Source organism: Vibrio agarilyticus (assembly GCF_012641465.1).
Classification (GTDB): domain Bacteria; phylum Pseudomonadota; class Gammaproteobacteria; order Enterobacterales; family Vibrionaceae; genus Vibrio; species Vibrio agarilyticus.
Genome location: NZ_JABAIK010000004.1, coordinates 1 through 57671 on the forward strand (window position 1 = coordinate 1; position 57671 = coordinate 57671).

General features: G+C 47.2%; 50 protein-coding genes (1 of these 50 running past the window's edge). 15 read left to right on the forward strand and 35 right to left on the reverse strand.

Going from position 1 to position 57671, the window contains the following annotated elements:
• Positions 1 to 718: 718 nt before the first annotated feature.
• From clpB to rluD, 3 genes are all read right to left on the reverse strand, one after another.
• Positions 719 to 3295 carry an ATP-dependent chaperone ClpB gene (gene clpB / locus HGP28_RS04810; RefSeq protein ID WP_168835331.1) on the reverse strand — a complete coding sequence of 859 codons (2577 nt, stop codon included), beginning with the start codon at positions 3293 to 3295 and terminating at the stop codon, positions 719 to 721.
• An 83-nt stretch (positions 3296 to 3378) separates the two neighbouring features.
• Positions 3379 to 4134, reverse strand: coding sequence for a peptidoglycan editing factor PgeF (pgeF, locus tag HGP28_RS04815; RefSeq protein WP_168835332.1), 756 nt, complete (start codon positions 4132 to 4134; stop codon positions 3379 to 3381).
• 3 nt (positions 4135 to 4137) lie between these two features.
• Positions 4138 to 5115 (reverse strand): 23S rRNA pseudouridine(1911/1915/1917) synthase RluD, encoded by a 978-nt coding sequence (gene rluD, locus HGP28_RS04820; RefSeq protein WP_168835333.1) that lies wholly within the window; start codon positions 5113 to 5115, stop codon positions 4138 to 4140.
• A 136-nt stretch (positions 5116 to 5251) separates the two neighbouring features.
• Between rluD and HGP28_RS04825 the strand changes: the two genes are divergently transcribed.
• From HGP28_RS04825 to yjjX, 4 genes are all read left to right on the forward strand, one after another.
• Positions 5252 to 5995, forward strand: a complete 744-nt coding sequence (locus HGP28_RS04825; protein WP_168835334.1) for an outer membrane protein assembly factor BamD — start codon at positions 5252 to 5254, stop codon at positions 5993 to 5995.
• A gap of 521 nt (positions 5996 to 6516) precedes the next feature.
• Entirely contained in the window at positions 6517 to 6846 is a 330-nt protein-coding gene (gene hpf / locus HGP28_RS04830) for a ribosome hibernation-promoting factor, HPF/YfiA family (protein ID WP_168835335.1), read from the forward strand.
• Positions 6847 to 7439: 593 nt separating this feature from the next.
• Positions 7440 to 8618 (forward strand): prephenate dehydratase, encoded by a 1179-nt coding sequence (gene pheA, locus HGP28_RS04835; RefSeq protein WP_168835336.1) that lies wholly within the window; start codon positions 7440 to 7442, stop codon positions 8616 to 8618.
• 5 nt (positions 8619 to 8623) lie between these two features.
• Positions 8624 to 9154 carry an inosine/xanthosine triphosphatase gene (gene yjjX / locus HGP28_RS04840; RefSeq protein ID WP_168835337.1) on the forward strand — a complete coding sequence of 177 codons (531 nt, stop codon included), beginning with the start codon at positions 8624 to 8626 and terminating at the stop codon, positions 9152 to 9154.
• A gap of 45 nt (positions 9155 to 9199) precedes the next feature.
• Here the strand turns inward: yjjX and trpR are convergent, their stop codons facing one another.
• Both trpR and sltY read right to left on the reverse strand, forming a co-directional pair.
• Complete coding sequence (trpR, locus tag HGP28_RS04845) at positions 9200 to 9502, reverse strand: trp operon repressor (protein WP_168835338.1); 303 nt, start codon at positions 9500 to 9502, stop codon at positions 9200 to 9202.
• Positions 9503 to 9524: 22 nt separating this feature from the next.
• Positions 9525 to 11513: a murein transglycosylase gene (sltY, locus tag HGP28_RS04850; protein WP_168835339.1), complete on the reverse strand. Its 1989-nt coding sequence runs from the start codon at positions 11511 to 11513 to the stop codon at positions 9525 to 9527.
• Between the two features lie 777 nt (positions 11514 to 12290).
• Between sltY and ettA the strand changes: the two genes are divergently transcribed.
• Both ettA and HGP28_RS04860 read left to right on the forward strand, forming a co-directional pair.
• Positions 12291 to 13958, forward strand: a complete 1668-nt coding sequence (ettA, locus tag HGP28_RS04855) for an energy-dependent translational throttle protein EttA (RefSeq protein ID WP_168835340.1) — start codon at positions 12291 to 12293, stop codon at positions 13956 to 13958.
• Between the two features lie 484 nt (positions 13959 to 14442).
• A complete protein-coding gene (locus tag HGP28_RS04860) occupies positions 14443 to 14838 on the forward strand; it encodes a PilZ domain-containing protein (protein ID WP_168835341.1) in 396 nt (131 codons plus the stop codon).
• Here the strand turns inward: HGP28_RS04860 and tyrA are convergent.
• The 3 genes from tyrA to nagZ all read right to left on the reverse strand — a co-directional run bounded on the left by tyrA (position 14835) and on the right by nagZ (position 18173).
• Positions 14835 to 15962: a bifunctional chorismate mutase/prephenate dehydrogenase gene (gene tyrA / locus HGP28_RS04865; protein ID WP_168835342.1), complete on the reverse strand. Its 1128-nt coding sequence runs from the start codon at positions 15960 to 15962 to the stop codon at positions 14835 to 14837. The genes HGP28_RS04860 and tyrA overlap by 4 nt on opposite strands.
• A gap of 7 nt (positions 15963 to 15969) precedes the next feature.
• The gene (locus HGP28_RS04870) at positions 15970 to 17046 is read right to left on the reverse strand and encodes a 3-deoxy-7-phosphoheptulonate synthase (protein ID WP_168835343.1); all 1077 of its coding nucleotides are present in this window, start codon (positions 17044 to 17046) and stop codon (positions 15970 to 15972) included.
• A 140-nt stretch (positions 17047 to 17186) separates the two neighbouring features.
• Entirely contained in the window at positions 17187 to 18173 is a 987-nt protein-coding gene (gene nagZ, locus HGP28_RS04875; protein ID WP_168835557.1) for a beta-N-acetylhexosaminidase, read from the reverse strand.
• A 166-nt stretch (positions 18174 to 18339) separates the two neighbouring features.
• Between nagZ and HGP28_RS04880 the strand changes: the two genes are divergently transcribed.
• The gene (locus HGP28_RS04880) at positions 18340 to 19449 is read left to right on the forward strand and encodes an anhydro-N-acetylmuramic acid kinase (RefSeq protein ID WP_168835344.1); all 1110 of its coding nucleotides are present in this window, start codon (positions 18340 to 18342) and stop codon (positions 19447 to 19449) included.
• Positions 19450 to 19472: 23 nt separating this feature from the next.
• Positions 19473 to 20414 (forward strand): N-acetylmuramic acid 6-phosphate etherase, encoded by a 942-nt coding sequence (murQ, locus tag HGP28_RS04885; protein ID WP_168835345.1) that lies wholly within the window; start codon positions 19473 to 19475, stop codon positions 20412 to 20414.
• Positions 20415 to 20440: 26 nt separating this feature from the next.
• On the opposite strand, the gene HGP28_RS04890 is transcribed toward murQ, so the two are convergent.
• From HGP28_RS04890 to murJ, 7 genes are all read right to left on the reverse strand, one after another.
• Complete coding sequence (locus tag HGP28_RS04890; protein ID WP_168835346.1) at positions 20441 to 20794, reverse strand: DUF2799 domain-containing protein; 354 nt, start codon at positions 20792 to 20794, stop codon at positions 20441 to 20443.
• A gap of 74 nt (positions 20795 to 20868) precedes the next feature.
• Positions 20869 to 21834 (reverse strand): 4-hydroxy-3-methylbut-2-enyl diphosphate reductase, encoded by a 966-nt coding sequence (gene ispH / locus HGP28_RS04895; RefSeq protein WP_168835347.1) that lies wholly within the window; start codon positions 21832 to 21834, stop codon positions 20869 to 20871.
• Between the two features lie 20 nt (positions 21835 to 21854).
• Positions 21855 to 22286, reverse strand: coding sequence for an FKBP-type peptidyl-prolyl cis-trans isomerase (gene fkpB / locus HGP28_RS04900; RefSeq protein WP_168835348.1), 432 nt, complete (start codon positions 22284 to 22286; stop codon positions 21855 to 21857).
• Between the two features lie 69 nt (positions 22287 to 22355).
• Positions 22356 to 22865, reverse strand: coding sequence for a signal peptidase II (gene lspA, locus HGP28_RS04905; protein ID WP_168835349.1), 510 nt, complete (start codon positions 22863 to 22865; stop codon positions 22356 to 22358).
• Positions 22866 to 23161: 296 nt separating this feature from the next.
• Entirely contained in the window at positions 23162 to 26023 is a 2862-nt protein-coding gene (ileS, locus tag HGP28_RS04910; RefSeq protein WP_168835350.1) for an isoleucine--tRNA ligase, read from the reverse strand.
• Positions 26024 to 26087: 64 nt separating this feature from the next.
• On the reverse strand, positions 26088 to 27023 hold the full coding sequence (gene ribF, locus HGP28_RS04915; RefSeq protein WP_168835351.1) for a bifunctional riboflavin kinase/FAD synthetase: 936 nt from the start codon (positions 27021 to 27023) through the stop codon (positions 26088 to 26090).
• Between the two features lie 241 nt (positions 27024 to 27264).
• Entirely contained in the window at positions 27265 to 28827 is a 1563-nt protein-coding gene (gene murJ, locus HGP28_RS04920) for a murein biosynthesis integral membrane protein MurJ (RefSeq protein WP_168835352.1), read from the reverse strand.
• Positions 28828 to 29075: 248 nt separating this feature from the next.
• Between murJ and rpsT the strand changes: the two genes are divergently transcribed.
• Positions 29076 to 29336 (forward strand): 30S ribosomal protein S20, encoded by a 261-nt coding sequence (gene rpsT, locus HGP28_RS04925; protein WP_124937459.1) that lies wholly within the window; start codon positions 29076 to 29078, stop codon positions 29334 to 29336.
• A gap of 176 nt (positions 29337 to 29512) precedes the next feature.
• Here the strand turns inward: rpsT and HGP28_RS04930 are convergent, their stop codons facing one another.
• Positions 29513 to 29839, reverse strand: a complete 327-nt coding sequence (locus HGP28_RS04930; RefSeq protein ID WP_168835353.1) for an ArsR/SmtB family transcription factor — start codon at positions 29837 to 29839, stop codon at positions 29513 to 29515.
• A gap of 23 nt (positions 29840 to 29862) precedes the next feature.
• Positions 29863 to 30753, reverse strand: coding sequence for a transcriptional activator NhaR (gene nhaR, locus HGP28_RS04935; protein ID WP_168835354.1), 891 nt, complete (start codon positions 30751 to 30753; stop codon positions 29863 to 29865).
• A gap of 373 nt (positions 30754 to 31126) precedes the next feature.
• On the opposite strand from nhaR, the gene HGP28_RS04940 reads away from it, so the two are divergent.
• The gene (locus HGP28_RS04940; protein ID WP_168835558.1) at positions 31127 to 32275 is read left to right on the forward strand and encodes a Na/Pi symporter; all 1149 of its coding nucleotides are present in this window, start codon (positions 31127 to 31129) and stop codon (positions 32273 to 32275) included.
• A 283-nt stretch (positions 32276 to 32558) separates the two neighbouring features.
• Here the strand turns inward: HGP28_RS04940 and HGP28_RS04945 are convergent, their stop codons facing one another.
• Genes HGP28_RS04945 through rppH form a run of 5 tightly spaced genes read right to left on the reverse strand, consistent with a single transcriptional unit; the run spans position 32559 to position 37842 of the window.
• A complete protein-coding gene (locus HGP28_RS04945) occupies positions 32559 to 33410 on the reverse strand; it encodes a thymidylate synthase (RefSeq protein WP_168835355.1) in 852 nt (283 codons plus the stop codon).
• An 8-nt stretch (positions 33411 to 33418) separates the two neighbouring features.
• On the reverse strand, positions 33419 to 34234 hold the full coding sequence (gene lgt / locus HGP28_RS04950; protein WP_168835356.1) for a prolipoprotein diacylglyceryl transferase: 816 nt from the start codon (positions 34232 to 34234) through the stop codon (positions 33419 to 33421).
• A 42-nt stretch (positions 34235 to 34276) separates the two neighbouring features.
• Entirely contained in the window at positions 34277 to 35041 is a 765-nt protein-coding gene (locus HGP28_RS04955) for a sulfite exporter TauE/SafE family protein (RefSeq protein WP_168835559.1), read from the reverse strand.
• 32 nt (positions 35042 to 35073) lie between these two features.
• Positions 35074 to 37320 carry a phosphoenolpyruvate--protein phosphotransferase gene (ptsP, locus tag HGP28_RS04960; protein WP_168835357.1) on the reverse strand — a complete coding sequence of 749 codons (2247 nt, stop codon included), beginning with the start codon at positions 37318 to 37320 and terminating at the stop codon, positions 35074 to 35076.
• Positions 37321 to 37323: 3 nt separating this feature from the next.
• Entirely contained in the window at positions 37324 to 37842 is a 519-nt protein-coding gene (gene rppH / locus HGP28_RS04965) for an RNA pyrophosphohydrolase (protein WP_168835358.1), read from the reverse strand.
• A 608-nt stretch (positions 37843 to 38450) separates the two neighbouring features.
• Here rppH and mutH point away from each other — a divergent pair.
• Positions 38451 to 39143, forward strand: a complete 693-nt coding sequence (mutH, locus tag HGP28_RS04970) for a DNA mismatch repair endonuclease MutH (protein ID WP_168835359.1) — start codon at positions 38451 to 38453, stop codon at positions 39141 to 39143.
• Here mutH and HGP28_RS04975 read toward each other — a convergent pair whose 3' ends face one another.
• The 7 genes from HGP28_RS04975 to xerD form a co-directional block, all read right to left on the reverse strand.
• Positions 39144 to 39458, reverse strand: a complete 315-nt coding sequence (locus HGP28_RS04975) for a DUF6482 family protein (protein ID WP_168835360.1) — start codon at positions 39456 to 39458, stop codon at positions 39144 to 39146.
• Positions 39459 to 39714: 256 nt separating this feature from the next.
• Complete coding sequence (vpsR, locus tag HGP28_RS04980) at positions 39715 to 41049, reverse strand: cyclic-di-GMP-binding transcriptional regulator VpsR (RefSeq protein WP_168835361.1); 1335 nt, start codon at positions 41047 to 41049, stop codon at positions 39715 to 39717.
• A gap of 394 nt (positions 41050 to 41443) precedes the next feature.
• Positions 41444 to 42961 carry a lysine--tRNA ligase gene (lysS, locus tag HGP28_RS04985; protein ID WP_168835362.1) on the reverse strand — a complete coding sequence of 506 codons (1518 nt, stop codon included), beginning with the start codon at positions 42959 to 42961 and terminating at the stop codon, positions 41444 to 41446.
• 32 nt (positions 42962 to 42993) lie between these two features.
• A protein-coding gene (gene prfB / locus HGP28_RS04990; RefSeq protein ID WP_168835363.1) for a peptide chain release factor 2 occupies positions 42994 to 44092 on the reverse strand; the annotation gives its coding sequence in 2 pieces (ribosomal slippage) (positions 42994 to 44016 and positions 44018 to 44092; 1098 coding nt in all).
• Positions 44093 to 44225: 133 nt separating this feature from the next.
• Positions 44226 to 45965 (reverse strand): single-stranded-DNA-specific exonuclease RecJ, encoded by a 1740-nt coding sequence (recJ, locus tag HGP28_RS04995; protein WP_168835364.1) that lies wholly within the window; start codon positions 45963 to 45965, stop codon positions 44226 to 44228.
• A gap of 183 nt (positions 45966 to 46148) precedes the next feature.
• Complete coding sequence (locus HGP28_RS05000; RefSeq protein WP_168835365.1) at positions 46149 to 46940, reverse strand: thioredoxin fold domain-containing protein; 792 nt, start codon at positions 46938 to 46940, stop codon at positions 46149 to 46151.
• 65 nt (positions 46941 to 47005) lie between these two features.
• Positions 47006 to 47926 (reverse strand): site-specific tyrosine recombinase XerD, encoded by a 921-nt coding sequence (gene xerD, locus HGP28_RS05005; protein ID WP_168835366.1) that lies wholly within the window; start codon positions 47924 to 47926, stop codon positions 47006 to 47008.
• Between the two features lie 153 nt (positions 47927 to 48079).
• Between xerD and fldB the strand changes: the two genes are divergently transcribed.
• Positions 48080 to 48601, forward strand: coding sequence for a flavodoxin FldB (gene fldB / locus HGP28_RS05010; RefSeq protein ID WP_168835367.1), 522 nt, complete (start codon positions 48080 to 48082; stop codon positions 48599 to 48601).
• Between the two features lie 96 nt (positions 48602 to 48697).
• Here fldB and brnQ read toward each other — a convergent pair whose 3' ends face one another.
• Positions 48698 to 50008, reverse strand: coding sequence for a branched-chain amino acid transport system II carrier protein (gene brnQ, locus HGP28_RS05015; RefSeq protein WP_168835368.1), 1311 nt, complete (start codon positions 50006 to 50008; stop codon positions 48698 to 48700).
• 303 nt (positions 50009 to 50311) lie between these two features.
• Here brnQ and HGP28_RS05020 point away from each other — a divergent pair, with 303 nt between their 5' ends.
• Positions 50312 to 51037 carry a tRNA1(Val) (adenine(37)-N6)-methyltransferase gene (locus HGP28_RS05020; protein ID WP_439333835.1) on the forward strand — a complete coding sequence of 242 codons (726 nt, stop codon included), beginning with the start codon at positions 50312 to 50314 and terminating at the stop codon, positions 51035 to 51037.
• Positions 51038 to 51299: 262 nt separating this feature from the next.
• The gene (gene srmB, locus HGP28_RS05025) at positions 51300 to 52565 is read left to right on the forward strand and encodes an ATP-dependent RNA helicase SrmB (protein WP_168835370.1); all 1266 of its coding nucleotides are present in this window, start codon (positions 51300 to 51302) and stop codon (positions 52563 to 52565) included.
• Between the two features lie 49 nt (positions 52566 to 52614).
• Here srmB and yaaA read toward each other — a convergent pair whose 3' ends face one another.
• Positions 52615 to 53388 (reverse strand): peroxide stress protein YaaA, encoded by a 774-nt coding sequence (yaaA, locus tag HGP28_RS05030; RefSeq protein WP_168835371.1) that lies wholly within the window; start codon positions 53386 to 53388, stop codon positions 52615 to 52617.
• A 127-nt stretch (positions 53389 to 53515) separates the two neighbouring features.
• Positions 53516 to 54946, reverse strand: coding sequence for an alanine/glycine:cation symporter family protein (locus HGP28_RS05035; protein ID WP_168835372.1), 1431 nt, complete (start codon positions 54944 to 54946; stop codon positions 53516 to 53518).
• Positions 54947 to 55646: 700 nt separating this feature from the next.
• Here HGP28_RS05035 and HGP28_RS05040 point away from each other — a divergent pair.
• On the forward strand, positions 55647 to 55832 hold the full coding sequence (locus HGP28_RS05040; protein WP_168835373.1) for a DUF3545 family protein: 186 nt from the start codon (positions 55647 to 55649) through the stop codon (positions 55830 to 55832).
• A gap of 88 nt (positions 55833 to 55920) precedes the next feature.
• Here HGP28_RS05040 and HGP28_RS05045 read toward each other — a convergent pair whose 3' ends face one another.
• From HGP28_RS05045 to nfo, 3 genes are all read right to left on the reverse strand, one after another.
• Positions 55921 to 56472, reverse strand: coding sequence for a hemerythrin domain-containing protein (locus tag HGP28_RS05045; RefSeq protein ID WP_168835374.1), 552 nt, complete (start codon positions 56470 to 56472; stop codon positions 55921 to 55923).
• Positions 56473 to 56592: 120 nt separating this feature from the next.
• Positions 56593 to 57291, reverse strand: a complete 699-nt coding sequence (gene ung, locus HGP28_RS05050) for a uracil-DNA glycosylase (RefSeq protein ID WP_168835375.1) — start codon at positions 57289 to 57291, stop codon at positions 56593 to 56595.
• Between the two features lie 55 nt (positions 57292 to 57346).
• Positions 57347 to 57671, reverse strand: partial view of a deoxyribonuclease IV gene (gene nfo / locus HGP28_RS05055; protein WP_168835560.1) — the final stretch only. 557 nt of this gene lie beyond the right edge of the window; 325 of the gene's 882 nt are visible here — the last part of the coding sequence; the start codon falls outside the window, past its right edge; the stop codon is at positions 57347 to 57349.

A 57671-nucleotide genomic window follows, 5' to 3' on the forward strand; every position in this document is an offset into this window, starting at 1 on the left:
TTTTTGTGACTCAATGAATACTGATTCTATCTTTCGATAGTGAATTGACTGTGCTCTTATTGGCTTTCACTTTTAAAAAAGTGAAACAAAACAGCTCAAGGCTGATTTCCAACTTGAATTGGTCACTCAGTTCATTGAAATCAATTTGAAGCCTCTCTTTATATAAGAGAAGTTTCTAATTGGATTATCATCAACGAGTGCCCACACAGATTGATAGGTTTATATTGTTAAAGAGCTTTCGTTCTTCGCTTTGCTCAGAACGGACGGCCATTTTAGCGATTTCGATTATACTGTCAATGACTTTTTAATCGAATTTTCAACTTAATGCCTTGGCGCTACCAGTAAGTGTATTTAACACACCTCCCTGACAACGAGAGCGGATTATAGAGTGAAATTATTCCCTGGCAAGCGTTATTTTAGTGACCACGCACCGTTTGAATGCAACTCAACCACTTCGCGCATTTTACAAACAAAATACACTTGATATACCGCGCTCCTAAATGCCTAAGGGGCAGACGCCCCACAAGCCACACAGCAAGCTCTGTCGTATGGCCTGTGAATAAGCACCTATTCGTTTATACCCTTTCCACTTGAAGTTTCAGCTGTGTTGGCTGGGTCTCACAAACCTCATCACACAATTCGTCTATATTCACGAAGTGCTCAGAGGCTTTGCTCGTTTGCCGCCTACCTGCAACCCCAAGTTGTTTGGGTATACGCGTTATAATTGGTGAATCAAGATTTGCTGGTTACTCTCCAACAATTGCACTTTTTTGTCAGGTACTATTCTTCCCGATAAAATTTCTTTTGCCAATGGATTCTCAACACTTTGCTGAATTGCCCGTTTTAATGGCCGTGCGCCATATACTGGGTCAAACCCTACCTCGGCAATTAACTCAAGCGCTTTCTCCGACACTTCCAGCTGGTATCCTCGTTCTTCCATTCGTTTAGCTAGTCGAGCAAGCTGAATAGAGGCAATCGACTTGATGTGCTCTTTACCTAGAGGGTGGAACACAACACTTTCATCAACTCGATTTAAAAACTCCGGTCTAAAGTGTTTGCTCACCACCTCCATTACCGCTGCTTTTATACCGTTGTAATCCAACGTGGCAAAATTCTCCTGAATACGCGATGAACCTAGATTCGATGTCATGATCACAACCGTATTACGAAAATCGACTGTGCGTCCTTGTCCATCGGTCAATCGACCGTCATCCAATACCTGTAGTAAAATATTGAATACATCAGGGTGCGCTTTTTCTACCTCATCGAGCAAAATTACCGAATAAGGCTTTCGGCGAACAGCTTCGGTTAAGTAGCCTCCCTCTTCGTAGCCGACGTAGCCAGGAGGCGCGCCGACCAATCGTGCGACAGAGTGCTTTTCCATAAATTCAGACATATCAATGCGCACCATTGCATCTTCGCTGTCAAACATGAAGCTGGCTAAGGTCTTACACAGTTCCGTTTTACCCACGCCTGTCGGCCCTAAAAATAAAAATGAACCAATTGGTTTATTTGGATCAGACAGCCCAGCTCGACTACGACGGATCGCGTTGGAAACGACCTCGACCGCTTCTTTCTGCCCTATCACTCGATTATGAAGCACTTCTTCCATTCGTAGCAGCTTCTCTTTTTCCGCTTCCAACATTTTGGATACGGGGATCCCGGTCTGCTTTGAGAGTACTTCGGCGATTTCGTTATCGGTGACTTTATTCCGTAGCAGCGTCATTTCCTGCATTTCAGCTTGTGTCGCGAGATCGAGTTGTTTTTCCAAATCAGGGATGCGCCCATATTGCAACTCAGACATACGATTGAGATCGCCAGCGCGTCGGGCAATTTCCATATCCATTCGCGCTTGCTCTAACGCCGCTTTGATGTGCTGCGTACCAGATAATGCCGCTTTTTCCGCATTCCACACTTCTTCCAGCTCGGCAAATTCACGCTCGCGCTCATGCAACTCATCATTTAATATTTCAAGCCGTTTGGTACTCGCATCATCACTCTCATTACTTAAAGCTTGTTGCTCTATTTTGAGCTGAATAATGCGACGTTCCAATTTGTCGAGCGACTCAGGTTTTGAATCGATTTGCATTCGAATACTCGATGCCGCTTCATCGATAAGATCAATCGCTTTATCAGGTAATTGACGGTCTGAAATGTAACGATGTGACAACGTGGCTGCTGCCACTATCGCCGGATCAGTAATTTCCACATGATGATGAAGCTCATAGCGCTCTTTTAATCCACGCAAAATGGCGATGGTATCTTCTACAGAGGGCTCATCGACCAGTACTTTTTGAAAACGTCGCTCAAGCGCAGGATCTTTTTCAATGTATTGACGATATTCATCAAGTGTCGTCGCACCGACGCAATGCAGCTCCCCTCGCGCTAAGGCAGGTTTGAGCATATTCCCCGCATCCATTGAGCCTTCGCCTTTTCCAGCGCCCACCATAGTATGGATTTCATCAATGAAGAGAATGACATTGCCTTCTTCTTTTGCAAGTTCATTGAGCACCGATTTTAATCGCTCTTCAAACTCACCACGGTATTTTGCCCCAGCAATGAGCGAGCCCATATCGAGTGAGAGTACGCGGCGCCCTCTCAGACCTTCGGGAACCTCATTGTTGACGATGCGTTGCGCCAATCCTTCAACAATGGCGGTTTTACCCACGCCAGGCTCACCAATAATGACGGGGTTATTTTTCGTTCTGCGCTGCAGCACTTGAATGGTGCGGCGGATCTCGTCATCTCGACCAATGACAGGGTCCAGTTTTCCTTGCTCCGCTCGCTCTGTTAGATCTATCGTGAATTTTTCTAACGCTTGACGCAATTCCTCGGCATTTTGATCGTTTACTTTTTGCCCGCCACGGATCTTTTCAATCGCTTGATTAACATTGGTTTCAGTTAACCCGACCTGTTTCAGCAGAGCACCAAGTGGGCCTTTGTCATCCAACGCTGCAATCAGGAATATCTCTGACGAGATGTAAGCATCTTGTCTTTTTTGCGCCACTTTGTCGCACAAATTAAACAAGGCACCCATTGAGCTCGACAGCTGCACATCCCCACCAATACCGCTCACTTTAGGCAAGCGATCTAGAATTTCAGCCAGTTTAGAACGCAGCTGCATTACATCAACATTAAGCATGGTCAATAGGGGACGAATCGGACTGCCATCTTGATCTAATAATGCCACCATGAGATGGACGGGTTCGATGTATTGATGATCGCGACCGAGCGCAAGTGATTGCGCATCGGAGATCGCGATTTGAAATTTACTGGTAAATCGATCAAGACGCATAAGCTTTCTTCCTACCTTACAAAATCAGTGCGAACAGTAAGAAGATGGTTTCGAGTTGAACGATTTTCAAGTGGAGGGAATGATTAAAACTGAGGTTCGATCCAGATAAAGGTGGCTTGCCTTCCTGTCACACCATCTCGCCGATAAGAGTAGAAACGCTCGGGGTCAGCAAAGGTGCAGCAATCTGAGAAATAGATCTGATTCACCCCAACTTGCCGCAAGCGCATTGCTGCCAGTTGAGGTAGATCCGCTAAATATTTCTTAGGCGTTTTAAGCAACGGCTCTGCAATAGCAAAAAACGCTTGCTCGGCCTGTGGCTGAACATCACAAAAAGCGTCACGCACATCTTCCCCGACTTCAAATGCTTTAGGCCCGATGGCGGGCCCAATCCAGGCCATGATGTCACCTGTCATCAATGCGGCGGTTTTTTCAACGATACCATCGGCCAAACCTCGCCAACCCGCATGGACTGCCGCGACTTGATTGCCTTGTGTATTCGTTAGCACAATAGGCAAACAATCCGCGGTCATGACGGCACAAACCACACCTGGTGTTGCAGTCCAAGATGCGTCCGCCGCAATAGCAGAGGCGCTGAACGTTCGATTTGGTTCAATCAGCTTAACCACATCGGTTGAGTGCGTTTGCTCAAGCCAAGTCGGAGGATTTGGCATCCCAAGTCGCGCTGCGATTTCACGCCGATTGGTATTAACCGCCGTAGCATCATCTCCAACATGCAATCCAAGGTTCCAACCTTCATAGGGAAAGTGGGAGAAACCGCCTTCCCGAGTGGTTGAGATTGCCTTTACCTGACTGGGCGCAGGCCAGTGTGCATGAATCACGGCTTAAAACTCGTCTGGTAATCCGTGGAGTTCAGTGTCTTCGCGCAATGCATCGGCCATGATCACCATATCGTCTGGCACCGGCGCATGGAACTCGAGCTCTTCGCCAGTGATCGGGTGAGCAAACCGCAACATCACCGCATGCAGTGCTTGGCGGTCAAAACCACGGATCATTTCTGCAAGCTCTTGCGTTGCGCCAGATGGAATGCGCGCACGTCCACCATAAGCCACATCACCCAACAGTGGATGTTGTAAATACGCCATATGGACTCGAATTTGGTGAGTACGACCGGTTTCCAAACGCAAACGGATACGAGTGTGCTCACGGAAATGCTCTGCCACACGGTAATGCGTAACCGCCGGTTTACCCATAGGACTCACAGCCATAAGGGTACGTTTGGTGCTGTGGCGACCAATCGGTTTATCTACTTTACCGCCAGCAGTCATACGACCAATGGCAATCGCTTCATATTCACGAGTGATGTTACGTTTTTGCAATGCGCGAACAAGGCGAGTTTGTGATTGAACAGTTTTTGCCACCACCATAAGACCGGTGGTGTCTTTATCTAGACGGTGGACAATCCCCGCTCGAGGCACTTCGGCAATAGCAGGGAAATGAAACAAAAGGGCATTCAGAACCGTCCCATCTGGAGTTCCTGCACCAGGGTGCACCACAAAATCACGCGGCTTATTAATTACGATAATATCATCATCTTCATAAACGATATCCAGAGGAATGTCTTGCGCCTCCCAGCGCACCTCATCTTCCAGCTCCGCTTGAACGGTAATTTGCTCTCCACCCATCACTTTGGTACGAGGTTTTGTCACCACTTCACCGTTAACCGCTACGCGCCCATCCACTAACCACTCTTTGAGGCGTGAACGTGAGAAATCGGCAAACAATTCTGCAATGGCTTGGTCCAAACGCTGGCCCAATTGACTATCTTTTACGGTATTTGTTAATTCTATCTGCTGAGCCATATCGAACTTTTTTAAAAACAGTGAGACTAAAGCTCACTACTGTGGAAAAATAGAGTATTACCTCATTGTATCTGTTACTGCTAAGAAAGTAACGGCAGGTCACAAAATATTTAGAACCAAGGAACCGACTCCTGACATGAAACTGCACACTTTATCAGGTCTACTTGCTCTGTCTTTGCTCGTAGGATGTGAAAGCACTGAACAGATTGTTCCAGATGTGCCACCCGCCGAGTTATACAACGACGCTCAAAATCAGCTTCAAGCTGGCAATTGGCTCACGGCAATTGAAAAGCTTGAGGCGCTGGACTCACGTTATCCTTTTGGCGCGTATTCTGAGCAAGTGCAGCTTGACTTAATCTATGCGTATTACAAAAACGATGATTTGCCGCTCGGCCTCGCAACAATTGCGCGTTTCATGCGCCTAAACCCTACTCACGATAAAATGGATTGGGTGCTCTACATGCGTGGGCTTACTCACATGTCGCAAGATCGTAATTTTATGCATGACATTTTTAACACCAATCGTGCTGATCGCGATCCTGAGCCTGTTCGCAAAGCGTTTGACGACTTTAAGAAATTACTGCAGCGCTACCCCAACAGCCCTTACGCAGAAGATGCGCAATCACGCATGGTGGCGTTAAAAAATCGTCTTGCCGATTATGACTTAGCGACCGCTGATTTTTATTTACGCCGCGAAGCGTGGATTGCAGCTATCAATCGCTGCCAAGAACTACAAAAGTCATTTCCAGACACGCAAGCTGCGCGCAAATGTCTGCCTATTCAGCTGTCAGCTTATCAAGCATTAAATCTAGCGGAAGGCATCGAGCGCACTGAGGCACTCATTCAGCTTAATCCGGTAACGCGCGACACCAACAACTAAGTCCGCTCAAACCAAACCACTCAAAGCAGCGTTCATAACGCTGCTTTTTTATCTCTAGTGAGATAGCTAAAGGCTCAAACAAACGGCAAACGAACAAAGCCTCTGAACATATATGGGGATAGATGAACCATGTGATGAGGTTTGTGAGAGCTCGCCAACAACGCTGCAACTTCAAGTGGAAAGGGTATAAAGACAAAGAAACCGTATTGAAGCAAGAAGACATGAAAAAACGTGAGGATTCTCTCACTTTAATGGCGTTTAAAAAAACATCAGACGAGAAATTTAGGCCGTAACAATGCACTAAAAACAGCGCGTTCTTAGCGATTAACCATTCCACTTTACGGGTTTTACTCACAATCACAAGTCATTTTCGACAATTGATGAAACAGTTCTTGCGGAAGATCACATTCACCCATTCGACTCAAAAATAGCAAAAATTTCGTGATTTGTGTCACAAAAAAATCCTCAAAGAACGGTAGTCTGAACTTAACCCATGAGGGATGACACAGAGGAAACACTATATGAAAGTAAACATCACTGGCAAAAACATCGACATCACCTCTGCTATCCGCACGCACATCGAGAGCAAATTCAAGAAACTTGAAAAATGGCAAGTTGACATTATTGGCTGCCAAGCCACATTCAGCGAAGAGCCTAACAAACACATGCGCTTTGAGGCCGTGATTAAAGTACCTCGAGGCCAGCTTATCGCCTCTGCAACCAACGAAGATTTGTATGCCGCAGTTAATGAAGTAGAGCAAAAACTAGAACGACAACTCAACAAACTGCGCCATAAACCCGAAGCTCGCCGTGCTGATAAGCCAGAGCCCATGCTCGAAGAAGAGGAATAAGACCGATTCATATGGTCAGTTGCGTGAACGTTAACTCAGAGCAGTCTCTACATCTAGTGAATATAAGCATGAGGCCCTGATAGCACCGGCTGTTTACCCTGAGAAACACTCATTGAAGTAAATCAAAATGACTGACCTAAAATAGCGCCCAATGGCGCTATTTTTTTGCTTGACGCTGTTATAGCGGATGCTTATTGTGTCTTAGCATCATGTATCCCGGTTATATTATACCCAAGTGACCTCAAGATACTGGATTCAGAGCCTACTCACTGGGCTGAGAGCAAGGCAAACAACGCAGCGAAATAGCCAGTCTATTTTCAAGTTGTTTAACGCAGCCGTCGGTTCAGTGATTGGCTCCCAAAGGGCGAGCTGCCTTGGTTCATCAGCTTTGTTGACGATTTTCGATTGAGAACCACTCAATCTTCAAATCTTCGCCTCACTGACAAACCAAGTCATGCTCGCTGAACCATACATCTTGAGGTTACTTGGGTATAGAATGCCACCATCCCGCAATGGTATTTATTCTGGGCATATCAATAGAGCTAGCTAACCTCCAGCGCTTACGGAGGTTTTTTTATATAAGGAAAGCGAGAATGAGCGAGCAAGCACTCTCACTGGATGAGATTCGATTAAGACTGAATGAATTAGATGACAAGTTACTGCAACTCCTTTCCGAGCGCCGCTCATTGAGTATCGAAGTTGCTAAAAGTAAAGTCGAAACGGCCAAACCGGTTCGTGATGCGACGCGCGAACAGCAACTTTTAGTGAAACTTATTACTAATGGTCGTGAAAAGTATCAATTGGATGCTCAGTACATCACTAAACTGTTTCACACCATCATCGAAGACTCTGTCTTATTGCAGCAAAGCTATTTACAAAATCTCGCAAATCCTCAGCACATTCGCAAGCCTCTGGCGCGTGTTGCCTTTTTAGGTTCCAAAGGCTCTTATTCCCATCTGGCGAGCCGTGAGTATTTCAGCCGTCGTAATACTGAGCTTATCGAGCTCAATTGTGAGCGCTTTAAGGAAGTCACTCAAACCGTCGAATCTGGCCATGCCGACTATGGCGTATTGCCGATTGAAAACACCAGTTCAGGTTCAATTAATGAAGTGTACGATTTACTCCAGCACACCACGCTCTACATTGTGGGAGAATTAACACTGCCGATTGAACACTGCTTGGTCGGCACTCAAGATATTCGCCTTGAAGCCCTCACCACACTCTATTCGCACCCACAACCACATCAGCAATGCAGCGAATTTCTCAGTCGACTCAAAGGGGTGACACTCAAGACCTGTGCCAGTACTGCCGATGCAATGAAAAAAGTGAAAGCTCTAGGGCGCAGTGATGTTGCCGCGATTGGTAACGCATCAAGTGGTAAACTTTATGGTTTACAACCGATCCAAGGCAACATCGCCAATCAAACAGAAAATCACACGCGCTTTATTGTGGTCGCACGTAAAGCCGTTGAAGTGTCCCCTCAAATTCCAGCAAAAACCACCCTGATTATGTCGACGTCGCAAGAAGCCGGTTCGCTGGTTGAAACCCTTTTGGTTCTGCGTCGCTATGGCATTAACATGACAAAATTAGAGTCGCGCCCGATAATGGGTAACCCCTGGGAAGAGATGTTCTATGTTGACTTAGAGGCTCACCTTGCTGCAGACAATATGCAAGAGGCAATCCTTGAACTGACGAAACTGACCAAGCACCTCAAAGTGCTGGGCTGTTATCCCAGTGAAAACATCAAGCCCACTCAAGTTAAGTTGAATTAACGCATATGACTCAACAAACAGTGGTCATTGCTTCGCGCAATCCGGCCAAAATCGCCGCGGTCGAAAGTGCGTTTCGCAGCACTTGGCCTGCACAAGACTTTACTTTTGTCGGTTATAACGCCATTAGTGGTGTCGCCGCTCAGCCAATGAGCAGCGCTGAGACTCGTCTCGGTGCCAGAAATCGCGTAGCTGATTCACAGCGCGCGCATCCTAAGGCGGATTTTTACGTTGGACTAGAAGCGGGCGTTGAAGAAGGGATGACTTTTGCTTGGATGGTCATTGAATCGAAAACACAGCGGGGAGAATCTCGCTCTGCCAGCTTGATGCTGCCTCCAGCGGTGGCCGCAGAACTCACGCCGACCAACGAGCTGGGCGATGTCATGGACAGGGTCTTTGCCACCCATAACATCAAGCAACGCGGGGGTGCAATTGGCCTACTTACTGGCCATCAACTCACCCGCAGCTCGGTATACCACCAAGCGCTCGTACTCGCGTTAATTCCTTTTATTAACCCAACCCATTTTCCAACCTCGTAAGGTGTATGCCCAAGTAACGTCAAGCTGCTTGGGTATCTTTGCGTCTTAAGATTCTGTAACCCCAAGCAACACACTCAATTGAGCGCGTTCTTGATCCGATTTTGATTTTAATTCATTGGAACCACGCGTTATTGTGGCAACGCCCACCCCAAGCATTTGACTAATTTGTCGCTGCGATAACTCACCCTTTAGCAGCTCTCGAAAAATATTCACTCGCGCAATAAGCGCGTCGCGCTCATCCGGTGTCATCAAGCTGGTTAGCAACATAGTGTGCTGATCTTGCGCCGCACTGTGCTGCACAAGCGTCATAATTTGTTGCCAATCTCGAAATTCAGGTTGTTGTGACATCGTTGATACCTAATTTTTTCATTTAATAGCGATGATTGAGCTCGTTTGGCGTTATGAAGTCGCCTTGCAAATCGAGCAAATAACGATAATACGTCTCAAACATCAAAATATTTTGCACATAACCGCGCGTCTCTTTAAATGGAATGGCCTCGATAAACGCATACACATCGACGCTTCCCTTAGTACGAGCTCGCCAAGTTTTAACTCGGTGAGGGCCGGCATTATAAGCCGCTAATGCAAAGATACGGTTATTGTCATATTGATCCAGCAAGCCTTTCAAGTATTGACTGCCAATTTCAATATTTTTCCCGACATTATAAAGCTGATCGCTGTCGTGATAAGCAATTTGATATTTTCTTGCTGTGTAGGCGGCAGTTTTCGGCATGATTTGCATCAGACCTCGCGCGCCGACAGGCGAACGTGCTTGTCCGTCAAGCGCACTCTCTTGCCGTGCTAACGACAGCAAGGTAACCAAATCAATTTGATGTTTTTTGGCGTAAAAATCAAAACGCTTTTGATAAGCCAACGGAAAACGAACCGTTAAGTCATTCCACATCTTAGCTTTGATGCTCGCTTTGACACTTAAATGAGGCCAACCCATTTTAGCCGCATAGACCGCGAGGTGAGGTTTTTCACTATCAGAGGCCAAGCGCAGCGTATGAATCCATTCACTTTTAGCCGCTGATAACTTGCCTAATGCAACCAACTCCTCGATTCGCATCAGCGCCGAGTCATGTGGCTCAATCTGAGTCGGGTCAAGCTGCTGACGCTGCACCGGATAACGATATGGAACCGAGAGATATTGCGCGGCTGCGACACTGTAAAAATTACGCTGTCCCAGCAATGTTTTTAAACGCGCGTGCCCCTCCTCGGTAAAACCACGGAAAATATCGCTCCGTGCAAGCCAGAACTGCCAGCGCTGAGAGTGACGCAGCTTTGGCGATAAACGCTCGGCCCAAAGCGGCAGCGCAGACCAATCGCCTTGCTGAATCGCCAAACGCAAGCGCCGTTCAATCAAAGCATCATTTTGACTGTTGACTATCACATCATCACGCCAAATCGCCAACGGCTGAGATTCGGTCTGAAATAGCCGCCATGCCATAAACGTCGACACCTCTTGATACAGCGCTTTTGGCCACTTCAACGCTTGCGCGACCTTATCAAGCTGCGCCTGCGCTTTTGCCACATCTTGCCTTGCCCACAATTTTAGCGCGATGGCGCTTTGCTGCTGGGTATACTGTGTTGCCATTTGCTGTTTGGCAAAATGCGTCACGCTTTTAGGGTTGCGCTGCAAGTCCACTAACGCCTTCGCTTGTTGTTTGGCCACAAGCGATTGAGGCATTCGACTCAAATAACGCACCAGACTTCGATTACGCGCGGCAAACGCCAGCTGCATGCGCTCAATAATTAGCGCATCGGTTCGACCGCCACTATCGGCCCACCAACGAAAAAGACCATCGCAAGCATCATCCACACTTTGACCATTGAGCCATAAATTACGCGCGCCATGTGAGGCTTCATCTGCCTGATCGGTTTTTGCCAGCGCAGTATAATAAATGCAGCGATAGCGCTCTGACTTTGGTGTTGTGGGATGAAATTCAACAATGTCGCGCCAAGCTTGACGTTTGAACAACAAATCCAAATACGGCGCGGCTATGCGAGTGGAAAAAGGCAGACTCTGATGAGTGCCGACAAACTGCTGCACTTCCTTCACGGAGTGCTTGGACAAGTTTTGTTTGAAAACTCGATAATCGAGGTACGGTACTAGCGGGTAGTCGGTCAATTTATTGCGTAATGCTTGATACTTCTTTTGCTGATTAGTTTTGAGTGCGAGCTGAGCCTGACGATACCATTCTCGAGATTGCTTTAGATTTTCTTGGGTTAACTCATTTTGGGAGCGGTGATCTTGTGCCGCCCATGCCATAGAAGGAAATGCACACATAATGACACAGCCATACATAAGAGCATTACGCAGCTGACGTTGAAGTCCAGCCACAAAACCAAACAGCATATTGTGCCTCCTTGCATTATCGATGGCGCTTATCCCCTCTCCAGCTAACGTCACTGAGACATAGCCTACACCCAAACAACTTGGACATGCAGGTAGGCGGCGCGCGAACAAAGCCTCTGAGCTCGTCGTGAACATAGATAAACGATGCGATGAGGTTTGTGAGAGCCAGCCCGATACTTCGTAGTGGAAAGCGCTGCAACATCAAGTCGGACGGGTATATACCCAAGTAACCTCAAGATGCTGGATTCAGAGCCAGCTCACTAAGCTGAGAGCAAGGCAAACAACGCAACGAAATAGCCAGTCTATTTTCAAGTTGTTTAACGCACTTTCGTTACAACAAAAAGCGGTTCAGTGATTGGCTCCCAAGGGGCGAGTTGCCTTGGTTCATCAGCTTTGTTGACGATTTTCGATTGAGAGCCACTCAATCTTCAAATCCTCGCCTCACTGACAAACCAAGTCATTCTCGCTGAACCATGCATCTTGAGGTTACTTGGGTATATATAACTTTAGTTAACTTAGATAAAAATCGCATTACAACTTTCGACTTGTTTCTTGTCGCACATCGACTGGCCGATGCGGCATCAATCACAGAAGGTGATATTGCCTTTATCATCCAATCGAGCTAAGCAGAGTATTCGTCTGAGTCCCCTTGAGCTTAGTCAATGATGGTATAGAATGGTCATTTTTGGATATGCCGAAATCATTTGACGTTTCAGTCGGCACGCCGACGTCATGTCTCATCAAACCGGTATAAAACAACATTAGGAACGATCGGCAATGGCTGAATACGTGTATACCATGTCGCGGGTGAGCAAAATCGTGCCACCCAAGCGTCAAATTCTGAAAAACATTTCTCTGTGTTTCTTTCCCGGCGCAAAAATTGGCGTTTTAGGCCTAAATGGCGCGGGTAAGTCAACCCTGCTGCGCATTATGGCGGGCATCGACACCGACATCGATGGTGAAGCGCGCGCGCAACCTGGGCTCAATGTTGGTTACCTCCCTCAAGAGCCAGTGCTTGATGAAGAAAAAACCGTACGTGAGATTGTTGAAGAAGCGGTTGCCGATGTAGCGGGCGCACTAAAACGCCTTGATGCGGTTTACGCCGCCTACGCAGAGCCTGATGCAGATTTTGACCAATTGGCTAAAGAGCAAGGCGAGCTGGAAGCACTTATTCAAGCCAAAGACGGCCACAACCTTGATAACGCACTTGAACGTGCGGCTGATGCGCTGCGTTTGCCTGAATGGGATGCGAAAATCAAACACCTTTCAGGGGGTGAGCGCCGCCGTGTGGCAATTTGCCGCTTGCTACTTGAAAAGCCCGACATGCTGCTGCTCGACGAACCGACCAACCACTTGGATGCTGAATCCGTTGCTTGGTTAGAACGTTTCCTTGTTGATTATTCAGGAACCGTTGTGGCGATTACCCACGACCGCTACTTCTTAGATAACGCTGCCGGCTGGATTTTAGAACTTGACCGTGGTGAAGGTATTCCTTGGGAAGGTAACTATACCTCATGGCTAGAGCAAAAAGACGCCCGTTTGTCGCAAGAGGCTAGTGCCGAGAAAGCGCGCCAAAAGACCATCGAAAAAGAACTTGAGTGGGTTCGTCAAAACCCGAAAGGTCGTCAAGCCAAATCCAAAGCTCGTATGGCTCGTTTTGAAGAGCTGCAAAACACAGATCATCAAAAACGTAATGAAACGAATGAACTTTTCATTCCACCAGGCGAGCGTCTAGGCGATAAAGTCGTAGAAGTGAAAAACCTCACCAAGTCATTTGATGGCCGTGTTCTCATCGATGATTTGTCATTCAACATGCCTAAAGGGGCGATTGTCGGCATTATCGGTGCTAACGGTGCGGGTAAATCAACCCTATTTAAAATGCTCAGTGGCACCGAACAGCCTGACTCTGGCACGATTGAGATGGGCGATACTGTCAAGTTAGCGTCGGTTGATCAATTCCGTGACTCGATGAACGATAACAATACGGTATTCCAAGAGATCTCTGAAGGCGCAGATATTATTAAAATCAATAACTTTGAGATCCCTGCACGGGCATACTGCTCACGCTTTAACTTCAAAGGCGTTGATCAGCAAAAGCGCATTGGCGAGCTCTCAGGAGGTGAACGGAACCGCGTTCATTTAGCGAAGCTTCTCAAAGCGGGCGGTAACGTGTTACTACTCGATGAGCCGACCAACGATCTTGATGTTGAAACCTTACGGGCACTCGAAGAGGCGTTATTGGAGTTCCCTGGCTGCGCCATGGTTATTTCGCACGACCGCTGGTTCCTTGACCGCATTGCGACTCACATCATCGATTATCGTGATGAAGGCCAAGTGAATTTCTATGAAGGTAACTATACCGAATACATGGAATGGCTGAAGAAGACCTTAGGGCCACAAGCCGCGGAACCTCACCGCATCAAATACAAACGCATTACTAAATAACGTGTCTGTGGTCTGTTTCATCGTGATACGCCACTAATACAAGATAAGGCCGCTTTTGCGGCCTTATCTCTTTTTCAAATTGTTTGGGTATAGCGCTCATATTTTGTGAGCAACTGCGCGGGTTTTGATGTTAAAAACCACGCTTCTTCCATTAGTGCGAGTATAGTATGAAATAGGTTATACCCAAGTGACTTCAAGATGCTGGATTCAGAGCCGGCTCACTGAGCTGAGAGCAAGGCAAACAACGCAGCGAAATAACGAGTCTATTTTCAAGTTGTTTAACGCACTTTCGTTACAATAAAAAGCGGTTCAGTGATTGGCTCCCAAAGGGCGAGCTGTCTTGGCTCATCAGCTTTGTTGACGATTTTCGATTGAGGGCCACTCAATCATCAAATCCTCGCCTCACTGACAAGCCAAGTCATTCTCGCTGAACCACGCATCTTGAGGTTACTTGGGTATAGTCACCGCGCACCGAGAAGAGTCTATGAATGAACGTCGCCGATTTTCACGAATAATCTATCGCGTTCCTGCCACATTAATGCAGGGAAGCACGACTGTGATGACAAAAATTCAAGATCTCTCGCTTCACGGTATGCTAGTGCAATTACCCGAACGGGTCAGTTTTAACGCAAATGAGACGATTGACGTACTATTTACGCTTTCTGGCAGTAATATTCAGATCACGCTCAAAGCCGATATGGTTCGCCACTTCCGTGGTAGCGTAGCCCTAAAGACCCGCCATATCGACATCGATAGCATTACTCATCTGCGACGTTTGGTTGAGCTTAATGTTGGCAATGACACTTTGCTGCACCGAGAGCTTGAACACCTTTCTGATCTCGCCTCGAGCGAGGAATTAGCGCCACCGCTGGAAGATTAACCTCGCTGAATATTATCATTCGCCTGCTTAAGCAAGTTTTGGCTCTCCGCCATAAACTGAGCCGAATAGTCGCCAAACCACGCACTCGTTTGACTAAATTGCTCAACAAACCCCGCTTTATCTTGCGCTTCAAGCAGTTGTAGCGCTTCACCAAAACGGCGATGAAAGCGTTTTATCATCTCAATATTATCGGCAGACGAAAGAATAATATCACCATATAAATGAGGATCTTGGCCGAACAATCGTCCAACCATCGCCAATTCAAGGCGATAAATTGGTGAGCTTAAGGTCAGCAGCTGTGACAAATCCGGGTTTTCTTGGCGCAAATGAAGCCCATAGGCAAATGAGGTGAAATGGCGTAACGCCTGAATCAAAGTCATGCCACGGTCGTGCTCTTCCGCATTAATGGGGCACAAGCTTGCTCCCCAAATGGCAAATTGATCGAGCAGCCACTGGTACTGTTCACGGCCGCGGCCATCGCAATGCACAATGACCTGTTTTGCCAAACTTGGTACATCAGGACCAAACATCGGATGCAGACCGACCACTGGCCCTGAATGAACATTGAGCATCGCTTGCAATGGCGCGGATTTCACTGAGGTCAAATCACATAAAATACAGTCATCTGGTAGATTACTCAGCCTATCAATCACACCAAGCGTCAAGTGAATTGGCACAGTAACCACGACCAAGCCGGCATCAGCTAATAAAGCATCGGCGTTATCCCAATCTTGGCTACCCAAAATTTTCACTTGATAGCCAGACAACTCAAACATTCGCGCAAACAGTTTACCAAGCTGGCCACGCCCACCAACCACCACCACAGAACGCAATTGTGGCTGCAGACACTTAAACCCCGAATCTTTTTCACTGGCGTATGACTCGCGCATTGTACGGCGCAAAATATCTTCAATCAGCTGAGGCGGCACACCCAACTTTTGCGCTTCCTCACGCCGTGACGCTAACATTGCGGCCTCACGATCAGGCGCATAAATGGGCAACCCATGACGACTTTTTACTTCACCAACCTGCTCGACCAGCGCCAAGCGTTGAGCAAGTAACGTTAATATTTGTTTATCAACAGAATCAATTTGGTCGCGCAAGTGCGCCAGTTCCACAGCCATAATCTCGTTATCTTCCTTGTAAACGTTGAGATAAGAATGGCGTCAGCCCCTCATGAGCTCGACGCAATAAACGCTCAGTATCTTGCCAGTTAATACACGCATCGGTAATCGATACGCCATACTCCATATCACACAAAGGAATATCAGAAGCTTGGTTACCCTCATTCAAATGGCTTTCAATCATAAGGCCAATAATGGAGCGATTCCCCTCGCGGATCTGCAAAATGACATCTTCTGCAACTAAGGGCTGACGACGGTAGTCTTTGCGAGAATTAGCATGGCTGCAATCAACCATCAACGAAGCATCCAATCCTGCTGCGGCCATTTCTTGCTCGCATTCCGCCACTGAAACCGAATCGTAATTGGTTTGCTTGCCACCACGCAAAATAACATGACCATTTTGATTGCCTTGGGTGGTCAAAAGCGCCACTTGCCCTTCATGGTTGATCCCCATAAAACGGTGGCTAGAGGCGGCAGCCTGCATTGCGTTAATGGCGGTCGATAAACTGCCATCGGTGCCATTTTTAAAGCCAATCGGCATCGAGAGACCACTGGCCATTTCGCGGTGAGTCTGCGACTCGGTGGTGCGCGCACCAATCGCCGCCCAACTAAAGGTATCAGAAAGATATTGTGGGCTGATGGGATCAAGCGCTTCCGTGGCTAAGGGGATTTCCATTTCCGCCAAATCAATCAATAATTGACGCCCAACATGCAAACCATGTTCGATATCAAAACTGCCATCAAGATGAGGATCGTTAATCAGCCCTTTCCACCCTACAGTGGTCCGTGGTTTTTCAAAATAAACGCGCATCACGATATAAAGCTGATCCGATAACTCTTGTGATAACACTTTTAAGCGTCGAGCATACTCTTTCGCCGCGTCGATATCATGAATCGAGCAAGGCCCACACACCACTAACAGACGAGGATCACGCTTATGGATGATATCGGCAATGTCACGACGCGATTGCTGAATGAAACGTCTTGCGTGATCACTTAAGGGCAACTTTGCTTTTAACTGCTCGGGTGTGATCAACACCTGTTCATCTTGAATATTGATATTACTTAATTCACTACGTTTCATTCAACTCACCTGTATCATAAACTTTACAACCACACCCTTCCATGGATGCCTTACTAATATGAGATCAAAGTTAACAGTCTCACGACAAAATACAAGTGTAAATATAAAAAAACATTAGTGTAAATTTAAATGAACAGCAATCAACTGTCTAGTAACGGCGCTAAAGCCGCTCGCGCATCACGCCACTGAGAAGAGCGAGACAGTGTTTGCCAGTCAAAGGATTGGCGTTTTTTGAGTGCCAAAGCTTGCGGCACATCTGATATAGGCAAATTATCCAATACCTCAATGTGAGCATCACGGCGATTGCACATTAAAAGCATGTCACACCCAGCCGCTAACGCTTGCGTTGCGCGCTCGGCAGGCGTGCCCATAATTGCGGCCGCATTCATGGTTAAATCATCCGAAAAAACGATCCCTTTAAACCCTAACTGTTCTCGTAGTACCGTGTGCAGCCAATAACGAGAGCCACTGGCGGGCTCTGGGTCAAAATGCGGGTAGATCACATGCGCGGGCATCATGGCATCCAAGTTGCCCTGATTAATGTGCGCGCGGAAAATCGCCATATCTTGCGTCAGAATGTCATGTCGCTCATCGCGAGCAACATCATGATGGGTGTCGGTCACTACGCCGCCATGACCGGGGAAGTGCTTACCCGTCGTCGCCATACCTACCAACTTCATTCCCTGCAAATAAGCTTTACTGTGCGTCATAATCGTTTCAAACGACTCGCCAAACGCTCGGTTGCCGATTGCTCGACTGTCAAACCCCTTATCCAATACAGGGGCAAAGCTTAAATCAATATCATGAGCAATCAACTCGGCAGCCATTAACCAGCCGCCCTGATATGCCAGCTCAACACCATTAGGTGCGCTGGCATACTTCGCTGCCGCAGGGATCAGCGAAAAACCGTCTCGAAAGCGCTGTACGCGCCCCCCTTCTTGATCCACGCCAATTAATATCGGCCGTTTTGCAGCCTGACGAATCGCGGCGGTGAGTGCGGCAAGTTGTTGTCGGTCATAAAAATTACGCGTAAATAAAATCAATCCGCCTACAGTCGGATGAGCTAAAAGCTCTTTGTCTTCTGCGCTTAACTCACACCCTTCCACATCAATCCACAAAGGCCCCATTGTCATTCCTCACACTATCTACTTTGCCTTACCTTTTAAGCGAGACAAAAATTACATTCACGAACAACTCAACAAGTATCCGCTCATCAAACCACGTATACTGCCAGCATAACTGGCGCTTGACATCACTTTATCAGGCTTTGACGGCTCATCACGGACCCCTATCATGAATTCATCCAATCTTTATATTGGTGTTATGTCTGGCACCAGTCTCGATGGCGTTGACGTTGCACTCGTACGCTTTCAAGACCACCAGCCAAGGCTCATCGCAAAACTGGATTATCCAATGCCGCTCCCCTTAAAACGGGCGTTGTTAAACGTCAATACGGGGCAGAAAACCAATCTGAAAACGATTGGCGAAATCGATCACCAATTAGGGCATCTCTACGCTGACGCCGTTATTGCCTTACTCAAACAAACAGGGTTTGATGCTCATCAGATTCGCGCAATTGGCAATCATGGTCAAACCGTTTTTCATCAGCCTAACGGTGAGATGCCTTTTACACTGCAACTCGGCGATGCCAATTTGATTGCGGTGCGTACCAGTATTCAAACGATTGCCGATTTTCGCCGCAAAGATATGGCGTTAGGCGGCCAAGGCGCGCCACTGGTTCCCGCGTTTCATCGTCACCTTTTCGCTCAGCCTGATGCATGCACTATTGTGTTAAATATTGGCGGTATTGCCAACATTTCGGTGCTGCACCCGCGCCATCCTGTTATCGGTTTTGATACCGGACCGGGCAACCTGCTGATGGACGCTTGGTGCCAACGACACTTAGATCAAGGCTATGACAAAGACGCTCAATGGGGGCAATCTGGCACTATCGATACTACGCTGCTCACCGCCTTGTTGCGCGATCCTTATTTGACTCAAGATTACCCAAAGAGCACAGGCCGCGAACACTACAATTTATCGTGGTTAGAGCATCAAGCGTCACTTGCGAAGATCCCGCCACAAAATGTTCAGCGCACGCTATGTGAATTTACCGCGCAAACCATCGCCGATGCGATTGCACCTTTTCACCATAGTGCTAAAGATCGTGTCTTGGTGTGTGGCGGTGGAACACATAATCCACTGTTGATGAAAAGAATTCGCGCGAGACTTCCAAGCTGGCAGGTAGAGATAACCTCGGCCCATGGGGTGGATGCCGACCAAATGGAGGCCATCGCGTTTGCGTGGCTTGCCCGCTGTTACATCGAACAAATTCCTAGTAACTTACCCGATGTTACTGGCGCCTCGCGCGCTACATCCTTAGGCGTGAGCTACCTACCATAATTACCGTTTAAAAGGAGTCGCTAATGACAAACGATGCATTGCTGCACGCCCTGTCGCAATTGACCTCAGAGGCTCGCAATCCTGACACTATGGATATCGACCTACTGCCGACGCTCGACTTGCTCACGCGCCTAAATCAACAAGACAAACAAGTCCCTTTGGCTATTGAGCGCAAATTACCGCATATCGCTCAAGCGGTCGATATCATTACGCACGCCTTTCAACAAGGGGGACGCCTGATATATATCGGCGCAGGCACCAGTGGCCGTCTCGGAGTATTAGATGCATCAGAGTGCCCACCCACATTTGGCGTCGATGACAACATGGTTATTGGGCTAATTGCAGGTGGGCACCCTGCGATGTTTAAAGCGCAAGAGGGGGCGGAAGATAATCCTAACCTCGGAGAGGCAGACTTAAAGCAGGTTCAGCTAACCACAAAAGATGTGGTGGTCGGCATTGCCGCCAGTGGGCGCACCCCTTATGTCATTGGCGCGCTAAAATACGCCAGTGCGTTGGGGGCTAAGACCATCGCAGTCTCATGTAATCCCAACGCACCGATTGCCACGCTTTCCGATGTCGCCATCAGTCCCGAGGTCGGCCCTGAAGCGCTGACAGGTTCGACTCGCCTGAAATCTGGGACTGCGCAAAAGTTAGTCTTGAATATGTTAACCACGGCGTCAATGATTCGGTTGGGCAAGAGCTATCAAAACTTAATGGTGGACGTCAAAGCCACAAACGAAAAATTGATCGCCCGCGCTAAACGTATCGTAATGCAAGCAACAGATTGCACCCAAGAGGCGGCAATAGACGCGCTAAAGCAGACCGAATATGACGCTAAGTTGGCGATCATGATGCTTTTAACTCAGCTACCGCTTGAACAAGCCAAAACCTTACTCAACGCTCAATCTGGCTTTTTACGTCAAGCGATAGCATTGCATCACGAAGATCAAAACAGCCGTATTTAGGCCGAGTGCTGCTAGAGTCTGCGGACCTAATAAGTCATGCGAAAGTCTTGGTGGCCACGTTGCCACTCAAGACGAAATCGCTGACCCTGAGGCGTACCCGCACAGGCGCCAAAATACTCTTGCCCCGATAAACCAATCTGGTAAGCAAAGTCGGGGTTACAATATTCGTCCAGCCCTTCAAGATACCCTTCATCATAGTCACTTTGGCGTACCGCCCCAAGCTGCTGAAGCTCGCCCCATGGTCGACTCAACTTACCACTAATGCCATCTCGATAACCTACCTGGTACCAATCCCCATCGCGAACCAACTGCTCTGTGGTATTACTGCAGCCCCAAAGTAAGCCGATACTCAAACAGAGCCAAATTCGAATCCCCACCATTGTTTTTCCTTTTGATAAACAGAAGGCGACCGATATGGCCGCCTTAGAAGTATATACAAGTGAATAATTCTTGCTTAATCAATAAGCTGAACTTGCAATTCCTTAGGAACTTCAAAAAACATGTTTTCTTCGCGGCCCTGAATCTCATCAACCGAACTGATCCCTGCCAGCACTTTAACTTGCTCAAGAATTTGATCGACCAAGACTTCCGGCGCAGAGGCCCCCGCGGTCACACCGACTTTATTTTTTCCCTCAAACCACGATAGCTGTAGATCTTCAGGACAATCGGTTAAATACGCTGGCGTGCCTAACTTCTCCGCCAGCTCTTTGAGGCGCGTAGAGTTCGAGGAGTTTTTTGATCCTACGACAATCATCACGTCAACGCTGGCAGCTATCGAACGCACCGCATCTTGACGATTTTGGGTCGCATAGCAGATATCATCTTTGCGTGGCCCTTGAATATCGGGAAAGACTCGGCGTAACTCATCAATGACATCCGCTGTTTCATCAACAGATAAGGTGGTTTGGCTGACATAGTGTAAATGATGAGGATCTTTGACCTTATCACGCAGCGCAATCACATCCGCCACTGTCTCAACCAAATACATGCCGCCTTCCGCACTGGCGTACTGGCCCATAGTACCTTCTACCTCAGGATGCCCAGCATGCCCGATAAGTACAACCTCCATATGGCGACGGCTGGCTCGCGCCACCTCCATATGGACTTTAGTGACCAAGGGGCAAGTCGCGTCAAATACTGTCAAGGCGCGCGCTTTGGCTTCTTGGCGAACCGCTTGAGACACACCATGCGCAGAAAAAATGACAATATTATCGTCTGGAACTTCGCTCAGCTCTTCAACAAAAACAGCGCCGCGCGCTTTGAGGCCTTCAACCACAAAGCGATTATGCACCACCTCATGTCGCACATAGATGGGCGGCTGATACAACTCAAGTGCTCGCTCAACAATACTGATGGCACGATCCACCCCGGCACAAAAACCGCGCGGGTTGGCTAACATAATTTTCATTTCGTCACTCATGGCGATGGTCTTCTCACCCTTTATTCTACTGCCAAAATTTCGACTTCAAAAGTCACGTCGTGCCCTGCTAGCGGGTGATTGAAGTCAACCGTCACTGAATCGCCAGCAATCTCAGTTATGATACCCGGAATTTCAACACCATCAGGACCAGAAAACGCCATGATGGTTCCTACCTCGACCTCGGCATCACCGACAAATTTGGCTCGGTCCATGTAATGGATGTGGTCTGGGTTCGGCAGACCAAATGCATCTTTCGCAGCCAATTCAACCGCTTTTTTGTCCCCAGCAACAAGCCCCAGCAAACAATGTTCAAAATTGTCGCTGATGCTGCCGTCCCCCATCACCAAACGCGCAGGCTTGCCACTTTGGTATGTGCTATCGGCAATCGAACCGTCTGCCATTTTAATCGCGAAGTGTAAGGTCACTTGGGATTGAGCGTGAATTGAGGTCATTGCGTCACTTCCTTGTCATACAATAAAAACAACAGCGCCAGTGTCCTTTCGGCACTGGCGCTGACTACATTAGGCTTTCGCGCTCGACTTGCCACGCAAACCATCCAAAATGATCATAACCGCACCAATGCAGATCGCGCTATCGGCGAGATTGAATGCAGGCCAATGATAGTTACCGACAAAGAAGTCTAAATAATCAATGACGTAACCGTGAACGATACGGTCAAAGACGTTACCTAGCGCTCCGCCAATAATCAGGGCATATGCCACGTTATTCCATTTTTCTTGCGCCGGAAGCTTACGCATCCAATACGCGAGCATGCCTGTCACGACAAATGCAATACCACTGAAGAACCAGCGTTGCCAGCCCGATTGCTCACTTAAGAAGCTGAACGCTGCGCCATAATTGTGCACGTAAAGCAAATTAAAAAACGGCAATAATTCAATACGGTGATTCCAGCCGTAGCCCATGTTATCCATCACGAGCCATTTGATTGCGATATCTGCAATAAACACGACCGCGGCTAACCACAACCAACGTAATCCAGAGTGTTTGAAATCAATCTCAGGTTGACTCATAAATCCCCTTTTTCGACCTCGACCCAGTTCATCTGCAGCTCTCTATAATGCGGTGCATTGCCCCTTATTACCAAACGCTGCGATTATGAACCAGTTCAATCTCGTTTGCTCAAAGACATTCCCAAACAACTGAGCGTTTCCGGTAGGCGGTAAACCAGCAAAGCCTCTGAGCATAGACGAACTATGTGATGAGGTTTGTGAGAGCCTGCCCCTGGCTTTGAAACGAAAAGCCTTGCAGCTTCAAATTGAAAGGGTATAAAAACGCCCTGATACATTCGCATCAGGGCGTCCATCAATTAAGCAAAGTGACGAACTTCACCTTCACCATCGATATTGGTGACACAGCGACCACAAATAGCCTCATGGCCTGCGATAGTGCCTACATCGGCGGTATGGTGCCAACAGCGCTCACATTTCGCCGCGTTTGATGCTTGCACTTCAACAAACAACCCTTCAATTTCGGTCGGTTGTGCCAAATCGCTCTTCTGATCAAGTGGCTTCACCGTCGCAACAGAGGTCAACAGAACAAAACGCAACTCATCTTGCAGCTGATTGATTTTTGAAGCTAGCTCAATATCAGCAAACAGAGTGACTTCCGCCTGCAATGAGCCACCAATACGCTTGTCAGCACGCGCCGCTTCGAGCAATTTGTTTACGCTACCGCGCACTTTTTGAATATCATTCCAAAACGCGTTGTTTAGCGCTTCATCTTGCTCAAGTGCAAACAAACCATCGAACCATTCACCAGTAAAGACGTACTGCTCACGAGTGTCACCGTTTGGAAGCGTGGTCGGCATCTGATTCCAAATCTCATCAGCGGTAAATGGCATGATAGGCGCCATCCAGCGCACTAAAGCTTCAACAATATAGTAAAGTGCCGTTTGACAACTGCGCTGAGCATTACCACCCAGTTTTGCTGTGTACTGACGATCTTTGATAACGTCAAGATAGAATGACCCCATCTCGACAGAGCAGAAGTGCATCAGTCGCTGCGTCACTGCATGAATATTATATTCATCATACGCTTTGATGATCTCTTCTTGCGCCGCCAGCGCGCGACCTACCGCCCAACGATCCAGCGCTACCATATTCTCTGGTGCAACCATATCGGTAGCTGGGTTAAAACCGTTAAGGTTCGCCAAGAAGAAACGCGCTGTGTTACGAATACGGCGATACGCATCAGCAGAGCGCTTTAAGATCTCATCAGATACCGCCACTTCGCCGGTATAATCGGTAGAGGCGACCCACAAACGTAAAATGTCAGCACCTAGCTTGTTAGTCACATCTTTTGGTGCAACCACGTTACCAATCGATTTAGACATTTTGCGGCCATGGCCATCAACCACGAAACCGTGAGTCAACACTTGACGGTAAGGTGCAACACCTTTCATCGCAATCGATGAAATCAGTGACGATTGGAACCAGCCGCGATGCTGATCAGAGCCTTCTAAATAAAGATCTGAGCTGTGACCGTGGAACTCTTCACGCGCATCAACCACCGCATAGTGCGTCACACCAGAGTCAAACCACACATCCAATGTATCAAGCACTTTTTCATATTGGTCTGCGTCATCACCAAGAAGTTCGGCGCTGTCCAAATCCCACCATGCTTGAATGCCTTTTTGCTCAACAACTTGAGCCACTTTTTCAATCAATTCAAGCGTATTAGGGTGCAATTCAGCGGTCTCTTTGTGCACAAACAGAGCAATCGGCACACCCCATGTACGCTGACGTGAGATACACCACTCAGGGCGACCTTCAACCATGCTTTCGATGCGGCTTTGACCCCATTCAGGCATCCATTGAACACCCTTAATCGCGTCAAGTGCTTTGCTACGCAGACCCGCTTGATCCATTGAGACAAACCATTGTGGTGTCGCACGGAAAATAATAGGGGTTTTGTGACGCCAGCAATGTGGGTAACTGTGCTCGTAAGCGCGATTATCCAGCAAAGAGCCGTGCTCTTTCAGCACTTCAATCACAGAATCATTGGCTTTTAATACATGCTGACCAGCAAACAGCGGCGTGTCTGGTAAGTAAACCCCGTTTGATCCAACTGGGTTTGCTACTTCAAGGCCATATTTCTGACCAACGATAAAGTCTTCTTGACCATGACCTGGCGCAGTATGCACCACACCAGTACCACTTTCCGTTGTCACATGATCGCCCAAGATCGCAGGAACGGTGAAATCGTAGAATGGGTGATTAAATTGCAGTAGCTCGAGATCCGCGCCTTTCGCAAAGCCAAGGTTGTGGTAATGCTCAATTCCAGCGCGATCCATCACAGATTTAGCCAGCTCGGCTGCCACAATAATACGTTCTGCAGGACGGTCTTCCGCGCTATCGCCTTCAATTTGAAGCAGCACATATTCAAGATCATCACGCAAACAGACGGCGCGGTTTGCGGGCAGAGTCCAAGGCGTTGTCGTCCAAATAACGATAGAAACATCGCCAAAACCCTGGTGGCCTTCATTAAGTGAAAACTTACTTAATACCGCCGCTTCATCAGTGGCTTTAAAACGAACGTCGATAGAAGGCGAGACTTTGTCTTTGTACTCAACCTCAGCCTCAGCCAGTGCCGAGCCGCAATCGGTACACCAATGAACCGGCTTAAACCCTTTGAGCAGATGGCCATTATCAGCAATTTTGCCCAGTGCACGAATAATGTTAGCTTCGGTAGCAAAGTCCATCGTGCGATAAGGCTTATCCCACTCGCCCGTAATGCCAAGACGTTTGAAACTCTCTTTTTGACCTTCAACTTGACCTGCCGCGTATTCGCGACATTTTTCACGAAACTCTGCCGCAGTCACTTTTTGACCAGGCTTACCCACTTTTTTCTCTACCATTAATTCAATAGGCAAACCGTGGCAGTCCCAACCTGGAATGTATGGCGCGTCAAACCCTGAGAGTGTTTTGGATTTAATAATAATGTCTTTAAGAATCTTATTGAGCGCGTGACCAATGTGAATATCGCCGTTCGCATAAGGAGGACCATCATGCAGTACGAACGATTTCTTGCCTTTTTTCGCTTCACGGATCGCGCCGTAAAGGTCTTCTTTGTACCAACGCTTCAGCATTTCTGGCTCACGTTTAGCCAGGTCGCCACGCATTGGAAACCCTGTTTCAGGTAAATTCAGGGTATCTTTATACTCACTCATCGATTCTTAATTCCGTTGTATTGGGCGAAAGTTAGACATTATGCCAAGCGGAGGAACTGACCACTTAGCGCTTAAGCTGACGCAGCCACACCCTTGCTGCCTCAGCATCCAATTCAATTTGTTGTTTCAGTGCGTCAAAAGAGTCGAATTTACGCTCTTCACGCAATTTATGCAAAAGTACAATTTCGAGCTGTTGCCCGTAGAGATTGCGGTTAAAGTCAAATAAATGCACTTCAAGTTGCTGACGAACACCATTAACCGTCGGGCGATGACCAATATTCGCAACGCCTCCGATGGGCAAAGTATCTGCGCCAAGGGCTTGGACCACATACACCCCAGAAACAGGTGACACACAACGTTTCAGCGGAATATTGGCAGTGGGAAACCCGATTGTACGCCCCAGTTTTCGACCGTGTGAGACTCGGCCACTAATGCTGTAACGGCGGCCAAGCATGGCTTCCGCGGCGGGTAAATCGTCCGTGGCAAGCGCCTGCCGAATCGCCGTGCTGCTTACTCGCGTTTGCTGTAAACAAAAGCTATCGGTGCTGACAACCTCAAACCCCCACTGCTTACCCGCTTCTTGCAGCATAGCAAAGTTGCCTTGCCGATTTTGACCAAAACGAAAGTCATCACCAACTACCAGAAACTTAACACCCAATTTGTCAACCAACAAGTCACGAATAAAGCTCTGAGGGCTCATTGCGGCAAAGCGCGCGTTAAAGTTGACACACAGTAAACGGTCTATCTGCAATTTGCTTAATTGAACATATTTATCACGCAAACGTGTTAAGCGTGCAGGTGCTTTGTCACGAGCAAAAAGCTCAAGAGGCTGCGGCTCAAACGTCATCACCGTCGCCGGAACACCAAGCTGCCTTGCCTGGGCTTTCAATTGGGTTAATACCGCTTGATGCCCTAAATGCACACCATCAAAGTTACCTATGGTAAGAACGCAGCCACGATGCTTTGGTTGAATGTTTTCAATGCCTCGAATTAATTCCATCGAATGCACTTTACCTCTGTATTAAACGCGTTTTCTGGTCGGTGACACTAATGTAAGCCGCTCTCATATCAAACGACTCTCGCAAAGCACGCCAAATGAAGCCACCGGCAACATGCCACCAAGAGACTGTATACCTAAGTGACTTCCAGCCACACAGTTCAAAGCAAGCTCACGGGACTGAAGGCAAATAACTTGGGTTACTTGGGTATAACAAAATGGTGCGATTATATACCAAGCCTGCCTACTCTGTCCCTGCTTTTAACTGTTTTGGTCGCACACCAAGCAGCACAATGATTAGAAGGTAAGCCAGCGCACCTAGCCCAATTAAATAACTCAGCTGCCAAATACGAGTCAATAATGGCCACTCCACCCAAACTTGCATGGCGTCAAGTTGCCATAACAATGCCGCGACCATCGCAACGCCAGCCAACGCCAATTTGGCCATAAACCAGCCCGTTTCTGCGCTCAATCGATACACCTGTGCTCGATGCAACCCACGGTACAACAGAGCCATATTCACAAACGCCGACAGTGCCGTCGCCATTGCGAGGCCCACATAACCGTAAAACGGCGCCAAAATAAGATTAAATCCCATATTGGTCACCATCGCGATAATGCCATAACGCACCGGAGTTTTTGTGTCTTGGCGCGAGTAATAGCCCGGCGCTAACACTTTAATCAACATAAAGTTTAACAAGCCGGATGCATAAGCAAAGAGGGAGAGCGACGCAGCTTCAACATCATTGGGGCTAAATTCCCCCCGCATAAACAGCACCATAAGCATCGGCTTTGCTAGCACCATCAACCCAAGCATCGCTGGGATCCCTAACAGTAAGACCATGCGCACGCCCCAATCCATGGTTGCGGCAAAGCCTTGGCTGTGCGCATCCACATGCTTACGTGACAATGCAGGAAGGATCACCGTCGCAATCGCAATGCCAAATAATCCCAGGGGGAACTCAAGCAAACGATCAGAGTAATAAAGCCAACTGATAGAGCCGGTTTCGAGAAAACTGGCAATAAAGGTATCTAACAGCAAATTGATCTGACTGACCGAGACGCCAAAAAGCGCCGGGATCATCAAGGTGCGAATTTTTACCACACCGGGATCGTGCCAGCCCCATTTCGGCGCGACTAACACACCAGCTCGATAAAGAAACGGCAACTGAAATAGAAATTGCACCAAACCACCGAGAAACACACCAATTGCGAGCCCAATCTCGGGTTGACTCAATTGCGGTGAGATAAACCAAGCCGCGCCAATAATCGTGACGTTCAAAAACACCGGCGTAAAAGAGGACACCGCAAAGTGACCAAGTGTGTTTAAGATGGCTCCGGAGAGCGCCACAAACGTGATGAACCATAAATAAGGAAAGGTGATTTTAAGCAGTAAACTCGCCAGCTCAAACTTGGTCGCAAATGGCCCACCCTGCCACCAGTCTATAAACCAACCAAAACCAAACAGCGCAGTTACAATACCAGAGCCCAACACGCCAAGCACAGTGACCAAAGTGACAATAACGCCAAGTGTCCCCGAGGCCTTTGCAATAAGTTGCCGTGTTTTATCCAAATCGCCTTTGGCGTGATACTCGGTTAATACTGGAACAAAGGCTTGGGAAAAAGCCCCTTCCGCAAACAAACGGCGTAAAAAGTTGGGGATTTTATTGGCAAAAAAGAACACATCCGCGCTGGCACCGGCGCCCATTAAATTGGCGACAACCACGTCGCGAACTAAACCTAATACTCGGGAAATCAACGTCATGGCACTGACGATCAGCCCTGATTTGAGAAGTCGCTTACTCACTATTACCTCAAAAATGTCCCTGAGCTGAGAATTTCTCCGCGTAATATCGAGGGATTCGCGGATAATTATTAGCAATGGTCAAAAAATACTGTTAGAATCCCCGCCATCTTAACCGCGATGACCTTTTGTTACCAAAACTTGTTTTGGTCAGATTGGTTTTTGCACAAATCATTTGACATTTAAGAGCAAATGAGGGATATTCCTCGCCCTTAAATTGTCACCGAACTAAGTTTTTGGGAGTTAGACCCTTGGCAAATAGTAAATCTGCTAAGAAGCGCGCTATCCAAGCTGAGAAACGTCGTCAGCACAACGCTAGCCGTCGTTCAATGATGCGCACTTACATGAAGAAAACTGTTGCTGCTATCGAAGCAGGCGACAAAGAAGCTGCAACTGCTGCATTCGCAGTCGTTACACCAATCCTAGACCGCATGGCGACTAAAGGCCTTATTCATAAGAATAAAGCAGCGCGTCATAAGTCTCGCTTCTCTGCAGCAATCAAAGCGCTTTAATCGCAATTTGATTCTCAGTGAAAAAAACCGGCCTTGGCCGGTTTTTTTATATCTGCGATACCCAAACAACTTAAAGTTGCAGATAGGCGGCAAACAAGCCAAACCTCTGAACATCTCGTGAACATAGATAGACTATGTGATGAGGATTATGAGAACCCGCCAACAACGCTGCAGCGTCAAGTAGAACGGGGATAATCTTGTTCAAGGTTACAGTAGAGCCGGTGCAGCAGTTCAATCAGAGCTTTCACCTCCTCACTGTGCAGCGAATAGAACACGGTTTGAGATTCGCGCCGAGTGGTCACCAAGCCATCCCGACGCAACCAAGCCAAATGCTGAGACAGTGCCGACTGGCTTAAAATGAGTTCAGCACACAACTCCCCGACCGATAGCTCCCGTTCATGAAGCAGACACAGAATCTGCAATCGGCGCGCATTCGCCATCGCTTTTAACACAATAACCGCTTTTTCTGACGGTGGTGTTATTGACAATACCGGGCCCTTCATAGTGTTTCCCTCACCATTGGCTCTTATTCAAATAAGGGTCGAAAGTCGGCGTCACAGACATTTTTGACCGCAGGATGCTGAATCATGCGTTCAGCAAAAATGACATAATACTCTTCTTTAAGATCAGCGACGGCGCCAATTTGCTGCAATGTCTCTTCGCTCTCAATTTCTGACACATATACACTCGGTGCCAAAAAAATCGCCTCTTTATGGTAACGGGCAAAGGCCTTCATCAAAGCAACATCATCAAATTCACCGAGGATGTCAGGCTTGATCCCTTGCCTATCAAACCATTGCATCACTTTACGTCCCATTGCCGTCCTTCCGCCCGGGATCAACAATTTGTGATGCTCTAATATCGCGGGAAATGAGACATTGCCAAGCTCACGAGAAGCAAAGAAACTCATACTGCACTCACCCAGCTTTTTGCTGTAGAGTCCTGGGCTTTGTGTTGAGTCCACAGGACAATCAGACAAAATCATATCAAGCTTGTGCTGAGCTAAGCGCTCAAGTAACAGTTCATGGGTTGACTCAAAACAACGTAAATGAATCGAATCGTCATCGGGAATGGTCGTCATCAGGATTTTGCTCACCAGACGCTTTGACAATGCATCCGCCACACCGACCTCAAACAAGATATTCGCATGCTGGCTATAATTCACAATATCCAGCATCTCATAACTCAAGCCAAACATACGGTCAGCGTATTTAAACACCAACTGGCCCAGCTCAGTAGGTTCTACCGTACGACCATTACGCTTGGTTAACTTACCGCTCATACGATCTTCAAGCGCTTTAATTTGGCCGGTGACTGTTTGTGGGGTTAGAAATAATGCGTCAGCCGCTTTTGTGACAGACCCTTGCTTGCATACCATCCAAAAGTAATAGAGGTGGTTATAGTTTAAATGCGACATGACATTTCCAGATGTAAAGTTTGACTTCCCTCTTATAACAAATCTTTCATTCCCCCTCAATAAAATCGAAAAAACCATAGTTAAAGACAGTTTACGTTGGTTTTAACGAAAATATCAGATGCATAATGTCATAAAGATCACAGTGAAACATCGTAATAATTCAGAATAAAACCCACACACCACAAATAATAAAATACTTTATTTTCAATAAGTTAAATGGAAACAAATCTTTACAGCCAGCACTAATCATCGAATAAGCGCAAAAAACGGAATATGACAAGAGACTGTCATATTACTGAAATATTTCCATTCTACTATCGCGACAGTTTCAACTAACGACCACTACTGCTATACACGGTCATCGGAGAAAATAATTATGAACCAAGCTACTTCGGCAGCGTTACCTAGCTCGACGACAACTCGCTGGTTGCGCTGGTTTAACTTGGCATTCATGCTGTATTTATTGCTTCTTGCTGTATCTATGGTTGGAAGCGGCTTCAAATGGGCGGCAGGCGAACAAGCAAAAGTCTTATTTGAATTTGCCTCACACCCAATTGCTGGTCTTATGATTGGTTTGGTTGCTACCGCGCTCATTCAATCATCTAGCACCGTAACCTCTATTATTGTCGGCCTTGTGGCTGGCGGCTTGCCTGTCGAAACTGCGATCCCTATGGTGATGGGGGCGAACATTGGCACTACCGTGACCAATACGCTCGTCAGTCTGGGTCACGTTCGTTGCCAAGAAGAGTTTAAACGTGCTTTTGCAAGTGCAACAATCCACGACTTCTTTAACCTTCTTGCGGTTGCTATTTTCCTACCGCTGGAAATGATGTTCGGCATTTTGGATAAAGCATCACACTGGCTTGTCTCACCTTTCCTTTCAACAGGTGACATGAGTATCAAAGGTTTTGACTTCATTGCGCCTATCACAAAACCGGTGATCAGTGCGATTAAAGCGCCACTGAGCAGCTTTGGTGACAATGTTGGCGGCGTGATCCTTATCGTGCTGGGTATTGCTGTCATCTTCGTTGCAATTACGGTTATGGGCAAGTTGATGAAAGCCTTAATGGTCGGTCGTGCTCGTGAGATCTTGAAAAATGCGATTGGCCGTGGCCCTCTGCATGGCATTGCGTCAGGCTCTATCGTCACCGTATTGGTACAATCTTCGTCAACCACCACCAGCCTGATGGTGCCACTTGTCGGTAGCGGCGTCTTAAAAGTCCGTGATGTTTACCCATTCACTCTTGGTGCTAACATCGGTACTTGTATCACTGCGTTATTAGCTGCGACTGCCGTCTCTGGTGAGTTCGCGGTATTTGCTCTGCAAATCGCTCTGGTTCACTTGGTGTTTAATATTCTGGCAACTGTTTTCATCTTTGGTATTCCAGTTCTGCGTGAGATCCCTGTGAAGGCTGCGGAATGGATTTCAGAGATGGCAATTAAAAACCGCGCGATTGTTGCTGCGTACTTATTGTCCGTATTTATTGTGATCCCTGGTGCTATTCTGGCTCTGACCGTATAACACTCAGACAAAGATATGCTTCAATCCCCATCCATGTGATGGGGATTTTTGTATGGATATCCCAGCATATACCCAAACAACTTGAAGATGCAGGTAGTCGACCAGCGAACAAAGCCCCTGATTACTTGGTGAACATAGATAAACGATGTGATGAGGTTTGCGAGTGCCTACCAACAACGCTGCAACTTCAAGTAGGAAGGGTATAAACCACTTGGCGCTGCAAGACACGGTAATCGAAATACAAAAAAACCAGCCGAAGCTGGTCTATTAAACAACGTGCTGACTATACCGAAAACGGATATTGGATCGGCTCATGGCATTGATAGTCTTCAACCCAAAAGTCATCTAGCGTAACCCAAGTTTCTAAATCTTCAAGCGACTGAATATTCGGGTTCATATGGAAACTTGCCGCCGGCAATGGCTGGCGCTTCAGTTGTACATCACGCATTAAAGCCAGTTGGTCTTCATAAATATGAGCATTGACTATCTTATGAAATGCTTGGCCTGGTTTTTTACCGGTGATTTGCGCCATGATCGCAAGAAAAACGTACACTTGCACCATGTTAAAGTTAAGGCCAAGTGGGACATCACACGAGCGCTGCGTACTGTTTAAATACAGAGTATCTCCCAACAAAGAGAAGTGATGGCTGTACATACATGGGCGCAAGCACCCCATGTGAAATTCACCCGGGTTGTAGAAATTTAAGATTTCACCACGATCATCAACACCACGCGTTAGATCATCCACAATCTTGCGCAATTGGTCTATGTGCCCGCCATCGGGTTTAGCCCACGAACGTCCTTGAACACCGTAGACACGCCCCATATCGTCTTCACCCTTACGAAATGGGTTGTTGAGCCACGCTTCATTGAGGTTTGCGTTCGCATCCCATGTTTTTGTACCCAGTTTACGAAAATCTTCTGCATTATCATAACCGCGAATATACCCAAGTAGCTCAGCCACCGCGGCTTTCCAAAAGCTTTTTCGCGTAGTGACCAGTGGAAATTCACCTTTGGCCACATCGTAAGTCAAATCCGCATTAATCACAGTAAGACAACGCTTACCAGTACGCTCATTTTCGACCCACACACCCGTGTCAACAATGCGCTGACACAAATCCAAATACTGTTTCATCTGATCCCTTACTTCACCGCTGCGCGATCTTGATAAACACCACGTTTGTTCGCCCAGACAATCATCAATACACCAATAATCACCATAGGCAACGACAAAATTTGACCCATCGAGATAAACCCACCAAACAGGCCAAGATGCGCATCAGGTTCACGAACATATTCGACTAAAAAGCGGAACAGACCATAACCGGCAAGAAACAGTCCTGAAACCGAGCCAAGAGGACGAGGCTTACGCACAAACCAGTTCAAAACAAAGAACAACACCACACCCTCTAGCGCAAATTCATACAATTGCGATGGATGGCGTGGTAAAGGCCCGCCATTTGGGAATACGATGCCCCATGGTGCATCGGTGACTCTTCCCCATAACTCACTGTTCATGAAGTTGCCGATACGCCCCATACCAAGACCAAACGGCACGAGTGGCGCAACAAAATCAGCCACCCCAAAGAAAGTGCGCCCATTACGATGGGCATACCAAAACATGGCTGCAATCACGCCAAGCAAGCCACCGTGGAATGACATACCGCCTGTCCACACTTTAAATAGGTATAAAGGGTCGGCAAGGAACAGATCAAAATTATAGAAAAGAACATAACCGACTCGGCCTCCGACGATTACCCCCAAAAAGGCCGCAAACAGCAGATCGGAAACCTGCTCACGTGTCCAGCCACTGCCGGCTTTATCTGCACGTCGATTGGCGAGCCATAACGCAAAAGCAAAACCAACAAGATACATCAAGCCATACCAGCGAATGGATAAAGGCCCAATTTCAAATAATACGGGGTCGATATTGGGAAATTGAAAATACGTCTGAGACATAAATCGTTTCTCTATTGAGGAAAAATATAAAAAGGTGTGCGGTTAGCACAACATACTAATGCCAACCGCAATTAGAAACAGAGCGAACAGCTTTTTTAGGCTTTGAGTGGGTAGAGTCGAAGCCAACTTAGCCCCAATTCGCGTCGTCAATAATGAAGTGACAGCTATCGCCCCAAGCGCCGGCAAATAAACATAGCCGACACTATATTCAGGCAAGTTGGGTTGAGAATAACCATGAAAAATAAAACCACTCATTCCGGCCACTGCTATTGCAAAGCCACACACAGAAGACGAGCCCACGGCACGGCGCATCTCGATACCATGACGGCTTAAAAACGGCACAGAAAGCGAACCGCCGCCAATGCCTGCCAAGGATGAAATCACACCAATACCGGTGCCCACCCCCACCATTTTAGAAGCACTGGGTAACGTGCGCTGACGCGTGGAACGAATCGAAATCAACATCTGCAACGCAAGCACTAACACTATACCGCCAAATAACTGCGGCAACAGAGAGGTTGGCACTTTATCAGCAACAAAGCTACCAAGAGCGCCGCCCACCAGCACGCCAGGCATCAGCCACTTAATGACAAAAGTATCGACGTTGCCAAACTTCACATGATTGAGAGCGGCTGAACCTGAGGTGATAATGATTGTCGCAAGGGATGTTGCCAGTGCAATACGCATTGTCACGCTGGCTTCAATACCGGCATGAGGAAGCAGATACACTAACGACGGCACCACCAACAAACCACCCCCAATACCAAGCAGTCCAGCCATCACGCCCACTAGCGCGCCAAGCGCCATCAACACACCGATTAACTGAATCAAATCCACAGCTACTTCTTACCTGCTCGAATGAAGCCACTAAACCCGCCTTGCGCGAAGTGTTGATACATCATAGTTAAAATCTCTTCGCCATAGGCACAATCTAACGCCCGCTGTGCTAAATCACTTAACTGAGTGACATCGCTTTTACGCACCAGATACTTCACTTTGGCAACGTTTGCCGTATTCATACTTAAACTGCGATATCCCAGCCCAATGAGTAACAGCGCGCCAATAGGATCGCCAGCAAGTTCACCACAAATACAGACGGGCAATTGATACATTCGGCATTGTTCTAAAATGGTTTTCAATGCTCTAAGCACCGCAGGATGCACGGATTCATAAACATCCGCGACACGCGCGTTATTGCGATCCACCGCCAGCATGTATTGCGTCAAATCGTTTGTGCCAATGGAAACAAAATCAACGCGCTGCGCTATCATGCTGATGAGATAAATCATCGATGGCACTTCAATCATGACACCGACTTTTGGCCGCTGAACCGACGGTTCCATTTGGCGAACCTCGTCATACGCTTGATCAAGTAGAGCGAGTGCCGCATCCAATTCTTTAATCCCAGAGACCATGGGTAACAGAATCTGTAGATTGTGATTATCCACACTGGCACGCAACATGGCTCGCAACTGGATCAAAAAAATGTCGGGATGATCCAATGTAAAACGTATCCCCCGCCAGCCTAAAAATGGATTGTCTTCTTCAATCGGCAGATAAGGCAATGGTTTATCACCACCAATATCCAATGTGCGCATGACCACACGTTGACCCGCGTAACTGCTTAAAATCGCACGATATTGATGCCACTGCTCTTCCTCTGAGGGAAAACGGTGCTGCAACAAAAATGCGATTTCAGTTCGATAAAGCCCAACCCCGTCGACGCCGGCATTGATCGCGATGTTACTGTCCGCACTCAGCCCCGCGTTGAGCAAAATTTCAATCGACTGCTCATCGCGTGTTATCGCAGGTTGAGCCAGCTCTTGATTGACCATGGCGTACAGCTCGGTCTCTTCTGAGACCAAATTGCGATACTCAGATAATAAAGAGGGGTTAGGTTCGGGAAAAATTTCACCGGTATAACCATCAACAACCCCTAATTTACCACTGATCTCATGAGGGTTAAGCGTTGCCCCCATCACCGCAGGAACGCCAAGCGCTCGAGCTAAAATCGCAGCGTGGGAGTTCGCAGCCCCTTCAAGGGCAATCACCGCCAGTAATTTATCGCGTGGAATCGACGCCAATAATGACGCCGTTAATTCATTCGCCACCAAAATAACCGGAAGATCAAATTGGTGTTGATCGTTTTCACTATTATGCAAAAAATAGAGCAATCGCTGACCCAGCTCACGAATGTCTTGCGCTCGCTCACGCAGATACACATCGGACATTTTGGCAAAGCGATTCGAATAGCGCTCCACCACTTGGCGCAGCGCCCAATCAGCGCGATCACCCTTGTCTATCTGCGCTTTAAGATCATTACGCAACATCGGATCGTTAAGCAGGTGAGTGAACAAATCAAAAATAGCGAGCGCTTCTTTGTTAATGTCATTATCAAAGCGTTTGCGCATTCGCCGAAAATCGGTCAATGCTCGCTCAACAGCAATGGCCAAATATTCATGTTCTCGATCTTTATCTAAAGTGGATGAGGGGTAGACATCAGCAAGATTGGGTTGAGTATTATCATACCAAAACGGCCCAATCGCCACGCCACTGGCAGCGGCAATGCCTTGATGCACTGTGGGCCTTGGGGCTAAAAGCCACTGCCCTTGCCCTTGCGCATGACTTATCAACACCGCCAGCTGCGCGGCGAGTGTCACTAAAAACGACTCTTCAATTTCATCAAAAAAACGCGGCGTGCGCTGCTGAATAACTAAAACCCCAAGGACTCGCTTACGATGAATGATTGGCGTACCAAGGAAGGCATGAAAGGTTTTCTCACCCAGCTGAGGAAAATATTTGTAAGCATCATGCTTAGAGGCTTGCGCTAAATTGAGCGGCTCTGCGGTTCGCTTAACCAGTCCAACCAAACCTTCATCAAAGCGAATATGGATGGCATCACCACGATAACTAAAACCTTGGTTGGCCATAAGCTCAAGCCGTTGCTGATCTTCATTGGCTAAATAGACGCTGCAACATTCGGTATTCAATGCAGCACAGGTCTCTTTAACTAAAATATCCAGAGCAAGATGCGGATCTTCAACTCTGGATACTTTTTCAACAATGTCCCTCAGTTGGCTGAGCATGCCCTATCCTCTGCGTTTTTTGCGCTTACCTTTGACTTTGCGCTCTTTAAACGGCATCGCCAGGGAAGCAAATTCTTTCATGGCCCGGCGATACACATCACGCTTAAAGGACACGACTTGTCGCACTGGATACCAATAACTGACCCAGCGCCAACCATCAAACTCAGGCGCGCTTCCACGCTGCATGTTGATTTGCGATTCATCGCAATCCAACCGCAGAAGAAACCATTTCTGTTTTTGGCCAATACAGACCGGCTTTGAATCCCAACGAACAAGGCGTTTAGGCAACTTATAACGCAGCCAATGACGACTGGTTGCGACGATTTTTACATCGTTTTTTGTTAGCCCAACTTCTTCATATAACTCGCGATACATCGCTTGCTCAGGGGTCTCTCCCTCATCAATCCCACCTTGTGGAAATTGCCATGAGTGTTGTCCGTATCGTTTAGCCCAGAATACCTGACCATGGTTATTACAAATCACAATACCAACATTGAGTCGGTAACCATCGCCATCGATCACTGGCAACCTCTGATTTAAACTTTTTATATCTGTGATTTTTCCACATATCCCCAGCAGTAGCAAACGTCACGTTGTGATTCCGCTTGGATTTATCTCATTTGTCAGCTATTTGGATAACTTTATTGCTTCTGATGAAGTTACCCACATAACTTTGAGACATACGCCACATTTATACACCTTTTCTGTGAATAACTATGTGAAGAAACCTCACCTCGGATGCTTCTGCGCTTAAAAAGTGTCTTTGAACAATGGTAAAAAGCACCGAACTAAAATCGTAAGCTAATGATTAAAATGATTTTATAAGGATCTTCTTTTGGCTTGCGTTCGACTGTAGATCATGACGAGCCCCTTGAAACCGCTTCGGTTAAAGATCCATCAATATGATGCCAAATTGTTCAATGATCTTTTTCCAAACCGATTATGCTAAGTAGATCGCTCACGCCTCATTCTACTAAACTGTTTGAATATACAGTATATTTTCTAAAGAATCGAAAGCTAATCGTGTATTGTGGATAACTTTATTTTGTGCTCTTTCACTTCACCGATATAATAACGGTTGTTCGCGCTGATTTTTCTCAGCCACCATTCCATCGCAGCTGAGTGTATTGATGAAATCTGAACCTAAAAGTGAACAAGAATTATTAGAGCGCGCATACGATATTGCGGGCCTCACCTTTCAAGAGCTCGCCGACGAGGCTGGCCTCCGTGTGCCAATGGATCTAAAGCGTGATAAAGGTTGGGTCGGTCAGCTACTCGAATGGCACCTAGGCGCCAGTGCTGGCAGTAAACCACAGCAAGACTTTGCCCAACTTGGCATTGAATTAAAGAGCATTCCGATAGGTCATAATGGCCGCCCCTTAGAGACGACATTTGTTTGTGTTGCCCCTTTAACGGGTATTCATGGGTTGGATTGGGCCCTTAGCCATGTGCGTAATAAATTATCCAAAGTCTTGTGGATTCCGGTCGAAGGCGAGCGTGAAATTCCCCTAGCTGAGCGCCGCGTCGGCATGCCGTTACTCTGGACACCGAGCCCTGAACAAGAGGCGGTCTTGCGTCAAGACTGGGAAGAGCTGATGGAGATGATTGCGTTCGGTCAGTTTGACAAAATTACCGCGCGTCATGGCGAAGCCCTTCACCTAAGGCCCAAAGCCGCCAATAGCCGCGCATTGACAGAAGCGTATAATGCCAACGGCAAACCCATCAAAACGCTACCGCGTGGGTTTTATCTTAGAACCCAATTTACCGAGCAGATTTTAGCTGAGCAATACGCCTTGCCATTGTCTAACGATAACGATGATTGATTAATGTAACTTGGGCAATGCCAGCTCAATATCACTGTAGCCACACGCACTTTCACTTCCGCATTCATCGTAAGCGTTATGCAATCTTAAATAGGCTTTGTGAATACCAAGTCGATATAACGCCTCTTTGACCTGTTCAAGGGAGTTATAGTGAATAGGATCTTCACCTTGTTTGATGGTTTCAATTCGATGCTTATACTCCACAGCCAGCATGTACTGCGACAGATCGGCGCAGCCAATGACGAAGATTTTTGGGATTTGATAACGTTCACTATGCTCGCTGTGGATCCAATGATCTAACTGAATTTTTTGCATCACCACGCTCCTTATTGTCATTTTTAATTTTAGATTACTTTGCAAGATTTCGCGCAAACTGACGTAGGCTCAATGGCGTCATTCGAACGCGGGTTCGCGACTAAAAATGAAAAAAACCGCCGAGACGGACAGCCTCATGCAGTTTTTATTCCACAGCTCTTTTATTTAGCTCATCGTTTATTTGCTATACCCGTTGCAGCGGCGTTGGCTAGTAGCAAACGGACACTGCCACTTCCAATAGCGATGAAGATATTCGTCACATCGCAGAATCGGATATCAAGTTGTGCTTATTTAATAAGCGGTACATAGTCGCTCGCGAGATCCCAAGCTCCTTAGCCGCGTTAGACACTTGACCCGAGTGCGATTCCAACACCAACAATAAAGCATCACGTTCACTTTTTTCTCGAATGCTTTTCAAACTACGTTTGCCATCACCGCGCTGAGGAAGATCAAGTTGAGATTCATCAATCATGACACTATCGCTCATCAGTACGGCACGTTTAATTTGATTCATCAATTCCCTAACGTTACCGGGCCAAAAATAACGCGTCAGCGATTTAAGCGCTTCTTCGGAGAAACTTTTTGCTTGAGAGTTGTACTCTTTCGAAAACTCCTGCAGGTAATAGCGCGCCAGTAACGTAATGTCGCTCGCACGCTCTTTCAAGCTCGGAACACTGATACGAAGCACATTGATGTAATGGTACAGCTCTTCATTAAAATCACCGTCGATGAGCGCTTTTTCAATGTCTGATGAGTTTGCTGCCAGTACGCGAACATTGACCTTTTTCATGCCCTCTTGCGTCTCCACTGTACCTTCTTGCAAAAAACGCAGTAAGTTCAGTTGCTGACTCTTGGAAATGGTTAAAATGTCATTAAATAGCACCGTTCCACCATCGGCTTGTTCGATAATGCTCGGACCACTGCCCTCGTCAAGACCGATGCCAAATACGTCAGCCTGAAAGCGTTGTTCGCTCAGCGCGCGGCATTTAACCGAAAAGAAGGGTTTGTGAGCGCGTGACGATATTTTGTGAATCGCGCGCGCCACAGTCTCCTTACCGGTGCCATTTTCGCCATAAATCAGAATAGAGACATCGGTTGGCCCAATTCGTTTGATCTGATCGCGCAGACGTTTCATCGGTATCGACTCTCCGATCAGCCCCATATCTTGGCTATTGCCAAAATTGGGCCACACTTTTTTCTCGAGTTTCAACATACCAAGTTGGTGGCCTATCGTGCTCAAGAGTTGCGCATCCGGAATGGGGGCTGTGAAAAAGTCGATACAGAAATTGACAATGAACTGGCAAATGGTGTCGGTACTGAGCTGCGCCTCGCGAATGAACGCGATCCAGCGTACGTGCTTATGGGAGCTGACCAAATTCGCAATGCCGTTCAAACTGAACTCATCGTGGCTCAAATCAACAATACCGATGCAAGGCCCAATTTCATCCAACAGCGCGTCGGCTTTACGTAAATCTCCACATTGATGACACTTCCAACCCACCTGCTCTAAAACGGATAACCAAGGCTCGTACGTACCACCCACCACCACGAGTGAACCAGGAATCGAATCCATTTTAAATTGACCTGCCATATAACACCCTTTCAATGATTGTGTCACGTCGATACAGTGTCCCACCATAACGTTACAAGATTGACCATCTGTCCTAAAAATAAGAAACATGGCAATTAACGAATCAATCAAGAGTCAACGGCGCGAACACGGCATTGCATCGCAACGATGAAATAATAAGAGTGGTAGGATTTATTTTGCTCCACGGCCGCCTTCTGTCTAAAAGTTGCAACGAGAACATCTGCACCACTCAGTTTTGCGACTTATCGATAATGCGATACTCAATAAGTTAATATTAAAACAGTAGTACATCGCAGCGCTTTATGGTTAATCCGCACAAAAAAACCACCCGAAGGTGGTTTTTTAGTTCAAAACGTCAGTCCAATTTAGACTAAAAGTCGTACGAAAGATTGACTTATGCCTGTGGACGCATCGCTGGGAATAGGATGACATCGCGAATGGTATGCGTGTTAGTAAACAGCATCGCTAAACGGTCAATACCAATCCCCTGACCCGCTGTTGGCGGCAGGCCATGCTCAAGCGCTGTGATGTAGTCAGCATCATAGAACATAGCTTCGTCATCACCGGCGTCTTTTGCATCAACCTGCGCTTTAAAGCGGTTGTCTTGATCTTCCGCATCGTTAAGCTCAGAGAAGCCATTAGCCACTTCACGACCACCGATGAAGAACTCAAAACGGTCAGTAAAGAAAGGATTGTCATCGCTACGACGTGCTAGCGGAGAAATATCCGCTGGATAGCCAGTAATGAAAGTAGGCTGAATCAGTTTTGGCTCCGCCGTTTCACCAAAAATTTCCTCAAGAAGCTGGCCACAAGTCCAGAATTTCTCGACGTAAATGTCTAGCGAGTTCGCAATAGAGACCATCAATTCACGATCTTGAACGCCTTCTTCGGTTAGCGCTTGGATCGCTGCATGCTCAGGATTGTAGTGTTTAATCGCTTCTAGCATAGTCATACGCGCGTATTGACCACCAAACTCAACCGTTTGATCGCCATAAGGCATTGATGTTGCGCCGAGCACTTCAAGTGCCACTGTGCTGAGCATCTCTTCAGTCAAGTCCATCAGATCTTTGTAGTCGGCATACGCCATATAGAATTCAATCATGGTGAATTCTGGGTTATGACGTGGCGATAGACCTTCGTTACGGAAGTTACGGTTGATCTCAAACACGCGCTCAAAACCACCAACCACTAAACGTTTTAGGTAAAGCTCAGGGGCAATGCGTAGGAACATTTGTTGGTCTAACGCGTTGTGGTGCGTGATGAATGGACGCGCCGATGCGCCACCTGGGATCACTTGCATCATTGGAGTTTCCACTTCCATGAAGCGTTTTGACTCCATGAAACGACGAATTGCCGACACCAATTTAGAGCGAACTTGGAACGCGTTACGCGACTCTTCGTTTACGATCAAATCAACATAACGCTGACGGTAACGCATTTCTTGGTCGGTTAGACCGTGGAATTTTTCTGGTAGTGGACGAAGTGCTTTAGTGAGCAATTCGAACTCGTCCATGTTGACGTAAAGGTCGCCTTTACCTGATTTGTGCAGCGCACCTTTCACACCGATGATGTCACCGATGTCTAGACCGTGATACTGCTCTTTCAGTACTTTTTGTACTTCTTTGTCTGCGTACGCTTGAATCTGACCAGAGGTTTCTTGCAGCAATAGGAATGGACCACGCTTGGCCATAACGCGGCCAGCAATAGCAACCACGTGATTCAGCGCTTCTAGCTCTTCTTTGCTCTTTTCACCGAACTCTTTTTGCAGATCGCCTGCCAGCGCATCGCGACGAAAATCGTTAGGATGACCATTCGCCGCACTGTTTTGGCGAATGTGATCCAATTTTGCACGACGTTCGGCAATCAGTTTGTTTTCTTCTTGTACAGTTTCGTGTTGAACACCATCAGTCATTTTCGATGTATCCTGTTTAGTCGGTGAAACGCTTACAGACCTGATTTCAGGCTAGCTTCAATAAATTTGTCCAGATCGCCATCAAGAACCGCTTGAGTGTTGCGATTTTCAACACCCGTACGTAAGTCTTTAATACGCGAGTCATCTAGTACGTAAGAACGAATTTGGCTTCCCCAGCCGATGTCTGACTTAGCATCTTCGTTAGCTTGCTTCTCTGCATTTTGCTTTTGCAATTCCAACTCAAACAATTTTGCGCGAAGCTGCTTCATTGCTTGGTCTTTGTTCTTATGCTGAGAGCGGTCGTTTTGGCACTGAACCACGGTATTGGTTGGAACGTGCGTAATACGAACGGCCGATTCGGTCGTGTTAACGTGCTGACCACCCGCGCCGGACGCGCGGTATACGTCGATACGCAAATCAGCAGGGTTAATGTCGATCTGAATATTGTCATCAATCTCAGGGTAGACGAACGCAGAAGCGAATGACGTGTGGCGACGGCCGCCAGAATCGAATGGTGATTTACGAACCAAACGGTGTACACCGGTCTCAGTGCGAAGCCAGCCGTAAGCGTATTCACCAGAAATACGAACGGTTGCCGATTTCAATCCTGCCACATCACCTTCTGAAACCTCAATCACCTCGGACTTGAAGCCTTTCGCTTCTGCCCAACGCAGATACATGCGCAGTAGCATACTGGTCCAATCTTGCGCCTCAGTGCCACCTGAGCCTGCCTGAAGGTCGATATAACAATCGGAACTGTCATGCGCGCCCGAGAACATGCGACGGAACTCTAATTGCGCTAATTTTTCTTCAAGCTCGGCCAGTTCAGGTTCAATTTCATCAAACGTTTCTTGATCTTCCGCTTCAACGGCCAATTCAAGCAAACCTTCAACGTCATCCACACCTTGTTCAAGCTGATCGATGGTTTCAACAACCGCCTCAAGTGAGGCACGCTCACGCCCAAGCGCTTGCGCACGCTCAGGTTCGTTCCACACATCAGGTTGCTCTAATTCTGCGTTAACTTCTTCTAGACGCTCTTTTTTAGCGTCATAGTCAAAGATACCCCCTCAGGACATTCGTGCGCTGAGACACGTCCTGGAGGCGGTTTTTAATAGGATTGATTTCAAACATCGTGACTTCATTTTTCGAGTAGAATTTAACCGAGGAATGATACTGAAAAATGTGACAGAGATACAGGAAAAATTTGTCAGCCCTTGACGGGCTTAGGACGACGCGCCTTTAGGTCCCGTCATCCTAAATCGTGTTACACCGCTTCGATATAATCGACTAACAATTGCAGAGATTGATTGCCACGAAATTCGTTAACATCCAGCTTGTACGCCAAACGCACAGTTTTCGCCGCGGGATCTGGCCAACGCCGCACATCGATATTAAACGCAATCGCATCAAGGGTAATTTGAGTGGGATGCCCTTTATAAAGCGGCTCTAACATCAATTTAAGGTGTTTTTCTCCCACCAATTTTTGATGCAGCAATTTAAATTCCCCATCAAAAATGGGCTCGGGAAACGCCTGTCCCCACGGACCCGCACTGCGAATAAGCTCTGCCGTATGCAATGAAAACGCCTCAGGTGTCAATTCACCATCGGATAAAACCACGCCCTTAAGCGCGCTATCGTCAAGCTCTCGACGAACCACGGCATCAAATGCGCGGCTAAAACGCTCAAAATCAGCTTCTTTGATGGTCAAGCCTGCAGCCATAGCATGACCACCAAACTTCACAATCAAACCAGGGTTTTGCGTATCGATAAAATCGAGTGCATCACGCATATGCAAACCAGGAATAGAGCGACACGAGCCTTTAATCAGACCATCGCCCCCATCAGCAAAAGCAATCACGGGTCGATGATATTGCTCTTTGACACGAGAGGCTAAAATGCCGATAACCCCTTGATGCCAATCTCGTTGAAATAAGACTAAACCATGAGGCAGAGCATTTTTATCGCCGATCTGCAATCGTTCACAAAAGGCCATTGCCTCTTGCTTCATTCCTTCTTCAATTTCTTTGCGGGTTTGATTCAAACCATCAAGTTCACTTGCCATGCGACGCGCAGCATGAATGTTATTACACATCAAAAGCTCCACACCAAATGACATGTCATCCAAACGCCCTGCCGCATTGATTCTTGGTCCAAGCGCAAAGCCAAAATCGCTCGCAACCAAACGGCGCGCGTCACGCTTTGATATTTCAATTAGGGCTTGAATACCGGGTCGCGCTTTGCCCGCTCGAATGCGTTGCAGACCTTGATGCACCAAAATACGATTGTTGTCATCCAGCGGTACCACATCCGCCACTGTGCCAAGTGCCACAAGATCAATAAGCTCCATTAATTTTGGCTCGCTCATGCCTTGCTGCTGAAACCAACCAGCGCGTCGCATGTGTACGCATAGCGCCATCATTAAGTAAAACGCCACACCGACCCCAGCAAGCGCTTTTGAAGGAAATGGACAATCGGGCAAGTTGGGGTTAACCATGGCATCGACGTTGGGCAGTTGGTGGCCGGGCAAGTGGTGGTCTGTCACCAGTACCGTCAAACCATTTACTTTGGCGTAACGAACCCCTTCAATCGATGACACGCCATTGTCGACCGTCATAATCACTTCAGCGCCAAGCTCAAGCGCTTGATCCACAACTTCCGGGCTAAGGCCATAGCCATCTTCAAAGCGATTGGGCACCAAATAATCCACGTTACGACTGCCAAGCATACGAAGCGCCAATACCGATAGCGCCGAGCTGGTGGCACCATCCGCATCGAAATCACCCACCACAATAATGCGTTGCTGTTCTTTCACCGCGGTGAACAGCAGCTCAACCGCGCGCTCAATCCCCGCTAGCTTCTGATAAGAATGAAGCCCCTTAGCGGTTGTCTCCAATTGACCTATTTCGGTGATCCCGCGATTTAAATAGATTCGGCGCAGCAGCGCAGGTATCGTCTCTGGCAGTTGTGACACATCAGGATCAGGGCGACGTTGAATTTCAATCATGGGCAAATGTGGGTCTCAAATTAAGGGAAGACGGATTTTGAACGCTCAAGATGCTTGAAGTTGCAGGTCGGCGACAAGCAAACCCAATCTCGGTGCATAGCAGTCCTATGTGTGAGATTGGTGAGTGCCAATCGCGACTTTGCTAACCGAAAAGCGGCAACTTCAAGTGAGTAGATAGAAGCCTTATTGCGCTTGCAAACGCTGCAGCAATTGAGGCGCAGGCAAATAACCACCGACCATTTCACCTCCTGGTAAAAAGATCGCAGGTGTGCCTGAAATACCCAATTCACGGCCCATCTGGTATTGATCTGCAATCGAGGCTTGGCACTGCGCTAGCGCTTGGCTGTCAACCGTGGCAAATTCACCACGCACTTTACCGTCGTGCATCGCTTGCTGCGCATTTTCCGCACACCAAATTTTCGCCATATCGGTTGCAACTGTCCCAGCCGGACCTTGGCGTGGAAACGCCAAGTAACGCACCGTAATGCCCGCGTCATTATATTGCTCGATCTCTTGGTGCAGTTTAACGCAGTAGCCACAGGTGATATCGGTAAACACTGTCACCGCATATTTTTCATTCGGCGCTTTAAACTCAATCATTTGATCGCTCAACGTTGTCAGCTTTTGAGCATTGATTGGCGCCTGACGCGCTGCGACCACATCTTTATAACTGCCATCGGCACTCAATTGGTACAAAGTGCCCGCTAAAAAGTAATCCGCTTGCGGTGTGGAATACAAAATGCCACGTGGTGTTTCAATTTCAACCAGACCAGGTAAGTCTGCCGCGCGCATCGACACCACATCCAAACCCAATTCGGCAAAACGCGTTTTCAGCGCCGCTTCATCAAATTGTGTCGCTGTGGTTGCCGCTTGCACTTGGGCAATCGGCGCAACGGTTTCAAGAGTTTGCTCTGCGCCGCATGCGGCGGCAAACAGCGGAAGTGTCAGCACAGTTAATCGGCGTAATACGCTCATTGATTTTACCTTTTACTCAAGATATTCATCTTGCTTCAAAATTATAACGCCAGCATCAACATCGATCATTTTGCGCGTGGATGATGCTCGCTGTGGATCTGTTTTAATCGCTCTGTCGCCACATGAGTATAAATTTGCGTTGTCGATAAGTCACTATGACCTAAGAGCATCTGTACGACACGCAGATCGGCGCCATAGTTCAATAAGTGTGTCGCAAATGCATGACGTAACACATGGGGTGATAAATGCGCCGTGTCAATATTGGCAATCAGTGCATAATACTTGATTCGGTGCCAAAAAGTCTGCCGCGTCATCTGGCGCGCACGACGGCTTGGAAACAGCACATCAGAACTGGCGTCACCAAGCAGTAGTGGTCGTCCATGCTGAATAAAACGCTCAATCCATTCAATCGCGTTTTCCCCCATGGGCACCAAACGCTCTTTACCCCCTTTACCAACCACACGAACCACGCCTTGGCGCAAACTGATATTTTCCATCGTTAAGCTCACCAACTCAGTCACACGCAGTCCGGTGGCATAAAGCAGCTCCAACATCGCTTTATCGCGTAGCTCGACAGGATCTTCGATTTGCGGCGCCGTCAATAAGGCATCGACTTGTTCTTCGCTGATGTCTTTTGGCAGCCGCTGTGGCAATTTAGGGCTGATCAATAACGCACTTGGGTCATCGGCGCGCAATTTTTCTCGATGCAAATATTGAAACAGACGCCGAATCGCTGAGAGCATGCGCGCTTTTGAGGTTTGTTTAAACTCACGGTCGCTCAGGTACGTTTGATACTCTTGCAAGGCTGAAAAACTGACAAAATCAAGCCGATAATTTTGCGCATGCATCCACACCAATAGCTTAATTAAGTCATTTCGATATGAGGCAAGTGTATTTTCTGCCAATCCGCGCTCCATCCACATCGCATCTAAAAACTGCTCAACCTGAGCAAGATCTTCAGAGTTAAGGTTCGCCGTTGGCTCCATGATCCATTCCTATCTGACACTGATTCTCTCTCGAGGGTATGTCAGCCCTTGATTGAACGCCATAAAAATTGCGTTAAGCCGCAATAGTCGCTGCAAATAACAGCAATTTGTGGTTGAATTTCATCATTCCACCGAAGTAAGTAAAACAACATCATGAAAATTGGCTTATTTTATGGCTCAACCACCTGCTATACCGAAATGGCAGCAGAAAAAATTGCCGCTTTTATTGGCAATGATTTGGTCGAGTTACACAACGTAAAAACCACTCCTCTTGAGCAAGTCGCCGACTTTGATCTGCTGATCTTTGGCATCTCGACATGGGATTTTGGGGAGATCCAAGAAGACTGGCAAGCCATCTGGCCAACTTTAGCGAATTTACCGCTCAAAGGAAAAGTCGTCGCTCTGTTTGGCTTGGGCGATCAAGAAGGCTATGGCGAGTGGTTTTTGGATGCCATGGGACTTTTGCACGATGTGGTTCTGGCGAACCAAGCGCATGTGATTGGGTATTGGCCAAACCAAGGCTACCACTTTGACGCGTCAAAGGCGCTAATTAATGATGGAAAGACGTTTGTCGGTCTCGCGCTTGATGAAGATTCACAGTATGAGCTCAGTGATGCTCGCATTGCTACCTGGTGTGAACAAGTACTGATTGAATACCAAGAGACGCTGGTTTAGCCGTTCGCTTATCACCATTACATATATACCCAAACAATAATACAAAAGCCCGCGCAAGCGGGCTTTTGGGTCACGATAAAGGTTGCTCGTATAACATTAAGCGTTACTTTCTGCCAGCGACGCCGACGATTTACCCACAAAACACATTACAATCAATGTGGCTGTCGTCGGTAATAACCAGCCCATACCAACACTAAATAGTGGTAATGCATCAAAAGCAGACACATCAATACCTGCGACTTTCGCAGCATCCAGCAATGCAAACACCAAAGCTACTGCAATAACAACACGATAAGTCAAACGCGAGTTAGCCATAAACTTACGAGCAAAGGTCAAGGCAACCATAGCAATCGCCACTGGATAAAGTGCAAATAGCACAGGTACCGAAAGCGAGATCAATTGGCTAAGGCCAATATTCGCCACCAATGCACACGCCGCTGCGTTGATGATAACCCACTGCTTATAAGTAATTTTTGTCAAAGAGCTAAAGTAATCTGCACACGCTGAGATGATGCCAGTTGCCGTGGTTAAACACGCCAACAATACAATGACTGAAAGTACCGCTTGACCATATGGACCAAATAACGCTTGCACATACGCGCTCAATACGACGCCGCCATTATCGGCACCCGCAGCAACGCCAGCGCTGGTCGCTCCTAGGTAGAACAAAGACACGTAAACAAAGGTAAGGCCTGCAGCAGCAATCAAACCTGCTAGGACAATATACTTTGTGGTCATTGATGTGTCTGTAATGCCCTTGCTACGCAATGCTTCAACAATCAGCATACCAAACATGAGGGCGCCGAAAGTGTCCATAGTGTTATAGCCTTCCAAGAACCCTTTCGCTAGAGGCTGAGTTAGGTATTCTCCTTGCGCACCAATCGCACTGCCTTGCGGATCAACAAACACCGCCACCGCAAGAATAATCAAACCAATAAACAGCGCTGGTGTGAGCATTTTACCGATCACATCAATTAACTTACCTTGAGACCAAGAAAAGAAGGTGGCTGCCACAAAGAACAAAATCGAAAATAGTGTCAAATGCCACTGGCTTACTTCGGTAAAGAGCGGTTTGATCGCCATCTCATAAGCCACAAGTCCAGTCCGTGGCGCTGCAAACGCAGGACCGATAACGATGAAGATCAATACCGCAATCAATGTCGCGACTTTAATTGGCAGATCGCGCGCCATATGTTCCCAAGTCCCGCCCGCAACTGCAATCGCAATAATGGTCACTAAAGGAAGGCCGACCGCAGTAAGTAAAAAACCAACCATGGCAGGAAACAAATTTTCTCCTGCTAATTGACCCGCAAGTGGTGGAAAAATGATGTTGCCTGCACCAAGAAAGAACGCAAACAGCATGAAGCCTAATGCGATAATATCTGTTAGTTTTAACGTCTGCTTCACAGATTATCCTTGTATTGAGTTATTGATGTTGTGTATGTGTTGCCTCGCAACATGGCTTGGCAATCCCGTTTTATTGCCAGCATGATGACGAAACACTGCTTCATGCGCAACCTTTAAGCAAAAAACACCATATAAATTCAACCAACAAGCAAAAATGCAGCATTAATAACTATTTTGGTAAAAATTACTGGTTTTTATCACCAAAAAATAGAGAAGCATAACATTAACAAAACAGATAAAAACTCTATACATTATTCAAAGCATCGAAATAAAAACCATCAAGTGAGCAAAACTCGAACAATTATCATGACAAGAAAAACCATTACTAAAGACTTTAAATTCAAACAGTTTGCAATTCATGGCGGACAAAGTGGCATGCCGGTGAGTACGGATGGCGTTCTACTTGGAGCCTGGTTTCAACCAAAACATCATTTGCGCTTGTTAGACATCGGCTGCGGAACTGGGCTTCTCAGTTTAATGGCCGCACAACGATTTCCCAACGCAAGCATTACTGCGATTGACATTGACGCACATGCAATCGCTGCCGCGCAGCGCAATTTTGCAGCTTCCCCTTGGCATCAGAGATTTTCGCTAATCCATCAAGATTTTTTAGAGTATGACGCTGCTACCCCGTTTGATGCTGTCATTTGCAATCCGCCTTATTTTAATCACGGGGAGCAAGCTCAGCTCAGTCAACGCGCCATTGCACGACATACATCTGCCTTAAAGCACGCAGACTTACTCGATCGCTGCCGCTCCATGATCACCTCGACAGGCTGTGCCAACTTTATTTTACCCATTACCGAAGGCGAGGCCTTTCTGCGCTACGCCTGCGAAAGTGGCTGGTATTTGGAGCGTCGATGCAATGTTCGAGCAACCAAATCCAAACCTGTGAGCCGCGTTCTGCTGAGCTTAACCTTAACCGAATGCGCTAGTAACACTGACGAACTTATCATTCATAGAGATGGCCAATACAGCCAAGATTTCATTAACTTAACGGCGGATTTCTATTTAAAAATGACTCGTTAAAAAATGTCTCAATAACGTGAGATATGAGGTATATACCCAAACAACTTGAAGATGCAGGTAGGCGACCAACGAACAAAGCCTCTGAGCACTTCGTGAACATAGATAAACTATGTGATGAGGTTTGGGAGTGCCCGTCCCTTACTTTGTAACAAAAAGCGCTGCAACTTCAAGTAGGACGGGTATAGACTCGCATCTTGACGTAAGTTGAGTGTATAATACGTGCCCTTTAATTTATCCCCGCTCGACTTGTGGAGACTTACCTGTGATCAGAACCTTTGCTGAGCTTGATCTTGATTCAAACCTATTAGAAGCCATTGAAGAGATGGGCTTTGATCGCCCAACAAAAATTCAGGCTGAAGCGATCCCACAAGCATTGGATGGTCGCGATATTCTCGCCTCCGCGCCAACCGGAACGGGGAAAACGGCGGCATTCGTACTGCCAGCGTTACAGTTCTTGCAAGACTTTCCACGTCGCAAGCCAGGGCCTGCTCGTGTTTTGATCCTAACCCCCACACGTGAATTGGCGATGCAAGTGGCGGATCAAGCCCGTGCATTAGCGAAAAACACCAAGCTAAACATCTTTACCATTACCGGTGGTGTTCAGTACCAAGAACATGCCGATATTTTAGCGACAACCCAAGACATTGTGGTGGCAACGCCAGGGCGTTTGATGGAATACATTGAAGCCGAACGCTTTGATTGTCGTGCGATTGAGTGGTTGATTTTAGATGAAGCTGACAGAATGCTGGATATGGGATTTGGCCCAACGGTGGATCGCCTCTCTTCTGAGTGTCGCTGGCGTAAACAGACTCTACTCTTTTCTGCCACTTTGGAAGGAAAAGGGGTGGAAGGCTTCACCGCCGATCTGTTGACCGATCCTGCGGAGATCGACGCAAAATCGCCGTTGCGTGAGCGTAAAAAAATCACCCAATGGTATCACCGCGCCGATACCGCAGAGCATAAACTTGCGCTACTGAAACACATTTTGACTCAACAAGCTGAACGCACCATTGTTTTTGTTAAAACTCGAGAGCGTCTGGCAGAGCTTCGCGCGCAGCTGGAAAGCGCTCAAATCAACTGCGCGTGGATTCAAGGTGAAATGCCACAAGATCGCCGTAATAACGCTATTGCGCGCTTTCGTGAGGGTAGCGTTAATGTCTTGCTAGCGACCGACGTGGCCGCTCGAGGTATCGATTTGCCCGATGTATCGCACGTTATCAACTATGACATGCCTCGCACCGCAGATGTGTATCTGCACCGCATTGGCCGCACTGCTCGCGCGGGCAAAAAAGGGTCAGCAATCTCCCTCATCGAAGCGCACGATCAACCGATGATCGACCGAGTGGCTCGCTACATTAAAGAAGAGATCAAAGAGCGCTTTATCAAAGAGATGCGCCCACAGCACAAAAAATCGGTCTTCAAGAAAAAGAAAAAAACCGACACGAAAAAGAGTGCAACGAAAAAAAGTGCCAGCAAAAAGCCAACAAGTAAGAAAAGCGCACCAAAGAAAAAGAGCGTGAAAAAATAGAGGATGATAAAAAGGGTTGGTACCACTAAGGTGACCAACCCTTAATCTATCACTGCTCTGCGCGGTGAAATACCAACTCTGTCGGTGATGACTCTTCTTCAACAAAATAGTAGCCATCGGTATTAAATTGCGTCAGCTTCGCCACACTATCAATCCGATTTTCAATAATGTAACGCGCCATCATGCCTCGCGCTTTTTTGGCATAAAAACTGATTACTTTGTACTGACCCTTTTTTTCATCTTTAAAAATCGGCGTGATGATCTGCGCATCCAATTCACGGGGTTTTACGGCCTTAAAATACTCATTTGAAGCAAGATTTATCAACACATTATCGCCTTGTTCAGACAATGCTTGATTTAGCGTTTCCGTGATCACCGAACCCCAAAACTGGTATAAATTAGTGCCATTATCATTGGCAAGTTTGGTGCCCATTTCTAATCGGTATGGCTGCATCAGATCCAATGGTTTTAATACGCCATAAAGACCCGATAGCATACGCAGATGCGACTGCGCGTATTCAAAATCGGCGTCACTGAAATGTTCGGCTTGTAACCCGGTATACACATCCCCTTTAAATGCCAATATCGCCTGACGTGCATTTTCAGTTGTCGGAAGCTCTTGCCAATCTTGAAAACGGCCCACATTAAGATCCGCAATCTTATCGCTCACTTTCATCAATTGAGCAACTTGAGCGGGCGTTAACTGCCGGCAAAGGTCAATCAAGGTTTTGCTGTATGGAATAAGATCAGGCTGAGTCGTCTTCTGGGTCGTCAATGGCGACTCATAATCCAACGTCTTGGCGGGAGAAACAACAATTAACATGGCATCACATCCTTTATTACCTAGCACGCCTCATTTGCGAGGCCGATTATCAAAATAGAGTACAAAAAAAGCCACACAATGTCTGCATGGCTTTAACAATTGAATTAATTGAAACAATCAATTTTGATTAATCGAATTTCTTGTCCCAAATCCCCTCTTCAAGCTGAGATTTTAATTCAGGAAAATCATCGGCATTAAAAGTGGGCACCTTACCCTCTTTAAGCTGGCGGTTATAATCTTTAGCCAGTTTAATCACAATGCTCGAAAGCAGAATAATCGCGACCAAGTTAACGATCGCCATTAGCCCCATAGAAACGTCTGCGAGCGTCCAAACCACAGGTAAGGATGCCATGGCACCGAACATCACCATGCCAAGCACCACAAGACGGAATAGGCCCAAACCGGCTTTGTGGTTATGCTCAAGGAAAATCAAATTGGTTTCCGCGTATGAGTAGTTGGCAATGATGGAGGTGAAAGCAAAGAAGAATATTGCCACGGCAACAAAAATACTGCCCCACTCACCCACTTGCGCACTCAATGCGCGCTGAGTTAATTCAATTCCGGTCACTTCCGTATTGATGCCCAAGTACTCACCAGACATTAGAATAATCGCAACCGTTGCCGAACAAATAACAATCGTATCGGTAAAGACACCAAGCATTTGTACATAACCTTGAGAAGCAGGATGCGGTGGGTATGGCGTCGCTGATGCCGCGGCATTTGGCGCAGAACCCATACCCGCTTCGTTAGAAAACAGACCTCGTTTGATCCCATTGATCATCGCTTGAGCAATTGCATAACCAAGGCCACCCGCTGCGGCTTCTTGCAAACCAAACGCACTTTTCACGATTAAAGTTAGCACCGCAGGCACTTGCTCAATATTACTCAGCATAATAAACAGCGCGAGCGCGAGATATGCTAAGGCCATAACAGGAACAACCAATTCCGCAACGCGGGCAATACGCTTAATTCCGCCAAAAATCACAACAGCAGATAGCGCCACAACCGCTAAGCCAACATACAATGTGTTCCAGCCAAACGCAGTATGCATGGCATTGGCAATCGAGTTGGCTTGAACTGCGTTAAACACCAGACCAAACGCGATAATCAGGAAGATTGAGAACAACACGCCCATCCAGCGCATTCCCAAACCTTTTTCCATATAGTACGCCGGACCACCACGGTAATTACCATCGTCGTCTTTGGTCTTATACAATTGAGCAAGCGTACTTTCGGCAAAAGCGGTTGCCATACCCAACATGGCAATGAGCCACATCCAAAAGATAGCGCCAGGGCCACCGGCGGTGAGCGCAACAGCAACACCGGCCATGTTCCCGGTACCAACACGCGCGGCAAGGCTAGTGCAAAGTGCTTGGAAAGAAGAGATCCCAGCGTTATCCGCTTTACGGCTATTTTTCAAAACCGAAAACATGTGGCCAAAATGGCGAAATTGAATGAACCCGAGACGTACCGTGAAATATACGCCCACACCCACTAATAAATAAACTAGGATTGAGCCCCAAAGGAGATCATTCAATAATGTGATTAAATCTGTCATTTGTACCTCAATGTGAGTGACGCCAGTCTTTGCTCCCAGCCCTCCACCAAACCGCCATCGCAAGTGTCAGTCTACGTGCAGCCTTCTGGCCATTGCGGTTTAGAATCGTGAATCGCGCCTCATGCGTCCTTTTCACGTACTAGCGTAAATTTGACCGAGCGGATAATGCAGATTCAGATCGCAGAAATCAATATGATTCAAACTGCATTTTATGTAAAAAATTCACTAAAACACCACTAGCAGTTAACCAACACACCCCACACCAATACACATTAGCGCAACATAACCACATCATATTGTTAACGTACAAAGATTGTTTTTCTTAACTACCAGAGAGAGGATCAGCATAGCAAAGCGGGACTGACACTGGCTTCATGGCACTTTCATTAAAAATGTTCGCCCCACCATGATCATTCAACCTCTAAAGCGTGCCTTGCTCGCAAATTCAAGCTCAAACGAAACAGGCGATTAACAAGAAAAAATTTGTCAAAAAAACGTTTTCGTCGCATTAAGTGCTTAATTTTTAGACAATTAACCTGGTGTATCTTCATTTGACCCAGGTAAAAAATGTGATTTCACTTTTGCTTTCACACAAAAACGTCATCACGGCGACACAAATGCGAAATGTGTCAAAGTTATTCTTGAATAGGCTGTGTTACTAAGAAGATCGGAACAAAATGGTTAACCAGAGAGGTAGCGTATGGACAGCTTTCAATTTGATGAACTACTGGAAATGAGCGCTGGCAACGCAAGTCGTACTCGCGCAAAACCCGTGAAAAGGAAGTGGCGGGAAATCGAAGCAATGAACGATCGACGCAGTTTGCTAAAAGAGCTGCGTGAAATGGACTGCTGTGCAGATTATCATCTCGCAGATATTAAACTCTAACCACCGCACTAGCCGGCCAAAGACGCCTTCACCTTACGCGCCTTTGGCTCTGCCGCTTCAAGTATGAAAGAGATAACTACATTCTTTTTTATACACACTCTAATTCACTATCACGAACTCGCTCGGCGAGCTGTTTGTAACCGTCGGCGATAGTGGCACCAAATACCGGATCGTCTTCTGATACATGCCACTCTTTTTCGACCTGCAGCCAATCTTCATTCGTAAATTGTTCGACAATCAGAGGCAATACCAAACGCTCTTCCATTTCTAAGTGCTGACGCTGAGCTTCAATAAACTGGGTCAACTGATCAATAAATAGCCCCTGAGGCACAACGGCATCATGCAAAATCATCTCCATTAGCTCGGCAAACTGGGCCGTTTGCGTAGCCAACTGATGATGCTCGCGTTCTAGATTCGTCATAATGCGATGCTGTCCATAATGGGCTTGATAGTAATGGTAAAGCAGATCTTCTTTTGGGTGGTGTACACGCTCTGAGTGCTGAGATAAGTAAGTCACTATCTCAGCGACAAGGCTATAGTTGATGGATTGCTCGGCTTGTAGCTGATTAAGCTTTTGTCGCAGCAGACCGAGCAAACGAACCATGTAACCATGTTCGCGCCTTATCCGTTCGATCATCATCGGCATCTCTCCTTAACACTGACGGACACTGCTAAATCATGATGTTTTACCACCAAAACTTAACACTCACGTAACAGTGTAAACGAGCTTTTTCCGCCACTTTTAGATCTTGCTCAATTTTTAATCAAGCAACCCGCATTCAACCGTTTGAGGAAGTCGCCAATCGATCGGCGTCATATCTTTGCCGGTCAGATATTGATTAGTTTGTGAAAAATGACCGCATCCAAAAAAACCACGCCGCGCTGAAAGTGGAGAAGGGTGTACTGAAGTGAGAATATGGTGACGAGTGGCGTCGATCGCTTGGCCTTTTTTCTGCGCATGCGCGCCCCACAATAAAAAAACCAAACCGTCGCGCTGCGAATTCAGCGCTGAAATCATCGCGTCAGTAAATTGCTCCCAGCCAATCTTAGCGTGTGAATGAGCTTTGCCCTCTTCCACCGTCAAGACAGTATTTAACAACAAAACGCCTTGGTTGGCCCAGTGCTGTAAATAACCGTGATTGGGCGCGGAAAACCCCTCTATATCTTGGCTGAGCTCTTTGTAGATGTTCTTTAAAGACGGCGGGATTTTCACGCCAGGTAAAACAGAAAACGCCAAACCATGCGCTTGCCCTGCGCCATGATATGGATCTTGGCCAAGAATAACGACTTTAACGCGAGAAAATTCAGTCGCCTCAAACGCGCTCAACACATTATCTTCCGCAGGATATATCACTTTGCCACTGACGCGCTCACGCTGAAGAAAATCGCGAATATGTTGAAAATAGTCTTGCTGCTGTTCGAAGGCAATAAGACTTGACCATGTTGGCGTTGGGTTCATTGTCGACTCTTAATTCAAGAAAAAGAAGGCGTGAGGCGCTCTCACGCTAAAGCTTCTATTCTACCGTAAGCGCTTGTTGATGCCACGCTTGAAGCTGAGCAATTTCTTGCGGCCACAGATCAGGGTCAATGGTTTCAAGGATCAATGGAATGCCATCAAAGCGACTATCTTGCGCTATGTATTCAAAGCATGCCGCGCCAATTTCACCCTTGCCAAGCGAATGGTGCCGGTCGACACGGCTATCGAGCGGAGTTTTAGAGTCATTGATGTGCATGCCACGCAAATATTCAAAACCGACAATTTTATCGAACTCGGCAAAGGTTGTTTCACAGGCATCATAAGTGCGTAAATCGTAACCTGCAGCAAACGTATGGCAAGTA

Bases quoted from the DNA above. Each gene is read 5' to 3' on its own strand.
- clpB (WP_168835331.1), bottom strand. From the start codon at position 3,295: ATGCGTCTTGATCGATTTACCAGTAAATTTCAAATCGCGATCTCCGAT.
- rluD (WP_168835333.1), bottom strand. From the start codon at position 5,115: ATGGCTCAGCAGATAGAATTAACAAATACCGTAAAAGATAGTCAATTG.
- HGP28_RS04825 (WP_168835334.1), top strand. From the start codon at position 5,252: ATGAAACTGCACACTTTATCAGGTCTACTTGCTCTGTCTTTGCTCGTA.
- hpf (WP_168835335.1), top strand. From the start codon at position 6,517: ATGAAAGTAAACATCACTGGCAAAAACATCGACATCACCTCTGCTATC.
- pheA (WP_168835336.1), top strand. From the start codon at position 7,440: ATGAGCGAGCAAGCACTCTCACTGGATGAGATTCGATTAAGACTGAAT.
- yjjX (WP_168835337.1), top strand. From the start codon at position 8,624: ATGACTCAACAAACAGTGGTCATTGCTTCGCGCAATCCGGCCAAAATC.
- trpR (WP_168835338.1), bottom strand. From the start codon at position 9,502: ATGTCACAACAACCTGAATTTCGAGATTGGCAACAAATTATGACGCTT.
- sltY (WP_168835339.1), bottom strand. From the start codon at position 11,513: ATGCTGTTTGGTTTTGTGGCTGGACTTCAACGTCAGCTGCGTAATGCT.
- ettA (WP_168835340.1), top strand. From the start codon at position 12,291: ATGGCTGAATACGTGTATACCATGTCGCGGGTGAGCAAAATCGTGCCA.
- HGP28_RS04860 (WP_168835341.1), top strand. From the start codon at position 14,443: ATGAATGAACGTCGCCGATTTTCACGAATAATCTATCGCGTTCCTGCC.
- tyrA (WP_168835342.1), bottom strand. From the start codon at position 15,962: ATGGCTGTGGAACTGGCGCACTTGCGCGACCAAATTGATTCTGTTGAT.
- HGP28_RS04870 (WP_168835343.1), bottom strand. From the start codon at position 17,046: ATGAAACGTAGTGAATTAAGTAATATCAATATTCAAGATGAACAGGTG.
- nagZ (WP_168835557.1), bottom strand. From the start codon at position 18,173: ATGGGGCCTTTGTGGATTGATGTGGAAGGGTGTGAGTTAAGCGCAGAA.
- HGP28_RS04880 (WP_168835344.1), top strand. From the start codon at position 18,340: ATGAATTCATCCAATCTTTATATTGGTGTTATGTCTGGCACCAGTCTC.
- murQ (WP_168835345.1), top strand. From the start codon at position 19,473: ATGACAAACGATGCATTGCTGCACGCCCTGTCGCAATTGACCTCAGAG.
- HGP28_RS04890 (WP_168835346.1), bottom strand. From the start codon at position 20,794: ATGGTGGGGATTCGAATTTGGCTCTGTTTGAGTATCGGCTTACTTTGG.
- ispH (WP_168835347.1), bottom strand. From the start codon at position 21,834: ATGAGTGACGAAATGAAAATTATGTTAGCCAACCCGCGCGGTTTTTGT.
- fkpB (WP_168835348.1), bottom strand. From the start codon at position 22,286: ATGACCTCAATTCACGCTCAATCCCAAGTGACCTTACACTTCGCGATT.
- lspA (WP_168835349.1), bottom strand. From the start codon at position 22,865: ATGAGTCAACCTGAGATTGATTTCAAACACTCTGGATTACGTTGGTTG.
- ileS (WP_168835350.1), bottom strand. From the start codon at position 26,023: ATGAGTGAGTATAAAGATACCCTGAATTTACCTGAAACAGGGTTTCCA.
- ribF (WP_168835351.1), bottom strand. From the start codon at position 27,023: ATGGAATTAATTCGAGGCATTGAAAACATTCAACCAAAGCATCGTGGC.
- HGP28_RS04930 (WP_168835353.1), bottom strand. From the start codon at position 29,839: ATGAAGGGCCCGGTATTGTCAATAACACCACCGTCAGAAAAAGCGGTT.
- nhaR (WP_168835354.1), bottom strand. From the start codon at position 30,753: ATGTCGCATTTAAACTATAACCACCTCTATTACTTTTGGATGGTATGC.
- HGP28_RS04945 (WP_168835355.1), bottom strand. From the start codon at position 33,410: ATGAAACAGTATTTGGATTTGTGTCAGCGCATTGTTGACACGGGTGTG.
- lgt (WP_168835356.1), bottom strand. From the start codon at position 34,234: ATGTCTCAGACGTATTTTCAATTTCCCAATATCGACCCCGTATTATTT.
- HGP28_RS04955 (WP_168835559.1), bottom strand. From the start codon at position 35,041: ATGGCGCTTGGCGCGCTAGTGGGCGTGATGGCTGGACTGCTTGGTATT.
- ptsP (WP_168835357.1), bottom strand. From the start codon at position 37,320: ATGCTCAGCCAACTGAGGGACATTGTTGAAAAAGTATCCAGAGTTGAA.
- mutH (WP_168835359.1), top strand. From the start codon at position 38,451: ATGAAATCTGAACCTAAAAGTGAACAAGAATTATTAGAGCGCGCATAC.
- HGP28_RS04975 (WP_168835360.1), bottom strand. From the start codon at position 39,458: ATGCAAAAAATTCAGTTAGATCATTGGATCCACAGCGAGCATAGTGAA.
- vpsR (WP_168835361.1), bottom strand. From the start codon at position 41,049: ATGGCAGGTCAATTTAAAATGGATTCGATTCCTGGTTCACTCGTGGTG.
- lysS (WP_168835362.1), bottom strand. From the start codon at position 42,961: ATGACTGATGGTGTTCAACACGAAACTGTACAAGAAGAAAACAAACTG.
- recJ (WP_168835364.1), bottom strand. From the start codon at position 45,965: ATGATTGAAATTCAACGTCGCCCTGATCCTGATGTGTCACAACTGCCA.
- HGP28_RS05000 (WP_168835365.1), bottom strand. From the start codon at position 46,940: ATGAGCGTATTACGCCGATTAACTGTGCTGACACTTCCGCTGTTTGCC.
- xerD (WP_168835366.1), bottom strand. From the start codon at position 47,926: ATGGAGCCAACGGCGAACCTTAACTCTGAAGATCTTGCTCAGGTTGAG.
- fldB (WP_168835367.1), top strand. From the start codon at position 48,080: ATGAAAATTGGCTTATTTTATGGCTCAACCACCTGCTATACCGAAATG.
- yaaA (WP_168835371.1), bottom strand. From the start codon at position 53,388: ATGTTAATTGTTGTTTCTCCCGCCAAGACGTTGGATTATGAGTCGCCA.
- HGP28_RS05035 (WP_168835372.1), bottom strand. From the start codon at position 54,946: ATGACAGATTTAATCACATTATTGAATGATCTCCTTTGGGGCTCAATC.
- HGP28_RS05040 (WP_168835373.1), top strand. From the start codon at position 55,647: ATGGACAGCTTTCAATTTGATGAACTACTGGAAATGAGCGCTGGCAAC.
- HGP28_RS05045 (WP_168835374.1), bottom strand. From the start codon at position 56,472: ATGATGATCGAACGGATAAGGCGCGAACATGGTTACATGGTTCGTTTG.
- ung (WP_168835375.1), bottom strand. From the start codon at position 57,291: ATGAACCCAACGCCAACATGGTCAAGTCTTATTGCCTTCGAACAGCAG.